The sequence below is a fragment of the Micromonospora cathayae genome (genome assembly GCF_028993575.1).
Taxonomy (GTDB): Bacteria; Actinomycetota; Actinomycetes; order Mycobacteriales; family Micromonosporaceae; genus Micromonospora; species Micromonospora cathayae.
Genome location: NZ_CP118615.1, coordinates 343,187 through 399,169 on the forward strand (window position 1 = coordinate 343,187; position 55,983 = coordinate 399,169).

Here is a 55,983-nt window from a genome sequence, read left to right on the forward strand (position 1 = left end):
CCAGCTCCGCTTCGCCGGGGTGTACGTGGACGGCACGCTGGTCGCGGTGGGCCGGGGCACCGTCACCGGGCAGGGACGCTGGCTCGGGCTGAGCCTGATCGAGGTGGTGCCGTCGGCGCAGCGGCGCGGCCTGGCCCGGACGGTGATCCGCGCCCTCGCCGAGTGGGCGGCGGAATCCGGGGCCACCGACGCGTTCCTCCAGGTGGAGCAGCGCAACACGCCCGCCGTCACCCTCTACCGGGGGCTCGGCTTCACCACCCACCACACGTACCTCACCCGGGTCGCCCCGGGCTGACGCCGCCTGCCGTCAGCGGCGGACCACCCGGCGGGGTTTGGTGGTCTTCACCTCGGCGTACCGCTTGAGCTGCTGGGAGCGGTAATCCAGGCCGAGGGCGGTGGCGATCAGGTACCCGACCAGGATGCCGGCGGCGGTCGCCAGCAGGTAGAGCCCGAGCTGGCCGAAGAACGTGCCCGCCCCGCCGCCGAACGGGTTGTCGCCGACCAGCAGCGGCCCGACCAGGACGGTCAGCAGCAGCGCGACGCCCACCGCGGCGGCGATGTCGGCACCCCACCGGGCCACCGGGGCACGCCGGGACCAGGTGAACACCACCACCGCCAGGATCAGCCCGATCACCAGGAACATGATCAACGAGACCCGACCGAAGGCGGCCTCATCGTCGTCGAAGGCGAACCGGGTCACCAGCCGAGCGACCACGTTGACCGCGAACAACGCGCCCGCCAGCACACCGATGGACCGCCACTGGTCCCGCATCGCATGCCTCCCGCCGTACCGCCCGCCCCGACGGCGGGCCTCCTGGCAGGAATATCTACCACCCGGTCCGGGCCGGCGTCACCCGCCCGGCCGGGACCCGGTGTCGTCGTCGGGCCGGGTCACCGGGGCCGGTGGCGGCACCGGGGCGATGATCAGGCGGAAACCCATCACCGCGAAGGTCATCGCGCCGGCCACGATCATCGCCAGCCCGACCCAGTTGTCGCCGACCAGCAGCAGGTCACCCTCGTCCGTCCGGCCCGCCGCGACGACCATCATGGCGAACCAGGGCAGCGCGGGCAGCACCACCGCCCAGCGTCGCCCCACGGCGGCGTGCGCGAACCAGCTCAACGCCACGTTCGCCACGATCGCCACCAGCACCGACACCCCGATCAGCTGCCCACCCACCCGGAGCCCGGCGAGCACCAGCTCCAGGACGGCGGTCAGCACGCCACCGAACACGGCGATCGCGCCCCCGGCCACCCGCAGCGCGAGATCGAGCAGCCGGACCAACCGCCCCGGCGACGGTGGCGGGTCGGCCTGCGGCGGGGCTACCGACATCGGCGCGGCGGGCAGGGTCACCGCAGCCCGGCCGACCCGGCCGACGCGGGCTCCGACGCGGTGGGGTCGAGCCCGGCGAAGAGGTCGTCCTCCCAGCCGTACGGGCCGCTGCCGGGCCCCTTCTCGCCGACCGCGAGGGTGTAGTACTCCACGCCCATGAACTCGTTGCCGAAGTTGCCGGCGATCGAGTACAGCCACGAGTTGTCCGGGATCTGGGTGGCGTGCGCGCGCATCGCGGCCTCCTTGGCCACGTGCTGGTCGGTGGCGTCGATCCGGGCGGCGATCTCCGCGTCGGGGGTGCCGAAGGGCAGCTCGGAGACGTCGGTGAGCTCGGCGAAGGGGTTGTCCGACGAGCCGGCGAAGTGGGTCATGCCGGCTTCCAGCACGCTCAGCGGCATCGCCGTCCAGTAGACCTTGGCGGGCGCGAAGCCCTCGGCCCGGGCCAGTTCCACGGCACGCATCGCCACCCGGTGCGCCTGGATGTGGTCCGGGTGGCCGTAGAAGCCGTTCTCGTCGTACGTGACCAGCACCTGGGGGCGTACCTCGCGCATGATCTCCAGCAGGTGCCCGGCGGCCTCGTCGAGGTCGGCCTGCCAGAAGGCCCGGGGGTGTTCGTTGGTGGCCAGGCCCATCATGCCGGAGTCGCGGTAGCGGCCCGCGCCGCCGAGGAACCGGTGGTCGGTGACGCCGAGGGCGGCGCAGGCGGCGGCCAGCTCGGCGATCCGGTACCCGCCGAGCTGGTCGGCCTCGGCGGCGGCGAGCTGGGCGAACGCCGGCACGTGGATCTCACCCTCCTCGCCCAGCGTGCAGGTCACCAGGGTGACGTGGGCACCGGTCGCGGCGTAGTGCGCCATCGTCGACCCGGTGCCGATCGACTCGTCGTCAGGGTGGGCGTGGACCAGCAGGAGCCGTCGGTCGGGCAGCGTCGTCACGCGGTCACTCTATCCGTCGCGGCCGGGGCCGTCGGATCCGACGCGTCCGCTCAGGTCGGCCACATCACCCCCGGTACGGCTCTACGATCTGGCGTGTGGACTATCCCGAGCTGGCCGCCCGTACCCGTCGGTTCAGCCACGGGGCGCCGCGCGCCGTCACCGTGGCCGACGACGGATCCCGGGTGGTGTTCCTGCGTTCGGACGGTCCGCAGGACCCGGCCGACGCGCTCTGGCTGCTCGACCTGGCCACCGGCGAGGAACGGCTGGTCGCCGACGCGGCGACGCTGCTCGGCGACGACCCGGACGCCGGGCTGCCGGCGGCCGAGCGGGTGCTGCGCGAACGGCTGCGGCTGAGCGCCGGGGGCATCGGCTCGTACGCGACCGACCCGGCCGCCCGGGTGGCGGCGTTTCCGCTGGCCGGCCGGTTGTTCCGGGCCGACCTGGTCGACGGCGACGTGGTCGAGGTGACCACCGCCGGCCCGGCGATCGATCCCCGGCCGGACCCGACCGGGCAGCGGCTGGCGTACGTGACGGACGCCGGTGAGCACACCCGCCGGGGCGAGCTGCGGGTGATCGAGCCGGACGGGACGGACCTGCTGCTGGCCGGGGAGGACTCCGGGGTCACCTGGGGGCTGGCCGAGCACGTCGCGGCCGAGGAGTTCGACCGGTTCCGGGGCTACTGGTGGGCGCCGGACGGCCGGTCGATCCTGGCCGCCCGGGTCGACGAGTCCCGGCTGCCGCGCTGGCACCTGCATGACCCGGCCGACCCGACCAGCCCGCCGGACAGCGTCGCGTACCCGGCGGCCGGCGGGCCGAACGCCGAGGTCACCCTGCACCTGCTCGACCTCGACGGCGGCTGGGTGGACGTGCACTGGGACCGGGAGACCTACCCGTACCTGGTCTCGGTGGACTGGGCGGAGGGCGGCCCGCTGATCACCGTGCTGCGCCGGTCGCAGCAGCACGGCCTGGTGCTGGCGGTGGACCCGCGTACCGGGGAGACCCAGGTGCACGCCGAGCTGGCCGACCCGCGCTGGGTGGACCCGATCCCGGGCACCCCGGCGCACCTGCCGGACGGGCGGGTGCTGGTCGGCGGGGAGCTGGCCCACGACGGGTACGACGCGCGGTGCCTGTTCGCCGACGGCACCCTGCTCACCCCGCCCTCGCTGTACGTGCGTCGGGTGGTGGGGCGGCTGCCGGCCGGCACCGGCCCGGCGGACCTGGTGGTGGAGGGCAGCGACGGCGAGCCGAGCCAGCGGCACCTGTTCCGGATCCGGACGGTGATCGGCGGCGGGGTGGACGTACGGCGGATCACCTCGGACGCCGGTTGGCACACCGCAGCGGTGGGCGGGGACGTGCTGGTCGTCGGGTACGCCTCGCTGGACCATCCGGGGGTGCGCTGGTCGGTGCGCCGGGGCGACGAGGAGGTCGCGACGCTGCGGTCGCATGCGGCGACCCCGCCGTACGCGCCCCGGCCGGTGCTGGAGCGGGTGACCGACCGGCGGCTGCCGGCGGCGGTGCTGTACCCGGGCAACCACGTCGCCGGGCGGCGGTTGCCGGTGCTGCTGGACGTGTACGGCGGCCCCGGTCACCAGGAGGTGGTGGCGGCGCGGGCGGCCTGGCTGGAGCGGCAGTGGTGGGCCGACGCCGGGTTCGCGGTGGTGACCGTGGACAACCGGGGCACCCCGGGGGTGGCCCCGTCGTTCGAGAAGGCGATCCACCGGCGGATGGCCGACGTGGTGCTGACCGACCAGCTCGACGCGCTGGACGCCCTCGCCGAGAAGCATCCCGACCTGGACACCGGCCGGGTGGCGGTGCGCGGCTGGTCGTTCGGGGGCTGGCTGGCCGCGTTGGCGGTGCTGCGGCACCCGGAGCGGTTCCGGTGCGGCATCGCGGGTGCCCCGGTGACCGACTGGAACCTGTACGACACCGCGTACACCGAGCGTTACCTGGGTCTGCCGGACGAGGGGACGGACGTCTACGACCACCACAGCCTGGTCGAGCTGGCCGCCGAGCCGCCGGCCGGTGAGGACGACCGGCGGCCGTTGCTGCTGGTGCACGGGCTGGCCGACGACAACGTGGTGGCCGCGCACACGCTGCGGTTGTCGGCGGCGCTGCTGGCGTCCGGTAGGCCGCATTCGGTGCTGCCGTTGACCGGGGCGACGCACCTGGCGGCCGGCGGTACCGCCGAGCGGCTGCTCCGCCTGGAGCTGGACTTCCTCCAGATCTGGCTGTGAGCCCGGAGCCCGATCCGGCGGGGAGCCCGATCCGGCTGTGAGCCGGGGTCCCCCGTCGACGCGGGGGACCCCGGTACGTACGCCTACTGCTTGACGTGCACGTTCACGAACGACGGGTAGCCGAAGATGCTGGAGATGAAGATCCCGCCGACCTTGGAGCCGTGCAGGTAGTAGCCGTTCTCCACGAACAGCGGCACGGCCGGGGCCAGCTCCTTCATGATCCGCTCGTCGAGCTTGGCCCACTCCGCGCCCTGCTCGGCGACGGGCAGCGCGAGCACCCGGTCGAACTCGGCGTTGATGGCGTCGCTGTTGACGTACGAGGTGTTGCTGTTGTTCTCAGCCTTGATGGTGCGGCCGTCGAAGAGCACCGGCAGGATCGCCGCGCCGCTGGGCCAGTCGGCGGCCCACTGGTCGGTGTACAGGTCCCAGGGGTTGCCCTTCTTGCCGACCTCGTCGAGCTTGGCGTCGGCCGGGATGGTCTTCACCGTGATCTTGAAGCCGGCCTTCTCCAGGTTGCCCTTGAGCTGGGTGGCGAGTTCGGTGGAGTCGTCGCTGATGCCGAGGACCAGTTCGGGGGTCTTGCCGGCGAGCAGTTCCTTGGCCTTCTCGACGTTGCCGTTCGGCCCGGCCGGGTAGACGTCGTGCTTCTGGAAGCCGATGGTCGACGGCGGCAGCAGGCTGGTGACCGGGCGGGCGGACGCCTCACCGCCGTACGCCTTGACGAAGCCGTCCCGGTCGATGGCGTAGTTGAGCGCCTGACGTACCGCCAGGTCGGTGACCCGGCTGGTGTTGATGGTCAGCCGCCAGAGGCTCGGGGTGGGGCCCTGCACCGAGCGCGGCTTGAGGCCGGCGTCCCCGGTGACCCGGGCGACCAGCGCGGAGGGGACCCCGTTCCAGGCCAGCGCGGCCTGGTCGTCGCCGTTGTCGGCGATCACCCGGTTGGCGCCCGCCTCCGGGTCCGGGCCGAAGTTCCAGACGATCCGGTCCGGGTACGCGTGCCGCACCGGGTCGGTGTTCGGGTCCCAGTGCTCGTTGCGTTCCATCACCAGCTCGACACCGGCGTTGTTCTTGGTGATCTTGTACGGTCCGGAGGAGAACGGCTGGTTGTCCAGGTTGACCCCGGTGTCCTTCTCCGGCTTCAGCGGCGCGGTGTACGGCAGCGAGGCGGCGAACGGCAGGTCGCAGTGCGGCTTGGCGAACTCGAAGCGCAGCGTCTTGTCGTCCGGGGTGGTCAGGCCGGGCGGGAGCGAGGTCTTGTTGGTCTTGAAGTCCCACTTGGTGTCGTACTGCGGGGTGTCGGCGAGCCACTCCTGGAGGTAGGTGGGGCCGCCGGTCAGGTCGGGGTCGAAGGAGCGGGCGATGCCGTAGGCGATCTCCTTGGCGGTGATCGGGCTGCCGTCCTCGAACTTCACCCCGTCCTTGACGGTGAACTCCCAGACCTTGCAGTCGGAGTTCACGTCCTTGCCGGGGGTGGTCGCCAGGTCGCCGACCAGGGTGACCTTCCCGGAGCCGTCGTCCTTGAAGGTGGTCAGGGACCGGCTGTAGAGCGGCGCGTTCATCAGCCCGGCGAACGAGTAGACCCGCTGCGGGTCCAGGTGCGAGATCTTGGTCTCCCGGAGCACCCGGAAGGTGCCGCCCTTCGCCGCGCCGGGCACCTCGGCGGCCGGTCCCATCGACTCCTTCGGGTCGGTGGCGATCGATCCGCTCTGTACCCGGTCGACGTCGGTGGTCGTGTCGGTGCCCTTGTTCTCGCTGCACGCGCCCAGCGCCGCGAGCAGTGCGAGCGCTCCGCCGGCGGCGGCTGCCCTCTTCAGGCGCATCCCGCGCCTCCTCCCTGATGATGTGACATGTGACAAACCGGTGGTGCTCAGCGCAGCCGCACCCGGGGATCGATGGCGGCGTAGAGCAGGTCGACGACGATGTTCGCGACCACGATGAACACCGCCGAGATCAGTACGGTCGCCATGATCGTCGGCAGGTCCCCGGCGCGTACCGCGTCGATGGCGGTCCGCCCCAGCCCCTGGATGCCGAAGGTGGTCTCGGTGATCACCGTGCCGCCGAGCGCGCTGCCCACGTCCAGGCCGGCGATGGTGACCACCGGGGTGATCGCGGCGCGCAGCGCGTGCCGCCCGTACACGGTGCGTTTCGCCAGGCCCTTGGCCCGCGCGGTACGCACGAAGTCCTCGGACAGCGTCTCCAGCATCTGCGCCCGGGACAGCCGGGCGTAGATCGCGGAGAACAGGAACGCCAGCGACACCCAGGCCAGCACCAGCCCGCTGGCCCACTTCACCGGGTCGTCGAGGATCGACGTGTAGCCGGGCACCGGGGTGATCCGGAGCTGGTACGTGAAGATCAGCAGCAGCACCGCGCCGACGAAGTACAGCTGCATCGACGCCCCGGTCAGCGAGAAGCCGATGGCCGCCTTGTCCAGCCAGGTGCCCCGGCGCAGCGCGGAGACCATGCCCAGCCCGACCCCGACCAGCAGCCACAGCACCGCCGCCGGGAACACGATGCTCAACGTCACCGGCAGCACCCGGACCAGGGTGTCGGTGACCGCCTCGTTGTTCACGTACGACCAGCCGAGACAGGGCGCGTCGCAGTGGCCGCCCTGCGCGCTGCCCAGGTCCCGGCCGGTGACGATGCCCGTCATGTAGTTGGCGTACTGCTCGACCAGCGGGTCCCGCAGGCCCAGTTCCTCGCGGACCCGCTCCAGCCGTTCGGCGTTGCAGTTCTTCGGGCACATGCCGCTGACCGGGTCCTTGGGCAGGGCGAAGAACATCAGGAAGCTGAGCACGCTCACCACGAACAGGGTGAGCACGGCGCTGAGCAGCCGACGTACCACGAATCGCGTCATGGGGACAGGGCTCCTACCGGGACGACTTCGGGTCGAGCGCGTCACGCAGCGCGTCACCGAACAGGTTGAACGCGAGCACCAGCGCGAAGATCGTGATGCCCGGGAAGAAGACGTACGCCGGGTCGGTCTGCAGGTACGGGATGCTCTGGAAGATCATCCGGCCGAAGTCGGCGGTGGGTTCGAGGATGCCGATGCCGAGGAACGACAGCGCCGCCTCACCGGTGATGTACTGCGGCACCGCGAGCGAGAACGCCACCAGGATCGGCGCCCACAGGTTCGGCAGGAGCTGCCGGAACACCATGTGCCCGAGCCCGGCCCCGCTGGCCCGCGCCGCCTCCACGAACTCCCGTTCGCGCAGCGAGATCACCTGCCCCCGGACCAGCCGGGCGGTGCTGGTCCAGCTGAACGCGGCGAAGACCCCGATCAGCACGGCCACCTGGAACCAGGCCGGCACCTCCTCGCGCGGCCCGTAGAAGCGCAGCGCCACCGTCGGCACCACGGCCAACGCGAAGATCAGGAACGGCAGGGCCAGCGCCACGTCGGTGATCCAGCTGATCACCGTGTCGACGATCCCGCCCAGGTAGCCGGCGAGGATGCCGGTGACCACCCCGATGGTGGTGGTCACCACGGCGGCGGCGAACGCGATGAACAGCGAGGTGCGCAGCCCGTACACCATCCGGATGAAGATGTCCCGGCCCAGCCGGGGCTCCAGGCCGAACCAGTGGTCGCCGCTGACCCCGCCGACGTAGCCGAGCGGCATCCCGTTGCCGTCCAGCAGCTCCTGGAACTGCTCGTTCGGGCCGACCCCGTACAGCTTCGAGATCAACGGCGCGGCGAGCGCGACCGCCATCAGCACCAGCAGCACGACGCCACTGACCACCGCCGTCCGGTCCCGGCGCAGCCGCGCCCAGGCCAACTGCCCCGGCGACCGGCCGACGACCTGGCGGTCCGCCGGGCCTTCGGCCGCAGCCGGGTCGAGGTCCGCGCGGACCTCGCCCTCCACCGGGGACAGGCTCATCAGGACACCCCGTTCGGTACGGCCACCACGTCACCGGCCGAGGTCAGCGGCCCGGTTTCCGGGTAGTGGCAGGCGGTGGACTGGTTGCCGCCGTCGCGGGGCACCAGGGCGGGGGTTTCGGTGGCGCACCGGTCGGTGGCCTTCCAGCAGCGGGTCCGGAACCGGCACCCCGACGGCGGGTCCAGGGGCGTCGGCACGTCCCCGGTCAACCGGATCCGCCCGCCCGTACCCACCCCGGTCACGTCCGGCACCGCCGACAACAACGCCCGCGTGTACGGATGCTGCGGACGCTGGTAGATGTCGACCCGGTCCCCGATCTCCACGATCCGTCCCAGGTACATCACCGCCACCCGCTGCGACACGTGCCGCACCACCGCCAGATCGTGCGCCACGAACACGAACGCCAACCCCAGATCCCGCTGCAACCGCCGCAACAGGTTGATCACCTGCGCCTGGATCGACACGTCCAACGCCGACACCGGCTCGTCCGCCACGATCAACTTCGGCTCCAACGCCAGAGCCCGCGCGATCCCGATCCGCTGCCGCTGCCCACCGGAGAACTCGTGCGGATACCGGTTGTAGTGCTCCGGGTTCAACCCCACCAGTTCCAGCAACTCCCGTACCCGGTTACGCACCCCACCGGTCGGCCGGATCCCGTTCACCTCCAACGGCATCGCCACGATCCGCCCCACCGTGTGCCGCGGATTCAACGACGCGTACGGGTCCTGGAAGATGATCTGCAGGTCCTGCCGCAACCGCCGCAACTCCCCACCACGGGCCCGGGTGATGTCCCGACCCGCGAACGTCACCGTCCCAGCGGTCGGGGTCAACAACCGCACCAGCATCCGACCCGTGGTCGACTTCCCACACCCGGACTCCCCGACCAGACCCAGGGTCTCCCCCGACCCGACGGTGAAGTCCACACCGTCGACCGCCCGCACCACACCCGAACGCCGGAACCCGTCCCGCACCGGGAAATGCTTCGTCAGACCACTGACCGTCAGCAGCGGGTCGGCGGAGCCGACTGGCACGCTCACCGGGCCACCCCTACCTCGTCGGCCCGGATCCGGGACCGCTCCGCCGCCGGCAGGTGGCAGGCCACCCGGTGCGCCGACCCTCCACCCACCGGCACCAGTTCCGGCACCACCGTCCGGGACCGACCCTCCGTACGTTCGGCCCACCGGCAGCGGGGATGGAACGCACACCCCGCCGGCAGGTCGATCAAACTCGGCGGATTACCCGCGATCGGCGTCAACTCCGCGCCCGCGTCCCCCCGCAACGACGGCACACTCCCCAACAACCCCCACGTGTACGGATGCCCCGGTGAGCGCAGCACCTCAGTCACCGTGCCGTGCTCCACCACCCGGCCGCCGTACATCACCAACACCTCGTCAGCCACCTGCGACACCACACCCAGGTCATGCGTGATCAACACGATCGCCGACCCGAACTCCGCCTGAAGATCAGCGAGGAGATCCAGAATCTGCGCCTGCACCGTCACATCAAGAGCCGTCGTCGGCTCATCCGCGATCAACAACTCCGGATCGTTGACCAACGCCATCGCGATCATCACCCGCTGCCGCATCCCACCCGAGAACTCATGCGGGTACTGGTCGAACCGCCGCCCCGGCTGCGGGATACCGACCCGGCCGAGCATGTCCACCGCCCGCGCGTGGGCCTCCCGTCGCCCCGCCCCGGAGTGGTGCACCCGGTACGCCTCCGCGACCTGCCGCCCCACGGTGTAGTACGGATGCAACGCCGACAACGGATCCTGGAACACCATCGCCATGTCCCGTCCGCGCAGCCGGCGGACCGTCTCCTCGGGCAGACCGACGATCTGCCGGCCACCGAGGGTGATCTCACCGCTGACCGTCGCCCGACGCGGATCATGCAGACCCAACACCGCCAACGACGTCACACTCTTCCCCGAACCCGACTCCCCCACGATCCCCAACGTCCGACCCCGCTCCACCGCGAACGACACCCCGTCCACCGCCCGCACCACACCATCAGCGGTGTCGAACCGCACCCGCAGATCAGTCACCCGCAGGTACGGATCAGTTGCGGTACGCTCTGCGGGCGCGTCGCGCCCATCGCCCGGCCTGTCGGCCGGCATCGACTCGGGTCTCTTCACGACCGACCGCCTCCCCTGCCTGGACGAAGAGAACTTGCAGCACAACCCAGATGGCGAAAATAAGCTACAAGCCACCGTCCTGTCAGCGGTCGATCCCGTAACGAGTCGGCATCGGCCCGCCGGGACACCCCTCGGGTCCGCCGAGCGGCGCGGCCCGGCGGGGTGCGGCCGGTCGGGGACCTCCAACGCACCTGAGGTGCGACGATGGGGGTCGGCGACCAGGAGAGGATGCCCGTCGGCTCGAGGTGGAGGTGCCCATGACCGCAGCGGTGTTCGACCACGACGGACCGTGGCTGGAGGAGGAGTACCTCGCCCTCGGCGAGACGCAGCAGCGCGTCGAACTCTTCGACGGGAGCCTCCACGTGACCCCAGCCCCCACCCCACGCCACCAGCGCATCGCCCGCCGGCTCGGCAGCGCCCTCGAACCTGGTGCCCAGGCGGCCGGGCTGGAACTGCTGGACGCGGTGAACGTCCGGCTCCGACAGGACCGCATCCCCATCCCCGACCTGGTCGTCACCGACCCGATCGACCTGAAGTACCCGTTCGTCGACGGGTGGGACGTACGGCTGGTCTGCGAGATCGTCTCGCCCGGCAACGCCGCCACCGACCGGGTGCTGAAGATGCACTACTACGCCGCGGCCGGCATCGAGTGGTACCTCCTGGTCGAGCAGGACACCCTCGTCGTCCAGCTGCACCGGCGGCGGCCCGACGGGCACTACGTCGAGGTGGCCGCCGCCGCACCGGGCGAGGTGCTGGAGCTGACCGAGCCGGTGCGCGCCACGATCCGCCCGGAGACGTTGCTGGACTGACAAGCGTCGGTGGGGTCGCCTAGGGTCATGGCCCATGACCGAGTTCGACGTGGCGACCGCCGCCGTACAGGCCGCGCTGGACGCCGGGGCGCGGTACGCCGACGTCCGGGTGATGCACCGCCGCTACGAGTCGATGTCGGCCCGTAACGGCGAGATCGAGGAACTGGCCCAGGACTCCGACCTCGGGCTCGGGGTACGCGCCCTGGTCGGGTCGAGCTGGGGCTTCTACGCCGTACCGGACCTGTCGGACGCCGCCGCCCGCGACGCCGGCCGGCGTGCCGCGCGGATCGCCGCCGCGAGCGCGCGGGTGCCCGGCCCGCCGGTGGAGCTGGTCGCCTCCCCCGCCGTCACCGCCAGCTGGGCCTCCTCCTGCGCGGTCGACCCGCTCGGCGTCTCGCTGAGCACCAAGGGTGACCTGCTGGTCGAGGCGACCGGGACGATGCGGGCCCACGGGGCCGACCTGGCCGAGGGGCTCTACCAGGTGTGGGACACCACGAAGTGGTTCGTCTCCAGCGAGGGCCACCGGATCGACCAGCACGTCCGTGAGTGCGGGGCGGGCATCTCGGCCACCTCGATCGGCGACGGCGAGACCCAGCGCCGCTCCTGGCCCAGCTACCGCGGCCAGTACGGCACCACCGGCTGGGAGCTGGTCGACTCGCTCGACCTGACCACGCACGCCGCCCGGATGGCCGAGGAGTCCCGGGCACTGCTCACCGCGCCGGTCTGCCCGGCCGGCGAGACCGACCTGATCCTCGGCGGCGAGCAGTTGGCGTTGCAGATCCACGAGTCGGTCGGGCACGCCATCGAGCTGGACCGGATCCTCGGCTGGGAGGCCGCGTTCGCCGGCACCTCCTGGCTGGATCTCGCCCAGCTCGGCTCGCTGCGCTACGGCTCCGAGCTGATGAACGTCACCATCGACCCGACCATCCCCGGCGCGCTGGGCAGCTTCGGCTTCGACGACGAGGGTTCCCCGGCGGTCGCCCGGGACGCGGTCCGCGCCGGACGCTGGGTCGGGGTGCTCGCCGGCCGGGATTCGGCCGCCGTCGCCGGCCTCGACTACGGCGGCAGTGTCCGCGCCGACGGGTGGGGGCGGCTGCCGATGGTCCGGATGACCAACGTCGGTCTGGAGCCGGGGCCGCACACCCTGGAGGAGATCATCGCCGCCACCGACGACGGGGTGCTGATGGACATCAACCGGTCCTGGTCGATCGACGACCGGCGGCTCAACTTCCAGTTCGGCTGCGAGATCGGCTGGGAGATCAAGAACGGTCGCCGGGGGCGGATGCTGCGCAACCCGACCTACACCGGCATCGGCCCGCTGTTCTGGCGCTCGATGGACATGCTCTCCTCGGAGATCGTGCCGTGGGGCACGCCGAACTGCGGCAAGGGCCAGCCGGGCCAGGTCGGGCACACCGGTCACCCGGCCGCGCCGGCCCGCTTCCGCAACGTCCGGGTGGGGGTGTCCGCGTGAGCGCGAGGAACGCAGCGAAGCGGAGTCCCGCAGCCGCGAACGAAGAAAGGCTCCGCGTGAGCGCGAGGAACGCAGCGGAGCGGAGTCCCGCAGCCGCGAACGAAAGCGGGTTCAGCGTGACCAGGGCCGGAGCTGGGCGGACGGGCGGGGGTGCCGGCATGACCGAGCGGGAACTCGCCGAACAGGTGGTGGAGCTGGTCCGCCGGTCGGCCGGCCCGGGCGCGCACGCCGAGGCCACGGTCTCCCGGAAGGACCTGGCGCTGACCCGGTTCGCCAACTCGTTCATCCACCAGAACGTCGCCGGGTCGAGTGTCGAGGTCCGGCTGCGGGTGCACGTCGACGGCCGTACGGCCACCGGCAGCGGCAGCCTGACCAGCCCGGACGGCCTGCGGGAGCTGGTCGAGCGGACGTTGGTGGCGGCCCGGCTCTGCCCGCCCGACCCGGCCTGGCCGGGACTGACCCCGCCCACCCCGATGCCGTCCGCCCCGGCCGCCGACGAGGCGACCGCGTACGCGGAGCCGGACGAGCGGGCCGCCCGGGTCCGCGCCTTCGTGGACGCGGCCGGTGGGCTGGAGACGGCCGGCTTCTGCCGCACCTCGCAGGAGTTCGCGGCGTTCGCCAACACCGCCGGGCACACCGCGTACGGCCGGATGGTCGAGGCGGCCATGGACGGCATCGCCCGTACCGGCGGGGTCGACGGGGTGGCGCGGCTGGCCGCCGACCGCCTCGCCGACCTGGACGGGGCGGTCCTGGGGGCGCAGGCGGCGGCGAAGGCACGGGCCGGCGTCGACCCGGTCGAGTTGCCGCCGGGGCGGTACGAGGTGGTCTTCGAGCCGGCCGCCGTGGCCGACCTGCTGCAGAATCTCTCGTACTGGGGCTTCAACGGCAAGGCGTACGCGGAGCGCAAGTCCTTCGCCGAGCTCGGCGCGGCGCAGTTCGACCCGGCGGTGACCCTGGTGGACGACCCGCTCGCCGGCAGCGGGCTGCCGTTCGACATCGAGGGCACCCCGCGCGGCGCGCTGCCCCTGGTGACGGCCGGTACGACCACCGGGGTGGCACACGACCGGCGGACCGCCGCCGCGGTGGGCGGCACGTCGACCGGGCACGCCAGCGGGGAGTCGCCCACCTTCGGGCCGTTCCCGGTGAACATCCGACTGCTCCCGGCCACCGCGCACGCGCACACCACGGGGCCGGAGCGCGCCGGGGGCGAGGTCACCGGGCCGGTGGCCGACCCGGACACCGCCGCGCTGGTCGCCGGCGTGCGCCGGGGCCTGCTGGTCAGCGACCTCTGGTACACGCGGGTGCTGGACCCGAAGGCGTTGACGGTGACCGGGCTGACCCGTAACGGGGTGTGGCTGGTCGAGGACGGGGTGGTCACCCGGGCGGTACGGAACCTCCGGTTCACCCAGGCGTACCCGAGGGCGCTCGCCCCCGGCGCGGTGCTCGGCCTGGGCCGCGTCCCGGTCCGCCAGCCGGCCCGCACCGAGCCGGTCTGGTGGAGCACTCCCCCCCTCCACCTGGCCAGTTGGAACTTCACCGGCAACGCCTCCGGCTAACCCCCCTCCCCCACCTCCCCTCCCCCCTCCCCCTCCTCCCCTCCCGCCCCGCGCCCGTCCCCCGCACCCTTGATCATGAAGTTGTTGTCACTCACACGGCGTGTCGCGGACAACAACTTCATGATCAACGGGGCGAGGGACGGGCGGAGGGCGGGCGGGAGGGCGGGGTGGGGGTGAGGTTCTTAACATCCGTGGGGGAAGGGCGGGGTCCGGCTTTCCATGGGACGGCTCACACGCGACACTCCCTGCGCGAACGGCTCGTACCGAGCGGCGTAACGTGTGTCACTTAGCTGCGTCGGTACGCCCCGGCGTGGCCTTGTGTGCGCAGGGGGACGTGGCTGCGGGGGCGGTGTGCCGGCCCGCGTGCCCGGCCGGAAGATGATCCGTGCCCGCGAGGGCCCCGTCAGGGAGACAACTGGAATGACTTCAACGGCAACGAGGCCGCGGGGTGCGCGAGCGCGCGCCGCCATCGCGGCGAAGACGTTGCGTACCGACCGCTGGTGGTTGGCGCCGCTGATCACGGTCATCGGCCTCGGCGCGTGGGTCACGTACGCGACGGTGCGGGTCTTCATGCACAAGTGGTACTGGGTCGACGAGTACCACTACCTGACCCCGTTCTACTCACCGTGTGTGACCGACCGGTGCGTGCCGGAGGCGTCGCACTTCGGGCAGTTCCTGCCCGGCTGGTGGATCATCCCGGACGCCGCGATGACCCTGCCGTTCCTGCTGCTGTTCCGGTTGACCTGCTACTACTACCGCAAGGCGTACTACCGGTCGTTCTGGCTGTCGCCGCCGGCCTGCGCCGTGCCGGACGGGCACAAGACGTACTCGGGTGAGACCCGCTTCCCGCTGCTGGGCCAGAACCTGCACCGGTACGCCTTCTACGCCGCCGCGATCATCTCGCTGATCAACACCTGGGACGCGATCCTCGCCTTCCACTCGCCGAAGGGCTTCGGCTTCGGGCTGGGCAACATCGTCCTGCTGGTCAACGTGATCATGCTGTGGGCGTACACGCTCTCCTGCCACTCCTGCCGGCACATCATCGGCGGCAAGCTGAAGCACTTCTCCAAGCACCCGGTCCGCTACCGCGCCTGGACGGGCATCTCGTGGTTGAACGTCCGGCACATGCAGCTCGCCTGGATCACCCTCGGCACGCTGGCGCTGACCGACTTCTACGTGATGGCGCTGGCCGCCGGCTGGTTCAGCGACCTGCGGTTCATCAACTAAAGGGCCCGGACACAGATGACTACGCGAATCGAACGACACCACTACGACGTCGTCGTGATCGGGGCTGGCGGCGCCGGCCTGCGGGCGGCGATCGAGGCCCGGCTGGCCGGCAAGAAGACCGCCATCATCTCCAAGTCGCTGTTCGGCAAGGCGCACACGGTGATGGCCGAGGGCGGGGCCGCCGCCGCGATGGGGAACGTGAACAGCCGGGACAACTGGCAGGTGCACTTCCGGGACACCATGCGGGGCGGCAAGTTCCTGAACAACTTCCGGATGGCCGAGCTGCACGCGAAGGAGTCGCCGCAGCGGATCTGGGAGCTGGAGACGTACGGTGCGCTCTTCGACCGTACGAAGGACGGCAAGATCTCGCAGCGGAACTTCGGCGGACACGAGTACCCGCGGCTGGCGCACGTCGGTGACCGGACCGGCCTGGAGCTGATCCGTACCCTCCAGCAGAAGATCGTCTCCCTCCAGCAGGAGGACAAGAAGGAGTTCGGGAACTACGAGGCCCGGATCAAGGTCTTCGCCGAGACCACCATCACCGAGCTGCTGCTGGACGGCGACCGGGTGGCCGGCGCGTTCGGCTACTACCGGGAGTCCGGCGAGTTCGTGCTGTTCGAGGCCCCGGCGGTGGTGCTCGCCACCGGCGGCGTCGGCCGGTCGTACAAGGTCACCTCGAACTCGTGGGAGTACACCGGGGACGGGCACGCGCTGGCGCTGCGCGCCGGCGGCACCCTGATCAACATGGAGTTCCTCCAGTTCCACCCGACCGGCATGGTCTGGCCGCCCTCGGTGAAGGGCATCCTGGTCACCGAGTCGGTGCGGGGTGACGGTGGCGTCCTGAAGAACTCCGAGGGCAAGCGGTTCATGTTCGACTACGTGCCGGACGTGTTCCGCAAGCAGTACGCGGACAACGAGGCCGAGGCGGACCGCTGGTACAAGGACCCGGACAACAACCGGCGTCCCCCGGAGCTGCTGCCCCGCGACGAGGTGGCCCGCGCGATCAACAGCGAGGTCAAGGCCGGTCGCGGCACCCCGGCCGGCGGCGTCTACCTGGACATCGCCTCCCGGCTGCCGGCCGAGGAGATCCGCCGTCGTCTCCCGTCGATGTACCACCAGTTCAAGGAGCTGGCCGACGTCGACATCACCAAGGAGCCGATGGAGGTCGGGCCGACCTGCCACTACGTGATGGGTGGCGTCGAGGTGGACCCGGACTCCGGGGCCGCGTACGGCAACGTGCGGGGCCTGTACGCCGCCGGTGAGGTCTCCGGCGGTATGCACGGCTCGAACCGGCTCGGCGGGAACTCCCTGTCCGACCTGCTGGTCTTCGGTAAGCGGGCGGGCGGGCACGCGGCCACGTACGCCGACGGGCTGACCGCCCGGCCGAAGGTGCCGGTGGACGCGGTGGAGGCGGCGGTGGAGACCGCGCTGGCCCCGCTCCAGCGGGACACCGGCGAGAACCCGTACACCCTCCAGCAGGACCTCCAGGCGGTGATGGGCGACCTGGTCGGCATCATCCGGCGCGAGGGTGAGCTGGCCGACGCGCTGGTCCGGCTGGCCGAGCTGCGGGAGCGGGTGGCGAAGGTCAGCGCGGCCGGTGGCCGGCGGTACAACCCGGGTTGGCACCTGGCGCTGGACCTGCGCAACATGCTGGTGGTCTCGGAGTGCACCGCGAAGGCGGCGTTGGAGCGGCAGGAGTCGCGCGGCGGGCACACCCGGGAGGACTTCCCGAAGATGGACCCGACGTGGCGCCGGGTCAACCTGGTCTGCTCGCTGGACGGCGACACGGTCCGCCTGGAGCACAAGCCGCTGCCGAAGATGCGGGCCGAGCTGATCGGCCTGTTCGACCGGGCGGAGTTGGCGAAGTACCTGACCGACGAGGAGCTGGCCGACTTCGACGCCCTCGTCGCCGACGCCGAAGCTGAACAGGAGCGCTGAGGAAATGGGTAACGCGAACACTCCGGCGCCCGGCAAGCCGGGCAGCAAGCGCCAATTCCGGATCTGGCGGGGCGACGAGAACGGCGGCGACCTGCAGGACTACACGGTCGAGGTGAACGAGGGCGAGGTCGTCCTCGACATCATCCACCGGCTCCAGGCCACCGAGGCCCCGGACCTGGCCTGCCGGTGGAACTGCAAGGCCGGCAAGTGCGGGTCCTGCTCGATGGAGATCAACGGCATGCCCAAGCTGGGCTGCATGACCCGGATGTCGACGTTCGAGGAGAACGAGACCGTCACGGTCACCCCACTGCGGACCTTCCCGATCATCCGGGACCTGGTCACCGACGTGTCGTTCAACTACGAGAAGGCCCGGGAGACGCCGGCCTTCGCGCCGCCGGAGGACCTGGCCCCGGGCGAGTACCGGATGCAGCAGGTGGACGTGGAACGCTCGCAGGAGTTCCGCAAGTGCATCGAGTGCTTCCTGTGCCAGAACACCTGCCACGTGATCCGGGACCACGAGGAGAACAAGCACGCGTTCGCCGGTCCGCGGTACTTCATCCGGGCGGCCGAGCTGGACATGCACCCGCTCGACACGAAGTCCGACCGCAAGGAGTACGCGCAGGCCGAGCAGGGTCTGGGCTTCTGCAACATCACGAAGTGCTGCACCGAGGTCTGCCCCGAGCACATCAAGATCACCGACAACGGCATCATCCCGATGAAGGAAAGGGTCGTCGATCGGAAGTATGATCCCCTGGTGTGGCTTGGTAGCAAGATCTTCCGTCGGGGCCAGGACGAGTCCACCGGGACCGTCACGAAGCCGCAGCTCGGTGTGCACCACGGGCTGCACTCGCACGCCGGTGGCTCGCACGATCCAGGGGCCGAGGCGCAGGCGCAGCGCGGCCTGAACTGGAACCGTGAGGTGCCCAGGCCGACCCTGCCGGCGGTCGACGACCGGGGCAAGCTGCCGTTGAGCGAACTCACCTTCGACCGGGCCGCCGCGCCGTCGCCGTTCGGTGACGACGTGACGTTCCCGCTCCCGGCCGAGCATCTCAACTACGCGCACCCGGAGCAGGACGAGAAGAAGCAGCACTGAGCAGGGCATCGACACGACGACGGGGGTCGTGCGGCGGAAGCCGCACGACCCCGTCCGCGTTGGCACGCGGTAACGGATGTAACCCGCCGGCCACAGGTGTGACACGTTCCCGGTCCCGTCGCGGTGGGGTGGGACGACGTGGCGGGAGCCCGTCAGGCCGGGTCGGTCAGGGACGTTCGAGGAGAGGACGGAGCGCGGCGACGATGGGAACGTCGGCGGGAAGCCAGGTGACGGTGTCGAGTTCGTCGGCGGTCAGCCAGCGCAGCTCGGCGTGCTCCAGCGCCTGCGGCTGGTCGCCGCCGAGGATCCGCGCCGCGTACACCCGGAGCAGGGAGCGGCCGTGCGCCATCCGGACGTCCGGGCCGACCCGGTCGCCGACCTCGACCCGTACGGCGAGTTCCTCGACGCACTCGCGGGCCAGGGCCGCGGTCTCGGTCTCCCCCGGTTCGACCTTGCCGCCGGGGAACTCCCACCGGCCGGCGACCTCGGGCGGGGCGGACCGGGCGCAGGCCAGCACCCGCCCACCGGAGACGATCGCCGCGCCGACGACGACCTTCGGCTCGCGGCGTTCGCTCTGGCCACCATCGGTAATCCGTTCGGTCCGCACGGCTGACCAGCGTGCCAGATCAATCGGCGGTTTGGGTACCTCGGCCGACCGCTAGGCCAGTAAGACAGGGAAGTGTGGGCGTGGACACACCCTCCATGCGACGACAAACTGGGACGACCAACAAGGACACGGGATGGCGACGATTTGGCCACAAGCCGGCGACGACGCCTGGGAGGTGCGGTGATGCGCGCTCTGTTCCGCAGTCGGGCCAAGGGTGACTACCTCAGCGACGCGCTCACCCTGCTCTCCGGGTGGACCCGGGACGGCGAACAGATCCGGCGGACGCTGGTCATCGACGACTCCCAGCACGCCGCGCTGACCGAGCGGGTCAAGGTGGTGGCGGACGCCCTGCACCTGCGTCCCGAGATCAGCCGCTCCGCCGACCGCACCCAGATCTGCGTGGGACACCGGGGCGACGAGCCGCTCAGCGAGGGCGAGGTCCTGTTGGCCGCCCGGATAGAGGACGCCTACCGGACGGTCACCGGTTCCTGACCGGTTCCTGAGAGTCACCTTGGCGATACGTCGACGGTCGCCGGGCTTACATTTGCGAACTTCCTTCACGGATACCGTCGGGTACCCGCGTTGTCACGGCCGTGTCGGCGCGGAGACGGGGAGGTGGCGGTTCTTGCACAACCGCCACCTCCATGGCCTCACTCGACCGTAGGAGGAATCGTGAGGACTCTCAGCAGGATAGCCGCCGCACTCGCCCTGACGGGAGCACTGCTGTTCGCGGGCGCTCCCGTGGCGGCCCAGGCCACCGACGAAGGCGTCAGCCGGGTCACCTCGGCGCAGGGGCCGACCGCTCCCGGGACGGCCGTCCGCGTGCCGGAGGGCGACGTCAGCGCCGCCGGCTGGTACGACTGCCCGAGCGGCAGCCTGTGCGTCTGGAGCGGCCCGGAGGCGACCGGCTCGCGCTGCACCTGGTCCGGCGCCGACGCGGACTGGTACAGCGGGAGCATCCAGTGCTCATGGGCGGACAACCAGCCTGTGCGGTCGCTGTTCAACCGTGGGACGAGCAGCAGCTACTGGGGTGTCGTGGTCTACGCGGGCGCGAACTACGGCGGCGTGTACGGCTGTCTCCAGCAGGGGTACGCGATGTACGACATCTCGTACTCCTTCCGGTCCCACCGCTGGCGGACGTCCTGCGGCTAGTGTTCCGCGCCACCACCGGTTGAGCGGTCACGCGGCACGGACCGCCGGGGTACGGGGAGCAGGACGGCACGCCGGTGGCGGCCCTGCTCCCCGCTTCCGTCGGCGGAACGAGCGCCCGGTCGCGGGACGCGCTTCCGACCCGACGGGCGGGACGAGCGCCCGGTCGCGGGCCGTGCCGCCGAGTCGGCCGGGACGAACGTCCGACTCGGCGGAGGTGGCACACCCCGCCTAGCGTGGAATTCATGGCGAACGCGACGTACGACCGGAAAGAGCAGTACAACCAGATCCAGAGTGGTCTGCTCCAGGGCGAGCAGATCATCGCCGTCTACGACGCCATCGGTACCGGCACCGGGTTCATCGGCCTGACCGACCGGCGCGTGATCATCCAGGACCGTTCCTTCGTGGGCAAGCGGTTCGCGATCACCAGCATCCCGTACTCGAAGATCACCAGCGTGAGTGTGGTCAGCAACAAGTCGTGGGGTGGGCAGTTCTTCTCCACCGGGGCGATCGCGATCCACGTCGGCACGCACACCTACGAGGTCGAGTTCCGGGGGTCGGACAAGACCCACCACGTGCACAACGTGATCCTGCACTACATCAGCTGAGACAAATGGGTTGCCGGGTGCCCGCCGGGGCCGGTTGGCTGAGGGGGACGCCGAACGAAGGGAGCCGATCATGAGTCACGCGCCGAGGTCCGTCCCGGTAGGAACCAGCCAACCCACGGAATCGAGGCTTCGTGAGTACGTGCACTCCCGCAGTTCCGGCGCTGCCCCGCGCCACTGACCGCACCACCCCGGGAGGTCGCTGATGTCGATCTTCGACGATCCCGGGCTGTTCGGCCGACTCTGGGCCGACGCCTACGACGGCCCCGGCGGCAACCCGGACCCGGCCCCGGCCGTCGACTTCCTCGCCGACCTGGCTGAACTGGCCGACCTGGCCGACGGCGGCCCGGTCCTGGAACTCGCCATCGGCACCGGTCGGGTCGCCCTGCCGCTCGCCGACCGGGGCATCCCGGTCGAGGGCGTCGAGGCGTCCCCGGAAATGGTGGCGAAGATGCGCGCCAAGCCCGGCGGCGACCGCGTCCCGGTCACCATCGGCGACATGGCGGACGTGCCGGTGGCCGGCCCGTACCGGCTGGCGTACCTGGTGTTCAACACGCTGTTCAACCTGGTCCGCGCCGAGCGGCAGGCGGACTGCTTCCGCAACGTCGCCCGGGTCCTCGCGCCCGGCGGCGCGTTCGTCGTGGAGGCGTTCGTGCCGGACCCGGCCGACTTCCACCGGGACGAACAGGTCCGGATGCGGGAGGTGACCGAGGACTCGGCCACCATCCGGCTGCACCAGTACGACCGGGCGGCACAGACGTTCGTCCGGCAGACCATCCGGTTCGACGCCGACGGCGTCCACCTGCATCCGTTCGCGATGCGGTACCTCTGGCCGCAGCAGATCGACGAACTCGCGGAGCAGGCCGGCCTCCGGCTCGCCGAGCGGTACGTCGACTGGGGCCGGACGCCGTTCGACACCGACAGTCGGACGCACGTCTCCGTCTACCGCAAGCCGTAGGCAGGAGCGGCCCGACCGGCGGCCGGGAACGCGCTCACGACAGCACGCCCGGCCGCCGGGAACGCGCTCACAGCGGCACGACCGGCGGCCGGGGGGTGGCGTGAATGCCCCGCCCCGGCCGCCGGGGCGGGGCGAGCCACGTCGGCCCGCGCCCCTACGAGGTGGGGTTCCGCTGCTCACCCGCCGTCGCGGTGGCCGGGCGGGCACCGACATCAGCACCGGCACCGGCACCAGCACCGACATCAGCACCGGTGGCGATCAGGGCGTCGAGGATGCCCCGGGCCGCAGTGAGCCGCTCGATCTGCGCGCTGATCCGCGCCCGCTCCTCGGCGAGTCCGTCGAGGAGTTCCGGGCAGGTGGGGGCGAGCACCGTCCGGTCGTCCGGGACGCAGGGCAGGATCTCGGCGATCGCCGTCGTACCGAGCCCGGCCGAGAGCAGCAGCCGGATGTGCCGCACGGTGAGCAACGCGCTGGCGTCGTACTCGCGGTAGCCGCTCGCCCGACGTCGGGGCCGCAGCAGGCCCTGGCTCTCGTAGTAGCGCAGCGCCCGCGGGCTCACTCCGGTCCGCTGCGCCAACTCCCCGATCCGCATCGGTACAGCAGACCGCAGACTTGACTTTGACGTCAACGTCAAGGTCTACCGTCGCCGGCATGAGCGAACACGAACCCGATCCACGTACCCCGGTGGCGGTGCTCGGCCTCGGTCCGATGGGACAGGCGCTGGCCGGTGCCCTTCTCGCGGCAGGCGTCCCCACCATCGTCTGGAACCGTTCCCCGGCCCGCGCCGAGCCACTCGTCGCGCGGGGCGCCACCGCCGCGCCGACCGTCCCGGCGGCGGTACGGCAGGCCCGGCTGCTGATCGTCTGCCTGCTCGACCCGGAGGCGGTGCGGTCCGTCCTGGCCCGGCACGACAACTGGACCGGCCGTACGCTGGTCGACCTCACCAGCGGGCGCCCGGACACGGCACGGCACCTGGCCCGGTGGGCGGACGACCAGGGGGTGGACCTGCTGGCCGGGGCGATCCTCACCCCGACCCCGACGATCGGCACCCCGGCGGCCACGATCCTCTGTTCGGGTTCCCGCTCGGCCTTCGACACCAGCCTGCCGGCCCTGACCGCGCTCGGCGGCCAGCCCACCTACCTCGGCACCGACCCGGGCAGCGCGGCGGCGTACGACGTGGCGCTGCTCGACCTGTTCGCCACGACGGTCAGCGGCCTGACCCACGCCCTCGCGCTGGCCTCGGCCGAGGGCCTCGCCCCGGCCGCGTTCGCCAGGTACGCCAGCGGGATGGGCGGCATGCTCGGGGAGATGGCCGGCCGGTTCGCCGAGCAACTCGACGCGGGCCACTTCCCCGGCGACCGGTCCACCATCGCCTCGGCCAGCTCGGGCATCAACCATGTGATCGAGGTCGCCGAGACGCACGGCCTCGACACCGGCGTACTGCGGGCCGCCCGCCGGGTCATCGACCGCGCCGTCACCGCCGGCCACGGCCAGGACGGCCTGGCCCGACTGGCCCGGTGCCTGACGCCGACCACCGGGCACTGAACCTCGCGGGACGCGGCCCGTCCCCCATGGCGGTGCCGCGTCCCGCGCCGACCGGCGGCGCTGCTCACCTCCGGGTCGACGCCGCCGCCGCGGCGGTCCGGGTCCCGGGCCGCCGCGCACCGCCGGCAGGTCGCGCCAAGATCGGACCGTGGCCGGGGCTGGGATACTGGGCACCATGCGGCAGGGGCTGGGCTGGGTGCGCAGGGTGTGGCAGGTGACGTTCGGGGCGGTCCCACGCTGGCTACGCTGGGCCGTCCTGGCCGGTGCCGTCGGGGCGGTGCTGCTGACCGCCGGTACGGTCGCCAGCGTGGCCTGGGTACGCAGCGGTGCCGAGGGACGCGTCTTCACCGCCGAGGACGTACCGCAGGCCCCGGTGGCGCTGGTGCTGGGCACCAAGGTGTACCCGGACGGCACCCCGTCGCCGTTCCTCACCGGCCGGCTGGAGATCGCCCGTACCCTGCTCGCCACCGGCAAGGTCTCCGCGATCCTGGTCTCCGGCGACAACATGAACCACGACTACAACGAGCCGGCCGCGATGCGCCGCTGGCTGGTCGACCGGGGCGTACCCGCCGACAAGGTGGTGCTCGACCATGCCGGCTTCGACACGTACGACTCGTGTGCCCGCGCGAAGCGGGTCTTCGGGGTGGACCGGGCCACCGTGGTCACCCAGACGTTCCACCTGCCCCGCGCGGTGACCGTGTGCCGGCAACTCGGCGTCGACGCGTACGGGGTCGGCGACGAGACCGCGAAGGCGTACGACCGGACCTGGCGGATCAGCTCCAGCCGGGAGAAACTGGCCGCCGTGAAGGCCGCCGTGGACGTGCTCTCCGGCCGCGACCCGGTACACCTCGGCCGCCCCGAGACCGGCGTCGAGGATGCGCTACGCCGCCCCTGAGCCGGGCCGTTGTCGGACCGTCGTTGCAGCGGCCGACCCGGTCACCCCGGTCGCTTCCGGGGTCGGTCCGGGCGTGCCGGCGACCGCCACGCCCGGCGTATGCGGCAGCCAGTACCCGGCGAACGCCCCGGCGGTCGGCAGGTAGCAGAGCCGGCCGTCGATCCAGGCGCTGGCACCCACCGGGGCCGTCGACGGCCGGGAGAAAATCACCGTCCGCTCCCCGACCACCTGGCCCGAACCGTCGTACCGGTACCCGGTGTAGCTGCCGGCCTGCACGGTGAGCAGCCGGGACGGCGTGTAGTCGTGGCGTGCCGTCACACCGAGCAGTTCCCGCTCGCCGTACGCCTCCGCCACCAGGTAGCCGGCGAACACGCCGTTGGTCATCCGGTAGTGGATTCCCCGCCCGTACACCCGGATGCGCTGGTCGGCGGCGGCGGACGAGATCCGGGACAGGACCACGCTCCGCTGCTCGACGACCCGGCCGGCCGGGTCGAAGCGGTAACCGACGTGGGTACCGGGAGCGAACCGGACCGTGCCGGCCACCGCGGGCGGCGGATAGTCGTCCCGGAGCAGGTCGGCGTACCGGGCGAAGACGGGTGCGCCGGTCGACGAGTACAGCTTCAGCAGCAGCGTGACGTGCAGCGGGTGGTAGTTGGCATAGCTGTACGGGCACCCGATCGAGTACCTGCTGAGCCACTGCGGTAGCCGCTGGTCGGTCGGTACGTACCGGCGCATCGTGGTGGCCGCCCCGTCGAACAGTGCCACGGCGGCTGGGGCCCGGGTGATCCGCCAGTAGTCGTAGACGCCGAACAGGGCGAGGATCTGGCCGTTGAACACCCGTTCGCCCTGGACGGTGCCGCTGGTCGGGTACTCCTCCAACCAGAGCTGGCCGGACGGGTCGACCCAGCTCACCCAGGGCACACCGAGCTGGGGAGCCAGGTCGAGACTGGCGAACGTCCGGTCGGCGGCGAGCCGCCATTCCGGGTCGCCGGTCAGCTCGTAGAGCCAGACGAAGAGACTCAGCAGCTGCCCCTGGGCCATCGCGCTGTACCAGGGGGCCTGGATCGTTCCCCCGTCGCACCGGGAGAACTCGAAGGGGTACGGGTACCACCAGGCGTCCCGGGAGACCACCCGGCGGTCCAGGTTGCGCCGGGCCTGCGCGATGGCCCGGTCCAGGAAGAACCGGTCCCCGGTGTTCCGGTAGCTGACCAGGTTGTCGAATCCGTAGCCCGCCTGCGCCACCGGGTGGTCGTAGAGCTGGCCCTGCCACAGGAACAGCCGCACCCCGTCCTCGTCGTGCGGCCCGCTGTCGTACCGGGGGGCGGGTGCCTCGTCCCGGTACGGCAGGTCGGCCTCCGCCACGCCGAGCGGCCGGTAGCCGTCCCGGGCGTACCCGTCGATCGTCGTCACCGCCGCCGTCGTCGCAGCGGCCGGCACCGCTGCGGTGGCCGGAGCGAGCAGCCCGGCAACCGCCACGATCGCCACGACCAGCACACCCGCACCCATGGCGCCCCCAGCCAGCATCCTCATTCACCTGCCTCAACGAGGAACCCGGGCGACCGGGGCCCGGCCTGTCGGAATCCTGACCGCCGATCCGCAGGTCACCCGCCCCGATCACGGTCACCTGCTCCGATCGCGGTCACCCGTCCCGGCCACGGTCAGCGGTCCCCGGACAGGTGCGGGCCGAGGGCGGCCAGCGCGGCGGCAGCGGACACAGTCCCGGCAGGGCAGCCCGGCACAGGTCGGGCAGTCGACCACGGTGGACCAGCCGTCCGGCGGCCCGCTCACCGCAGCAGCCGCCGCGTACACGGTCCGTCGTGGCCGGCCCGCAGCAGGCAGCGCCGCCGCCGGCCATCCTGGCGTCACAGAACACCCGGTGCCGTACGCCCTGCTCGTCCTCGTACGACACGGTGGTCTCCCCCGGGTCGAGCTGGGACAGCACGGTCGCCCAGCGGGCCACCACCCGGGCCAACCGGACCGCGCCGGCCAGGTCCGGGGCCACCACCGGCAGGTGGATCACGAACCGCCCGGCCATCAGCGGTACGCCCGCTCGTTGACGCACGGACGGTACGCCTGGTCGTTCGGGCGGTACGCCGGTTCGTTGCTGTGCGGGCGGTACGCCTTCTCGTTGATGCGCGGGCGGCAGCAGGCCGACGCTGCGGAACCGTCGCCGCCGCACCTGCCAGGGCCGCAACGGCACGTACGTCACCGACCGGTACCTGCTGCCGGGTGCACCCTGGCCGGCTGTCGGCTGGTCGGGCCGGTTCAGCCCTGTGAGCCTGATCAGCCGGGAGAGGAACCGCATACCTGCCGCCTTCCTGGGAGGGGAACTGGAAGGGGTGGTCCACCCGCCCGCCGCGCACGGGTGGACCACCCCGGCCCCACCACCGCAGCTCCAATCAGCGGTACGACAGCAGGGCTGGCCTCCGACTCGTACGGGCAAAGCCGTCGACTGCCGTCGTCTCGGGGTTCCCGCCCGAGCACAAGTCGTGACTGCGAGACTAAAAACATGGGGACAGGGGCGCAACACTCGGGCGACAGGGGCACGTTTGACAGGGGGACATGGGCGGGTTTAGTTGTCCCCATAGGGCCATAAGTCTTCAGGGGCATGAGGATCGATCCCCGCTCGCACACGCCGGTCTACATCCAGCTCGCTGACCTGCTGCGCGAGCAGATCGAATCCGGCAAGGTGCCGCCCGGCTCGGTCCTGGCAAGCGAGACCAGGCTCAGCCAGGAGCACGGCATCGGCCGGGAAAGCGTCCGGATGGCCGTGGCGATCCTGCGCTCCGAGGGACTAGTGAGCACGAGCCGAGGGCGTGGCACGTGGGTGCGGGAGGTCCCGCAGCGCGACGAGGTGGAACTCACGCCGGGCGGGTCGGCGATCGCCCGAATGCCGTCGAGCCATGAGCGGCGCGAGATGGACCTCGACGAGGGCGTGCCGGTCCTGGAGATCCGCGACGCCGCCGGCGACGTGCAGGTGCTACCCGCCGACAAGGCGCAGATCATCCGTCCCACGTCCGATTGACGACGTCCTCGCCCGATTACGCTGCGTGCCCGATCCGGTAGCGTCAGCGGATGCCGATGACGGCCGATCGTCTCGATCTCGACGGGATCGGCCCAGTCGCTTCGGCGAGAAGGGCTACCTACCGATCGGTAGGTTTAGTGAGCGCAGGCGATATCGTCGCTCGGTTGACTCGGCCTCTCACAGACCGAGGTGGCCCGCCGGATGGACACCACGCGGTCCGCCGTGGCGGCATTCGAACGAGCCGGTGGCGATCCTCGGCTCTCCACGCTCCAGCGGTACGCCCGAGCAGTCGAGACCCAACTGTTGCCCGTCGACTACCAGGCGAGGTTCGGCGCAGATTGCGGCATCTTGGGTTCTCAGCAAAGGGCGACACCCCAAGATGCCGCATCCGTTATCGCGCCCGTCGAGGTGGCAGAGGTGATCGAGCGTCCGGAAGACGCCGAAGATGTGGCCGCCGCGCGGCAGGCACTTGCCCGCGTCGACGCGGGCGACGAGCCGATCGCATTGGCTGACCTGCGTACCGAGCTGGGCCTGTAAGTGGTCCCGGCCCTCTACCGGCCAGTTCGTCGCGGAACTGTTCGGCGTAGCCGGCGGCGATGGCGTCGTACCCGACCCGGGTGGCGCGCAGGTAGTCGGTTTCTGACGTCAGTCCCACCAGAACGACCAGGAGTTCGAACCCCGGATCTCCTCCGCGTACGCGGCCAGCGAACCGCTGCCCTGGTGGACATTGTCCGGGCAGAAGGCGTGGTGCTCGGCGGCGACCCGCACGGCGTGCTCGGTCGTGGTCGGTGGCGCGGCCACACTGAGGTGCAGGGTGTCGAAGCCGACCGCCACCACCTGCGCGCCGTACCGCTGCTCCCAGCTCCGCAGCACCGCCGAGAGCTGGCCGGCGTTGCAGATGTGGTTCGCGGAGCCGCTCCAGCCGACCACGGCCAGGGTGTCCGCGCTGCGGGTCGCCGCGACGAGCCCGAGTCGCGCCTCCCCGAAGAACTCCGGCTCGTGGGCGAGGAAGTCCACCAAGCCGTCGGCGCTGTCACCGGGCGGCTCCTGCGGCTCGCCGGGGGCGGCCAGGCCGGGCCAGCGCCGGCCGAACGGGGCGGTGGCCTCGCCCAGCTCGGCGTCGTCCTCGTCCTCGTCGGTCACGCCGTCGTGCCACCACTGGGCCAACAGCTCTGCCGGATCGTGTCGCTCCGGTGCCGACCGCCGGGTGGGTGACACCTCGCCGACCACCCAGGGCCGGTCCTCGTCACTCCGCAGACCGGTCAGCAGCAGCGGCCACAGGCCGGTCTCCGGGTGGTTGCGCCGCAACTGCGTCCACCGGTACGCCTCGGCCGGGGCGTCGCTCAGCCAGTACGCCGGTGGTCCGCCGACCTCCGGCGTGACCAGGCGACCGGGTGGCAGCGCCTCCGGTGGAAGGGCCGCGAGCAGGCGGGGCAGGTCCGTGTGCACGGCCGGAAGCGTAGGCGGACCGTACGACAGATCAGCCGCACAGGTTCGGCTGCGGGGCACCGACCGGGGCGAACCCGGACACCTTCACCAGCGTCGCCCCCTCAGCCTCGGCACCCGCCAGGGCGACCCAGAGCACCTCGCCGGCGGGGATCAGGTCCGGGCGTACCGTGAAGGCCCGCTCCTGCGGCCCCAGCGGCTCGCCGGTGATCGGGTTACGGCGGTCGCCGGGGTTCCCGGTCACCGGGGCGAACGCGTGGAACTCCGGGTAGTCCCGCACCGACGGTGGTCCCGACGGCAGGGGGTGCGGCGGGGAGGGCAGCCGGGGCGCGGTGAGCACGTCCAGGCAGGCCGGGTCCGCGACCAGTTCGATGCGTACGCCGCGCTGCTGGAGGTCCGCTTCGGCCTTCGCCACGTCGGCGGCGGTGATGCTGTACAGGACGACGGCGAGGCGGCCGTCCGGTTCCGACTCGATCGCGTACGCGGGGTGGCCGGTGTTGCCGACCAGCGTGCCGGCGAGCAGGGCGGCGACGGCGGCGGTGAGGCCCCCGGCACCGGCCAGCAGCGCCCGGCGTCGACCGGGCGGCCGGGCCGGCCCGGGGTCGGCGGCCGGCGGCAGCTCGGTGAGCAGTTCCTGGAGCAGCCGGTCCTCGAACCGGTTCGGGTCGGTGGGCCGGTCGGTGTCGGTCATGGCGTCTCCACGGGGATCGAGTCGAGGGTGGACGGTGTGGCGCCGGCGGCCCGCAGGGCCCGGCGGGCCCGGAACAGCCGCACCCGGGCGGTGCCGGGGCGGATGCCCAGGACCGCGGCCGCCGCCGAGACGGTGAGGTCGTCCAGGGCGACGAGTTCCAGTACCGCCCGTTCCTCCTCGGGCAGGAACTCCAGCCTTGGATGCAGCCGGCGGGCGGCACGGGCCGCGTCGATCTGCTGCTCCAGCCGGCCGATGTCGTCCTCGTCGAGGTGGCGGCGGCCGGCCAGCCGCTGCTGTCGGGCCGCCTCCCGGGCCCGCGACCGGGCGTGGCTGGCGACGCAGTTGCGGGCGATGCCGTACAGCCAGGCGACCTCACCGCCGCGTTTCGGCCGGTACGACGCCGCCGACTCGATGACCGCGCGGAACACCTCGGCGGTGACGTCCGCCGCGGTGTGCGGGTCGTCGACCCGGCGGGTGACGAAGCGCAGCACCGCGTCGACGTGGGCGCGGTAGAAGGCGGTGAACACCTCCGGGTCGGTCAACCGTCCGGTCATGGCACTCCTCGAAGCGGCGTCTGGTACCCACCACTACTTGGTTCCGACCCCGCGAAGCGTTACCGCGCCGGGACGTACGCCGGTCAGGTGGGGGTGCCGCGCAGGTACGCCAGCACGGCCAGTACCCGGCGGTTGGTGTCGTCGCTGGGGGGCAGGTCGAGTTTGGCGAGGATGTTGCCGACGTGCTTGCCGACCGCCGCCTCCGTGACGTGCAGCTTCGCGGCGATCGCCGCGTTGGAGTGGCCCTCGGCGAGCAGCGCGAGGACGGTACGTTCCCGGGCGGTCAGGGTGGCCAGCGGGTCCCGCGTACGGCGCAGCAGGTGCCGGACCACGTCGGGGTCGACGGCGGTGCCGCCGCCGACCACCCGGCGCAGCGTGGCGGCGAACTCGGCCACGTCGGCGACCCGGTCCTTGAGCAGGTAGCCGACGCGCCGGCCGTCGCCGCTGTCCAGCAGCGCCGAGGCGTACTCGGACTGCACGTACTGGCTGAGCACGACGACGGCGAGCGTGGGGTGGTGGGCGCGCAGGGCGACCGCGGCGCGCAGCCCGTCGTCGCGGTGGTCCGGCGGCATCCGGATGTCGGTGACCAGCAGGTCCGGTCGGTACGCCCCGACGGCGTCCCGCAGGGCCGGGGCCGAGCCGACGGCGGCGACGACCTCGAAGCCGAACCGGGTCAGCAGGGCGACGAGGCCCTCCCGGAGGAGGACCTCGTCCTCGGCGAGCACGACGCGGGTCGGGACGGGGGTCTCGGCGTCGGTCTCGGCGAGGGTCTCGGCGTCGGTCTCGGCACGGGTCACGACGGGCACGGTAGTTCCACCCGGACCAGGGTGGGGCCGCCGTCGGGGCTGGACAGCAGCAGGCGTCCGTCCGCCGCGGCGACCCGGTCGGCGAGGCCGGTCAGCCCGGTGCCCCGGACCGGGTCCGCGCCGCCCCGGCCGTCGTCCTCGACCTCGACGACGAGGCGCTGGTCGGTCTGGGTGAGCCGGACGTCGGCGCGGGTCGCGTCGGCGTGCAGCGCGACGTTGTTCAACGCCTCGGACAGCACGTAGTAGGCGGTGGTCTCCACCGGTTCCGGCAGCGGTCGGGGCAGGTCGGCGTGCACGGTGACCGGGATGGCGGTCTCGCCGGCCAACTGGCGGGCGGCCCCGGCCAGGCCCAGTTCGGTGAGCTGCTGAGGGCGGATGCCCTGCGCGATCCGCCGGAGCGTCACCATCAGCTCCTTGGCCTGCTCGTGGGCCATGGCGAGGGGGCCGGCGGCCGGCGAGTCGTCCGGTACGTCGAGGCGGGCCAGCCCGAGTTGGACGCTGAGGCTGGTCAGTCGGGGCTGTGCGCCGTCGTGCACGTCCCGTTCGATCCGGCGGCGTTCCGCCTCGTACGCGTCGACCAGCCGGGCCCGGGAGCGGGTGACCTCGCGCAGTGCCGACGGGTCGGCCGGCGGTCCGCTGAGCAGCCAGCGGGCGACGGTGGCCTGGCCGGCGGCGAGCAGCCCGGCCAGGTAGCAGAGCACGGGCACGAACAGGGCTGCCCCGATCGCGTACGGCACCGCCTCGCGGGGCGTCCCCACCGTCGTCCACACCAGGATCATGTCGTCGCTGCCGGTCACCAGCCAGGGACTGGCGACCAGGGTCAGGTCGAGCAGCACCAGCACCAGGAACGTCCAGTACGCGACCGGCACCACGGCACCCAGCCAGCCCGCGTAGGCGACCTCCCGCCAGGCGGCGGCGCTGGTGTACCGGGCGGCGAGGCCGGCCAGCAGGTCCCCGGCGATCAGGCGTCGGGCGGGCGGCAGCGGGCGGGCGTCGACCAGGCCCAGCCGCCAGCGTTCGAACGCGGCGACCGGGGCGCTGACCAGCGGGGCGGCGGCGAGCAGGGCCAGCCCGGCGAGGGTGAGGAAGACGACGACGGGCAGTTCGACCGGCCGGCCCTGCCGGGCCGCGTTGACCACCGCCACCGCCGGGGCCACCACGACGAGCAGGCCGGACGTCAGGACCGCCGCGACCGGCACGGTGGTGCCGGCGTAGGCCAGTGCCCGCCACGGCCACCAGGAGATCAGGTATCGGGGCCGGCGCAGCGCCGCCGGCAGGTTCGTGGTCATGGCGTCACGCTATGGCGGTGGCGGGGCCCGTCCCAGCCGGCTGGGCCTACTACCGGGGTAGGGCCAGCCCTACCGTAGACCAGCGTCGGCGCATACCCGGCGTGAAGATTGCTAGGCGCTGGCGACGGCCTGGATCTTGAGCCGAGCGGCAGGACAACGGTGACCGGGAGCCGACGGACGCCGGCTGCGGGAGCGGGCCCGGTCTACAGCCCGATGGTCCGAACCCGCTGCCCGCACAGCTTGACGATGTCATCGACATCGGATGTCAGCACGGCCACCGGCGCGGGTAGCCGCAACGCCACCTCGGCGACCATGGCATCAATGGCGTACCGGTGCCCGTGCAGCCCCGCCGCTTTCAACAGCCCCACACTACGACGGGCGCTTTCCTTCGTCACCGCCTCCACTCGGACCCGGGACAGCAGCCAGGTCAGCCTGGCGACGTCCACACCGGAGTGGGAGACCTCGATGATCGTGGCGGCCGACATGGCAAGATCGACGCCATCGCGCTCTGCCTGCTCCAGCAGTCGCATCACCGTGCGATCCCGTTCGATCCACATCGCGAAGCCTTGCGAGTCGAGCACCAGCGACTCCAGGCTCACGCCGCGCGTCCGATCTCCTCGGCTCCGTACAGGAGCGCCCGAGCCTCGGCCATCTCCTCGTCAGTGAACGCCCCGAACTCGCCCTGGTAGCTATCCAACTCCTCGCGGAGGAGCCTGCGCCGCTCCGCCCGCTCGGCCAGTTCGGTGAGGTAGCCGGAGACGTTGTCGGTGTGTGTCTTCATGCTCTCCAGCAACTCTGCCGGCAGCGTGATCGTGACCTTCTTCGTCCTCGCCATCTAACGACCATACCACGGTGTTACCGCCGCGAGTCCCGCCATTCAGACGTCGAAGCGGAACTCCACCACGACAGTTGCCGACCATCGATGGAACCGACCATCGCCGGTGTTCACGCCGCGCGGAGCGGCCGGATGCTGTCGAGCGCGTCGCCGAGTGCGTCCTTCTCGATCTCGAGGTCGTACCGGTTCTGCAGGTTGATCCAGAACAGGTCCGTCGTGCCGAAGTAGCGTGCGAGACGGAGGGCGGTGCCAGCCGTGATACGCCGCTTGCCGTGGACGATCTCGTTGATCCGCCGCGGCGGGACGCCGATGTCCACCGCCACCTTGTGCTGGGTGATCCCGAGCGGCGTGATGAAGTCCTCCATGAGCACCTCGCCCGGATGGATCGGGGCCAACTTTCCCACCTCGTTCACCACCTCTCAGTGGTAGTCCACGATCTCGACGTCCTCGGGACCAGTGTCGGTCCAGACGAAGCAGATCCGCCACTGGTCGTTGATCCGGATGCTGTGTGGCCGACCCGGTCGCCTCTGAGCGCCTCCAGACGATTGCCGGGCGGGACACGAAGATCATCAAGAGTCACTGCGGCGTCGAGGATCGCAAGCTTCCTCAGGGCCGGCCGGACGACCCGGGAAGCAGGACGTTAATAACGTCACACGTTAAAGCGGAACTCCACCACGTCGCCGTCCTGCATGACGTACTCCTTGCCCTCGATGCGGACCTTGCCGGCCGCCTTCGCCGCCGCCATCGAGCCGGCCGCGACCAGGTCGTCGTAGGAGACCACCTCGGCCTTGATGAAGCCGCGCTGGAAGTCGGAGTGGATCACCCCGGCGGCCTCGGGGGCGGTCGCGCCGACCGGCACGGTCCAGGCCCGCGCCTCCTTCGGCCCCGCCGTCAGGTACGTCTGGAGGCCGAGCGTGCGGAAGCCGACCCGGACGAGCTGGTCCAGCCCCGGCTCGGACTGCCCGATCGACTCCAGCAGCTCGCGGGCCTCCGCCTCGGGCAGGTCCACCAACTCGGATTCGATTTTGGCGTCCATGAAGACCGCCTCGGCCGGGGCGACCAGGGCGCGCAGCTCGTCCAGGAACGCGGCGTTCGCCAACTCCGCCTCGTCGACGTTGAAGACGTACAGGAACGGCTTGGTGGTGAGCAGGTGCAGCTCACGCAGGTGCTCCAGCTCGATGCCGGCGGCCTTCGCGCCCGCGTACAGCGTGGTGCCGCCGTCGAGGACCTCGGCGGCCTTCTTCGCGGCCTCGACGGCGGCGGCCCGGTCCTTGCGGAGCTTGGCCTCCTTCTCCAGTCGCGGCAGCGCCTTCTCCAGGGTCTGCAGGTCGGCCAGGATCAGCTCGGTGTTGATCGTCTCGATGTCGTCGGCCGGGGAGACCTTGCCATCGACGTGCACCACGTTCGGGTCGGAGAAGGCCCGCACCACCTGGCAGATCGCCGAGGCGTCCCGGATGTTCGCCAGGAACGCGTTGCCCCGGCCCTGCCCCTTCGACGCGCCCCGGACCAGGCCGGCGATGTCGACGAACGACACCGGCGCGGGCAGCACCTTCTGCGAGCTGAAGATCTCGGCCAGCTTGTCCAGCCGGTCGTCGGGCAGCCCGACCACGCCGACGTTCGGCTCGATGGTGGCGAACGGGTAGTTCGCCGCCAGCACGTCGTTCTTGGTCAACGCGTTGAACAGGGTGCTCTTGCCGACGTTGGGCAGGCCGACGATCCCGATGGTCAGACTCACGACGAGCCAGCTTACGCCGCTGCCGTCAGCCGGTGCCCGCCGGCCGCCACCGTCGGGTGGTGGCGGGCCGGGCGGGTCGCGGTCAGCTCAGCAGGCGGGTGGGGATCGGGGTCTCGGTGACCGTGCCGTCCTCGCCCCGGCGCACCTCGTACGCCGACACGCCCTCCCGGTCCGCGACCGCCTCGACCAGCGTGGTCCCCCGGTAGACCAGCCCCACGCCGTCGTCGGTGCAGTGCGCCGTCGGGATGGTGCCGGCACCCACCAGCTTGTGGATCAGCGGCCGGCGCTGCGCCTCACTGTTGTAGTGCACCCCGTTGCCGTACGGCAGCAGCCCCAACCCGGCGGTGAACGGACGCAGCGTGGGACCGAAGCTGTCCGTGGTGCCGCCGACGTGCCAGCAGAGCGACCCGGCGGACACCCCGCCCAGCACCACGCCGGCCTCCCAGCACTCCCGCAGGATCTCGTCGAGCCCGTGCACCCGCCACACCGCGACCAGGTTGGCGACGCTGCCGCCGCCGACCCAGACGACGTCCTGGGCGAGCAGGTGGGCGCGGATGTCCTCGACGTTCGGCATCGGGAACAGGTTCAGGTGGGACAGCCGGAACCGGGTGCCGGCGAACGCCCCGTACAGGGCGGTGAGGGTGGTCGGCTGGTCCCCCTCGGCCTGCCCGAGGTAGCAGATCCTCGGCTCCGGCCCGGCCTGGGCCAGCTCCGCCGCCAGGTCGAAGATCGGCCCGGGACGCCAGTCCCACGGGCCGCGACGGCGGCTGAAGAAACCGATGCTGGTGGCGAGTATGGTGGGTTCGCTGGCAGGCACGGGCCTTCCCTCCGGTCGGGGTCGGCGATCATCCTGCCGTACCGGCGGACCACCGCACACCCCCGGACCGCAGCACCCCGTCCGCCCCGAACCCCGCCCCCACCGCCGGGTCGAACTCCGGCAGCGCACCGGGCGGCAGTTCGCTCGCGGCGGCCAGCGGCAGGGCGAACCGGTCCCCGGCGGCCGGCGGTGCCGCGTACGACTCGCCGAGCATCCAGCGCACCTCGTCCGGCGTCCAGCCGAGGCCGGCCCGGGCGGCGATCTCCCCGACCAGCCGGCGACCCACCCGGATGTCGTCGTCGTAGAACCGCAGGCACCAGTGGTGTGCCCACATGCCCAACGCCCGCAGCCCGGCGGCGTCCAGCGACCGGACCAGCCGGCCACAGGCGGTCGCCCCGAACTCCCGGCCCGGGGCGGCGGCGCGGTCCCGCTCGATCGCCCCCACGGCGGCCGGCCCGACCGCCCGCATCCGGTCGTAGAAACCCTGCACCACGGTCCGATCCAGCCCGGCGGGCGCGGACCGCGCCCCCACCCGCTCCGGCCCGGCCACGCTTCCCATCGACGCACCCCTTCTTGACTTGGCCCCGGGACGGTACCCGCCCCCTCCGACACTTCCGCCGCCGAGGCTCCCCACCCCGCCGTGCGGCCAGGTCCGATTCCCGCGAGCCGGACGGGCCGTTCACCGGGCAGGATCGGAGGCGTGGAGTTGGACTTCGAACGGTGCTACCGGGCGGTCGACAGCCGTGACCAGCGGTTCGACGGCTGGTTCTACACCGGCGTGACCTCGACCGGGATCTACTGCCGGCCGTCCTGTCCGGCGGTGACCCCGAAACGGCACAACGTCCGGTTCTTCCCGTCGGCCGCCGCCGCCCAGGGCGCCGGACTGCGCGCCTGCCGCCGGTGCCGGCCGGACGCCGCGCCCGGCTCACCGGAGTGGGACGTCCGCGCCGACGTGGTGGGGCGGGCGATGCGGCTGATCGCCGACGGGGTGGTGGACCGGGACGGGGTTCCCGGGCTCGCCGCCCGGCTCGGCTACACCGACCGGCACCTGCACCGGATGCTGCACGCCGAGCTGGGTGCCGGCCCGTTGGCGCTGGCCCGGGCCCAGCGGGCGCAGACCGCCCGGCTGCTGATCGAGACGACCGGGCTGGGGCTGGCGGAGATCGCCTTCGCCGCCGGCTTCGGCAGCGTCCGGCAGTTCAACGACACGGTCCGCGAGGTCTTCGCGCGCACCCCGTCCGAGCTGCGGGCCGCCCGGGGGCGGGGGCCGGCGGCGGGCGGGCCCGGAACGATCACGGTACGGCTGGCGTACCGGCCGCCGTGGCACGCCGCGTCCCTGCTGGAGTTCCTCACGCTGCGGGCGTTGCCCGGGGTCGAGGAGGTGCGCGACGGGACGTACCGCCGGGGGTTGTGCCTGCCGCACGGCCCCGGCGAGGTGGCGCTGACCCCGGCGACCGGGCACGTGGCCGCCACGTTCCGCCTGGCGGACCTGCGGGACCTGGCCCCGGCGGTGGCCCGCTGCCGCCGCCTGCTCGACCTGGACGCCGACCCGGTCGCCGTCGACCAGACGTTGGGCGCCGATCCGGCCCTGGCCGCGGTGGTCGACGCCGAGCCGGGCGTCCGCCTGCCCCGGGCGATCGACGGCTTCGAGACGGCCGTCCGGGCCGTGGTCGGCCAGCAGGTCTCGGTCACCGCCGCCCGCACCACCCTGATCCACCTCCTCACCCCGCCCACCGGTGGTCCTCCCGCCGGGGACGGGTTGCGGGGGTTTCCCGGGGCGGCGGAGGTGCTGCACGCGGTGGACGGGACGGCGGGCGGGATGCCGGCCCGACGGCGGGAGACGATCCGGGCGCTGGCCCGGGCGGTCGTCGACGGCCGGCTGGACCTCGCACCGGGCGGGGACCCGGCGGAGACCCGCCGGCAGCTGCTCACACTGCCCGGCATCGGCGAGTGGACCGCCGGCTACGTCGCCATGCGCGGGCTCGGTGACCCGGACGTCTTCCTCCCCACCGACCTGGCGGTCCGCCGGGGCGCGCGCGCCCTCGGCCTCCCCGACGACCCGAAAGAACTCGACGCGTACGCACAGCGCTGGCGGCCCTGGCGCTCGTACGCGGTGATCCGACTCTGGAGAGCAGCAGCATGATCGATTACGCCACGACGGACACCCCGGCCGGACCGTTCACCGTCCTCGTCGACACGGACGGGGCGGTACGGGCGGCCGGGTTCGGCACCGACGCCCCGGCGTTGCTGGCACTGACCCACCCGACCCTGCGCGAACCACTACGGGAGCGGGCCGAGCTGGGGGCGGTGACCGGGGCGGTGGCCGCGTACCTGGCCGGCGACCTCACCGCCATCGACGCGGTGCCGGTACGCCAGCACACCGACGGAATGTTCATGGCGCACGCCTGGCAGGTGCTGCGCGACGTCAAGCCGGGTGACCCGGTCACGTACACCGCCTTCGCCGCGCTCGCCGGCCGGCCGGCGGCGGTCCGGGCCGCCGCAGCGGCCTGCGCGCGCAACGCCGCCGCGCTGTTCGTCCCCTGCCACCGGGTGCTACGTACCGACGGGAGTCTGGGCGGCTACCGGTGGGGGCTGGACGTGAAGAAGTGGCTTCTCGGTCATGAACGGCCGTTGACGGCAAGTTGACCGTAGAACGGCCGCCAAGAAAGTGACGTTAGCCGATACCGTCGGGGGGTGGCGGCGGACCGTGCCAGCGCTCCCCCCACCCGGGGAGATCCACTACACAACCTGTGGCGGTTGCGCCGCTACCTGCGCCCGTACGCCCGCGAGTTCTGCTGGCTGCTGGTCGCGGGCCTGACGGCCACCGCCGCCGGGCTCGCCGTGCCGCTGCTGGTGCAGCGGGTGGTGGACGGCCCGGTGGCCCGGCGCGACCCGGTCGGGCTGTGGCAGCTCGGCGGGCTGGTGCTGCTGCTCGGCCTGGTCGAGGCGGTGCTGATCTTCGTCCGGCGGTGGACACAGACGTCCTCGTCGGTCGGCATGGAGGCGGCCATCCGCGCCGACCTCTACGCCCACCTGCAACGGCTGCCGGCCGGCTGCCACGACCGGTGGCAGTCCGGGCAGCTCATCGCCCGCGCCACCGGCGACCTGTCGATGATCCGCCGGTTCCTCTCCTTCGGGCTGCTCTTCCTGATCCTCAACCTGGCCACCTGCCTGGCCGTGGTGGTGCTGCTGGTCCGGCTGCACCCGCCGCTCGGGCTGCTGGTCGCGGCCAGCGCGGTGCCGCTGTTCCTGGTCAGCCGGCGGTTCGCCCGGTCCTACCACGTCGCCGCCCGGCGGATGCGCGAGCAGCAGGGTGAGGTCGCCACGCTGGTCGAGGAGTCCGCGCAGGGCATCCGCACCACCCGGGCGTTCGGTCGGGCACCGGAGCTGGTCGCCCGGTTCGGCGTCGGCGCCCGCGCCCTGCACGACACCGCCGTCGACAAGGGCCGGCTGCTGGCCCGTACCTCGGCCCTGTTCGACCTGGTGCCGAACCTGACCCTCGGGGTGGTGCTGGTGACCGGGGTGGCCGCCGCCGCCCGGGGCACCCTCAGCATCGGCGAGCTGGTCGCCTTCGTCAGCCTGCAACTGATGCTGATCTGGCCGGTCAACTCGCTGGGCTGGATCATCGCCAACGGGCAGGAGGCGGCCACCGCCGCCGACCGGATCCAGGAGGTGCTGGACACCCCGCCGACGATCGTCGACCGGCCGCACGCGGTGACGCTGCACCGTGGTCGGGTACGCGGGCGACTGTGCTTCGAACAGGTCGGTTTCGGCTACCCCGGGGCCGGCGCGCCGGTGCTGCGGGGCGTCGAGCTGGCCGTCGAGCCGGGCGAGACACTCGCCCTGGTCGGCGCGACCGGCTCCGGCAAGAGCACCCTGCTCTCGCTGGTCCCCCGACTGCACGAGGTGGGGACGGGCCGGATCACCCTGGACGGGCACGACCTGCGGGACCTGCGGCTGGCCACGCTGCGCCGGCTGGTCGGGGTGGCCTTCGAGGAGCCGACCCTGTTCTCCATGTCGGTGTGGGAGAACCTCACCCTCGGCCGACCGGACGCCGACCGGGACGAGGTGGTCGCCGCGCTCGCGCTGGCCCAGGCCGACTTCGCGTACGACCTGCCGTGGGGGCTCGCCACCCGGGTCGGTGAGCAGGGGCTGTCCCTCTCCGGCGGGCAGCGGCAGCGGCTCGCCCTGGCCCGGGCGGTGTTGGGCCGACCGGCCGTGCTGGTGCTGGACGATCCGCTCTCCGCGTTGGACGTGCACACCGAGGCGCTGGTGGAGGCGGCGCTGCGCCGGGTACTCCGGGACACCACCGCGCTGATCGTGGCGCACCGCCCGTCCACCGTCGCGCTGGCCGACCGGGTCGCCCTGCTGGACCGGGGCCGGATCACCGCCGTCGGCACCCACTCCGAACTGCTCGGCAGCGAGCCGGCGTACCGGACGCTGCTCTGCCCGGACCCGCCGACCTGCCCGGACCCGCCGGCCACCGCCGTCGCCGTGCCCGTGCAGCGGGGCACGGTCACGAGCGGCGCCGAGTGGGGGGCGCGGCCATGACCGGCACGAAGCGGGGGATGCGGTGGTGAACGGCGCGAAGCGGAGGGTCCGGTCGCTCGTCGGCCACCCCGGATGGCGGTGTGAGCGGCGCGAAGCGGGGGGTGCGGTGGTGAGCGGTGCGGACCGGGTGGACCTGGGGCGGTGGCAGGGCGTCGCCGCCGACCCGGCCGCCGGCCGGAGCCGGGCGGAGGAGAGCAACCCGCAGGCGGTGGCCCGGCTCCGGGCACGCAGCCGGACCCTCCTGGCCGACCTGCTGCGTCCGCACCGGGGTCGGCTCGCGCTGGCCGCCGGGCTGTTGCTCGCCCAGAACGCGGCCGGGCTGGCCGGACCGTACCTGGTGATGTTCGGCATCGACCGGGCGATCGAGCCGCTGCGTGCCGGCGACGCCGGACCGCTGGTCGCCGTCGCGGCGGGCTTCGCGGTCGCGGCCGGGGTCGAGTACGCCGCCCGGCGCGGCTTCCTCACCCTCTCCGCGCGGATCGGCCAGGCCGTCCTGCTCGAGCTGCGCCAGCGGGTGTACGCGCACTTCCTGCGCCTCTCCGTCGCCTTCCACGAGCGGTACACCTCGGGACGGATGGTCTCCCGGCTCACCAGCGACCTGGACTCGATCGCGGAACTCCTCGACGGGGGTGTCGACAGCCTCGTGCTGGCCGGGCTGTCCATCCTGTCGGTCGCCGGGGTGCTGCTCTGGCTGGACCTGCCGCTGGCCGCGGTGACCCTGCTGGCGTTCCCGCTGCTGCTCTGGCTGTCCCGCTGGTTCGCCCGCGCGTCGGCGACCGCCTACCGGCAGACCCGGGAGGCGGTGGCCCTGGTGATCGTCCACTTCGTGGAGACGTTGCGCGGCATCCGGGCCGTGCAGGCGTACCGCCGGGAGGGACGCAACCAGCGCATCTTCGCGGCGGTGAACGACGACTACCGGCGGTCCAGCGTCCGGGCGTTCCAGCTGATCGCGGTCTACTCGCCCGGCATCAAGCTGGTCGGCAACGTCACCGTGGCGGTCGTGCTGACGTACGGGGGCTGGCGGGTGCTCGGCGGCGGCATGGAACTGGGTGTGCTCGCCGCGTTCCTGCTCTACCTGCGCCGGTTCTTCGAGCCGATGCAGGAGCTGAGCCAGTTCTTCAACTCGTTGCAGTCCGCCACGGCGGGCCTGGAGAAACTGGCCGGCGTCCTGGACGAACGAACCGACGTGCCGGAACCGGAGCAGCCCCGGCCGCTGCCGTCGGGCGGCCCCCGGGGCGCGGTACGGTTCCGGGCGGTCACCTTCGGCTACCGGCCGGGCGCGCCGGTCCTCACCGGGCTGGACCTCGACGTGCCGGCCGGGCAGACCGTCGCCCTGGTCGGGCCGACCGGGGCCGGCAAGTCGACGGTCGCCAAGCTGCTCGCCCGCTTCCACGACCCGGCCACCGGCACGGTCAGCCTGGACGGGATCGACCTACGGCAGGTCGCCGACGTCGACCTGCGCCGGGCGGTGGTGCTGGTCACCCAGGAGAACCACCTGTTCACCGGCACGGTGGCGGAGAACATCCGGTTCGGGCGGCCCGACGCCGACGACGCGGCGGTCGAGGCGGCGGCCCGCGCGGTCGGCGCACACGACTTCGTCGCCGCCCTACCCGACGGGTACGCCACCCAGGTACACCGCCGGGGCGGCCGGCTCTCCGCCGGGCAGCGGCAGCTGGTCGCGTTCGCACGGGCCTTCCTGGCCGACCCGGCGGTGCTGATCCTCGACGAGGCCACCTCGTGCCTGGACGTGCCGACCGAGCGGGTGGTGCAGCACGCGCTCGGCACCGTCCTGCGGGCCCGGACCGCGTTGGTGATCGCCCACCGGCTCTCCACGGTACGGATCGCCGACCGGGTGCTGGTGCTGGACCGGGGCGGGATCGTCGAGGACGGCTCCCCGACCGAGCTGCTCTCCGGCGACGGCCGGTACGCCGCGCTGCACCGGCAGTGGCTGGCGTCACTGGCCTGACGGCGACCCGGCGGGAGGCGGAATGGACGGTCGCCCGGGTGGATAAACGGGGTTCTGGACGGTTGTGGTGGACCGCTTCCGGCGTGTCGTGTTGCTGAGCTGCCAGGAAACCAGGTCAGGGGCGCGCGGAGGGCTGGTCGAGGCGGGCGACCAGGCGGGTGAGGGCGAACAGCAGGACCAGGGTCACGGCTCCGGCCAGCGCCAGCAGCGGGAGGGTGAACGACAGGTCCGTGGGACCGGCGGGGCGTACCGCCACCGGTGCCAGGGCCTGCGCGGTGAGCGCCCAGGTGGCGAAGCCGAGCACGGCGACACCGGCGAGCCGGCCCCGGTCCGGGCCGGTGGTCTCGTGGTGGGGTGAGGTGGGCTGGTCCGGGGTGGTGGTCCGGTGGGGTGGGGTGGGGATGGGTTGTGGTGCGGGGGGTCCGGCCGCGGCGGCGTGAGTGAGGCCGAAGCCGACTGCCAGGCCCGTCCCGAGGGCGACCAGCACCGGCCCGACGGTGGCCGCGGACGGCAGTTCGGCGCGGACAACGGGAGCCGCCAGCGGCAGCGCGACGGCGGCCACGGCGACCCCGAGGGCGTCCCAGGGCAGCAGTCCGGCCACCTGCCGGGCCAGGGTCACCCCGACCACCACGGCCGCCAACCCGGTCACCGCCACCAGCAGCACCCGTCCCGGTACGGCGGTCACGTCGAGGTGCCAGCCGACCAGGCGGACCGGTGCGACCGCGAACCCGAGCGCCACCCAGCGGGCACCGACGATCCCGAACGCGCGGTGGGCGTACCCGAGCAGCAGCAGCCCGGCGACCACCGCGACCGCGACCGCCGAGTAGTGCGCGAAGGACTCGACCGCCGCCTCCCGGCGCGGCCCGGCCAGCCCGTCCGGGCTGACCCGGAACTCCCGGATCACCCACCACCGGACCAGCAGTCCACCGAGGACGATCAGCCCGGCGACGGTGACCGCGATGACCGGCCCCCGCCGTAGGGCTGTGGCCGCCGGCGTGGGCACGCTGTCCGGCCGGCGGCGCGGACCCCCGGTCGGCGAAGGCGGGGCCGACCCGTCACGGTCCCGGGGCGCCAGCACCGCGGCCAGCCTTCTCCGGTCCGTCAGCAGCGCGGCCAGCCTGCCACGGTCCCGGGGCGCCAGCACCGCGGTCAGGCCGGTGGCCGCTAGCGCCACCCAGTACAGCTCCGGGGAGAGCCCCGTCGGGGCGGGAGTCAGCAGGGCCGCGTACGCCGGCCCGGCCAGCACGCCGACCGCGAGCCCGCCGGCCAGTGCCGCCCGGACCGGGCCGGACGCCGTGCCGACCGCGAGCAGGACGCCGCCGAGCGTCAGCCCGGTGCCGACCGCCACCGCCAGGAAGGCCAGCGTTCCCAGCGGCGACGGCGCGTCGACCGACGTCACCACCGGCAGGGCGGCCGACCGGTCGGCGGTCACCACGAGCAGCAGCCCGGCCAGGGCGAGCCACCAGCCATCCACCCGGCGCACCGCGACGGCTGCCGCCGCCGCGACGGCCAGCGCGACCGGGGCGAGCACCCCGGACCGTAACGGCACGGTCGGCACCAGGTCGCCGAAGACGGTCGGCAGCAGCAGGTACGGCAGCACGGTCGCGAAGATCAGGCCGACGGTGGCGGTGGCCAGCGCCCCGGTCAGGGTGGCCGCCGCCGGCCGACGCACCGGGGCTGCCGATCGACGGGCCGGGGAAGGCGGCCGACGGGCCGGGGCGGCGGCGTCCGATGTGGTCGGGTCGTCCATGCCAACCTCCCCCGTCGCGGACCGCACCGATGCTGTCACGGTCGGCGTCCGTCCGCTGTCCCCCGACGAACGCCCTGGTCGGAGCGGGTGTATCGACGTTTGCCGGTTCACAAGCTGGTCACGGTCAGGTGACCGGCCAGACATCGCGAAACCCGAGAGTGAGGCCACGTTTTCGCAGCTCAGAGGAGCACGATGGCACCCACCCCGCCCACCGACGCCGAACTCGACACCTTCATCCGGGCCCGGCTCGCCTCGCTCGGTATCGACCTCGACCAGCTTCCCGCCGGCACCACCGCCGACCCGGTCACCGGTTCCCCGGGCCGGGACTCGGTGCTGGCCTCGCTGCGGTCGTTCGTCCGGTCCACGGTCACCGCGCTGGCCGCGTACCAGTTGCCCGCACCGGCCGGCACCGACCCGGCCGTGGCGATGGCCCTCTCCCAGCAGCCCGCGCCGATGCTCTACCCCTCGATCAGCACAGAATGGCGGGACCGGTGAACCTTCCCCAGCCGCTGGACCGGTCCATCGACCGGCGCGCCTTCCTGTCCCGTACCGCCGCCATCGCCGCCGCCTCGGCGGTCGGCGCGACGGTGGCCCTGCCCGGTCTGGCCCAGGCCACCCCGAAGGCGGCGCCCGCCGTCAGGTTCAATCCCGCGCTGAACGACGGGGACGCGTACGTCGCGCCCCGGCCGGAGGCGGTGGCCGACCCGACCGAACTGACCATCGCCGAGGCGGCCTGGCTGATCCGGGCCGGCAAGCTCACCCCGGAGAAGCTGGTCGAGGCGTACCTGGCCCGGATCAGCGCGTACGAGGGCACCTACCAGGCGTTCAACCTGGTGCTCGCCGAGGCGGCGGTCGCGGCGGCCCGGGCCGCCGCCAAGCGGCCCCGGCGGGGCGCGCTGCACGGCATCCCGCTGGCCATCAAGGACAACTACTGGACCGCCGGGGTACGCACCACCGCCAACTCGTACCTGTTCCAGGACTTCGTGCCGCCGTACGACGCGACGGCGGTGGCGAAGCTGGTCGCCAGCGGGGCGATCGTGCTGGGCAAGACGCAGATGGGGCCGTTGGCGACCACCCGGGCGACCACGCCGGCCGGGGTGGTCACCACGGTCAACGCCTGGACGCCGGAGAACCGGAGCACCGATCCGGGTGGCTCGTCCACCGGCACCGCCACCGCCGTGGCCGGCCGGCTGGCCACCAGCGGCACCGGCACCCAGACCGGTGGGTCGATCACCGCGCCGTCCAACGCGCAGAACCTGACCGGCCTGAAGCCGACCATGGGCCGGGTGTCGCTGGCCGGGATCATCCCGCTCAGCTACACCCGGGACCATCCCGGCCCGCTGGCCCGCGACGCCAAGGACGCGGCGATCATGCTGACCGCGATGGCCGGCGAGGACCCGGCCGACCCGCGTACCCAGGGGCTGCCGAAGGTGCCCGACCTGATCAGTGCGGCCACCCCGGTCAGCGGCGGGAGGAAGCTGCGCTGGAAGACCCGGATCGGGGTGCTGCCCGGGTTCACCGACGGCACCTCGGCGACCGCGCTGGCCCGCCGGGCGTACCTGGACACGCTGGCCGGGATCAGCGGCGCGACCGTGGTGGACGTGCCACTGCCGGACGACTGGGCGCTGCTGACCGGGAACGCCTTCAACAACGTCCGGCTGCCCGAGCGCAGCGAGCCGTTCATGCCGTACCTGCGGACCGACCTGCGCGGCTTCGGGGTGTCGGTGACGAGCTGGTTGCAGGGCGCGCTGCTCGGCGCGAACGAGTTCGTCACCGGGCAGCGGGCCAAGCTGCTGCTGATGGAACGGGTCCTGGACCAGTTGTTCGACAAGTGCGACGTGGTGGTGCAGACCGGGCCGGTGCCGTTCGACATCCTCGGCCTGCCGGAGATCGGCTTCCCGATCGGGTTCACCACCGCCGGGGTGCCGATCGGCACCATCCTGGGCGGCCTGCCGTACGGCGAGGACCGGCTGTTGTCGGTGGTGGCCGCATACCAGGCCCGTACCGACTGGCACTGGCGGCGTCCGCCGAACCCGGCGGCGGCTGCGGCGGCCCCGGCCGCGGCGGCCCGCTCGCTGGCGCCCACCGGCGGCTCCGCTGAGCTGCGGCTCAGTGCCGAGGAGGTCGCCGAGCTGACCCAGTGACCCGGTTTCAGAGGTGAATCCGCCGGCGCCGGGCCGGGCCGTCACCGCCAGCGCGGTACGGTCCGGCCCGGCCGTTATCGACGGGCGGGACGGCCCGGACCGGATCTACTCTTGCCCGATGACTGATACGGCGAGGACGGCCCGCGCCGGAGTCCCCGAGCGTCCCACCCTGGACGGCATCGAGGAGACCTGGGCGCGCCGCTGGCAGGAGGAGGACACGTACGCGTTCGACCGCTCGAAGGCGACCGTCCGGGGTCGTGGCGCGGCGGCAGACGCGCCGAGCCCGGATGGTCGTAGGTCGGACGTGTACGCGATCGACACCCCGCCGCCGACCGTATCCGGCGAACTGCACATGGGTCACGTCTTCTCGTACACGCACACCGACACGGTGGCCCGGTTCCAGCGGATGCGCGGCCGGACGGTGTTCTACCCGATGGGCTGGGACGACAACGGCCTGCCCACCGAACGTCGGGTGCAGAACGTGTACGGGGTGCGCTGCGACCCGTCGCTGCCGTACGACCCGGCGTGGACGCCGCCGGCTGCCCCGGTCGACGACGCCGCCCGTGCCGACCCGACGCCGATCTCCCGGCGCAACTTCGTCGAGCTGTGCGCGACGTTGACCGCCGAGGACGAGCAGGTCTTCGAGGCGCTGTGGCGGCGGCTCGGGCTGTCGGTGGACTGGTCGCTGACGTACACCACGATCGGGTCGGCGGCCCGGACCGCCTCGCAGCGGGCGTTCCTGCGGAACCTGGCGCGCGGCGAGGCGTACCAGGCGGAGGCCCCGACCCTGTGGGACGTGGGGTTCGGCACCGCCGTGGCGCAGGCCGAACTGGAGGACCGGGAACGCCCCGGCGCGTACCACCGGCTGCGGTTCACCGGACCGGACGGGCGGGAGGTGCTGATCGACACCACCCGGCCGGAGCTGCTGCCGGCCTGCGTGGCGCTGGTCTGCCACCCCGACGACGACCGGTACGCCGACCTGGTCGGCACGTCGGTGCGTACCCCGGTGTTCGGGGTGGCGGTGCCGGTGCGCGCGCACCCGCTGGCGGACCCGGCCAAGGGCACCGGCATCGCGATGGTCTGCACGTTCGGTGACCTGACCGACGTGACCTGGTGGCGGGAACTGGCCCTGGAGACCCGGGTGGTGATCGGCCGGGACGGCCGGCTGCTGCCCGAACCGCCGGCCGGGGTGCCGGCGGACCGGTACGCGCCGCTGGCCGGGCAGGGCGTCAACGCGGCCCGGCGGACCGTGGTGGGGTTGCTGGCCGACGCGGGTGACCTGGTCGGCGAGCCGCGTCCGATCACCCACCCGGTGAAGTTCTACGAGCGCGGCGACCGGCCGTTGGAGATCGTCTCGACCCGGCAGTGGTATCTGCGCAACGGTGGCCGGGACGCGGGGCTGCGCGCCGAACTGCTGGCCCGGGGCGGGGAGCTGAACTGGGTGCCGGGGCACATGCGCCACCGCTACGAGCACTGGGTGGGCGGCGTGACCGGTGACTGGCTGGTCAGCCGGCAGCGGTTCTTCGGGGTGCCGGTGCCGGTCTGGTACCGGCTCGACGACGCTGGCGAGCCGGACCACGCCCAGCCTCTCACACCACCGGAGTCGGCGCTCCCGGTCGACCCGTCCAGTGAGCCGCCGCCCGGCTTCGACGAGGCGCAACGCGGCCGACCGGGCGGTTTCATCGCCGATCCGGACGTACTGGACACCTGGGCGACGTCGTCGCTGACCCCGCAGATCGTCGGCGGCTGGGAGACCGACCCGGACCTGTTCGCCCGGGTCTTCCCGATGGACCTGCGCCCGCAGGGCCAGGAGATCATCCGGACCTGGCTGTTCTCCACCGTGGTCCGCGCCCACCTGGAACACGGCGTGCTGCCCTGGCGGGACACCGTGCTGTCCGGCTGGATCCTCGACCCGGACCGGAAGAAGATGTCCAAGTCCAAGGGGAACGTGGTCACCCCGATGGCGCTGCTGGAGCAGCACGGCTCGGACGCGGTCCGGTACTGGGCGGCCAGCGGCAAACCCGGCATGGACCTGGCCTTCGACCCGGCCCAGATCCGGATCGGCCGGCGGCTCGCCACCAAACTGCTCAACGCGTCGAAGTTCGCCCTCGGGCTGGGTGCCGCCGACGCGCTGCGCGCCCCGGCGACCGAACCGCTGGACACCGCGATGCTCGCCGAACTGTCCACCGTGGTCGGGGCGGCCACCGCCGCCTTCGACGGGTACGACCACACGGCGGCCCTACAGGCGGCCGAGGCGTTCTTCTGGCGGTTCTGCGACGACTACATCGAGCTGGTCAAGGAACGCGCGTACGGCACCGGGCCGGGGGCCGACTCGGCGCGGGCGGCGCTGGCCACCGCGCTGTCGGCGCAGTTGCGGCTGTTCGCCCCGGTGCTGCCGTACGTGACCGAGGAGGTGTGGTCGTGGTGGCGGTACGGCTCGGTGCACCGCGCGCCCTGGCCCACCACGTACGAGGTGGACCGGGCGATCCGGGGCACCGCCGATCCGGCGCTGCTCCGCCTGGCCGGTGACGCGCTCAGCCAGGTCCGCCGGGCCAAGTCCGAACGGAAGCTGTCCATGAGGACCGCAGTGCCGCTGGCCGAGGCGCTCGCCCCGGCCGCCGTCCTCGACCAGCTCACCCTGGTCGCCGACGACCTGCGCGCCGCCGGCCGGATCGACCGGCTGGACCAGCTGCCCGACCGGACACCGGAGCTCGTCATCGCCTGCGCCTTCTGAGGACGGGCGACGGTCCTTCCCGCCCGGCCGACGCGGGCGGGAAGGACCCCGGGCTCAGCTCGTCTCGCCGGTGACCGAGAAGGACCGCAGGCGCTGGATCGCCAGGGCGGTGAAGCCCAGGCTGACCAGGATGGACATCACCACCGACACCGGCACCGAGACGTCGGTGGCGAGCAGCCCGGTCGGGGCGATCCGGTCGGCCAGCGTGATCACGTACTGCTGGATGGAGAGCACCTTCGTACCGGAGACGAAGTTGCCCAGCAGCCCCTCCCAGATCAGCACGTAGACCAGGCCGAGCAGCACCGGCCGGCGGGTGACCAGGCTGAGCGCCACGAAGAACGCCGAGTACGCCAGCGCGCCGACCGCCGAGGCGAGGGCGAGGGCCAGGCCGAGGCGTACCGAGTGGGCCAGCACGCCCGCGACGTACAGCGGCAGCGCGACGGTGAGCGTGCTGACCCCGAACGCCACCGCCAGCTTCGGCAGCACGATCTGCCAGCGCGGCAGCGGCTTGGTCAGCACGTGCACGATGGTGCCGTCGTCGATCTCCGCGCCGAGCACGCCGGTGCCGACGATCAGGGCGACCACCGGCAGCACCACGGCCAGGCCGAGCCCGACCAGCACCGGCGGCCCCCACTGGGCGGGGTCGACGCCGAGGGCGCGGGAGAGCACCGCCAGGGCGACCAGGATCGCCGGCAGCGGGACGAGCATCAGGAACCGGCGGCGACCGAACAGCCCCCGGGCGGTGATCCAGGTGACGGTGGACATGTCAGGCCTCCACGAGGTAGGAGAAGACGCTCTCCAGGGACTCGTCCTCGGGCAGCAGCCGGCGGACCCGGATGCCCTCCTTCAGCGCGATGCGGGGCAGCGCCCGGGTGAACGCGCCGTAGTCGCCGGCCCGCACGGTCAGGCCGGAGCGGTCCAGTTCGACCCCGTTGACCGAGGGCTCGGCCATCAGCGCGACGGCCAGGGCCCGGTCGTCGGTGGACTGCACGGCGAACACGTGCGGCCGGTTGGTCATCAGCCGGCGGATGGTCCGGAAGTCACCGGAGGCGGCCAGCCGGCCGGCCACCATCACCTGCACGGTGCCGGAGACCTGCTCGACCTCCTCCAGGATGTGCGAGCTGAACAGGATGGTCCGGCCGGCGTCGCCGAGCCGGTGCAGCAGCCCCATCATGTGCAGCCGCTGACGCGGGTCCATGCCGTTGAACGGCTCGTCGAGCAGCAGCACCTGCGGGTCGTGGACCAGCGCGGCGGCCACCCGGGTGCGCTGCCGCATGCCCTTGGAGTAGGTGCCGATCCGCCGGTTCTGGGCGTCCTCCATCTCGACCAGGTCGATCGCCCGGCGGGTCGCCGCCGCCGGGTCGGGCAGCTTGTGCAGCTTCGCGCTGGCCAGCACGAACTCGTACGCGGTGAGGAAGGTCTGCACCGCCTCGCGTTCGCTGACCAGGCCCAGCCGGCGGTAGACACCCGGGTTGCGCCAGGTGGGCTCGCCGTCCAGGGTGACCGTGCCCCGGCTCGGGGCGAGGAAGCCGGCCATCATGTGCAGCAGGGTGGTCTTGCCGGCGCCGTTCGGGCCGAGCAGGCCGGTCACCCCCGGGCCGAGGGTCATGCTGACGTCGTTGACCGCCACCACGTTGCCGTACCAGCGGGAGACGCCGGTCAGGGTCAGGTCGCTCATCAGGAGGCCACCTTCCGGTACCGGGCCAGCAGCAGCACGACCGAGACGACGACCAGGCCGAGGGCGGCGAGCGCGTACAGCGGGCCGAAGCCGCCGATCTGGTTGCCCGCGTCGCCGCTGCCGGGCGCGATCAGCAGGTCACCGAGCGCCCAGGTGCCGACCGCCTGGACGATGGTGGACGGCGAGCCGAGCAGGGCCAGCTCGTTGACCGTCGTCGAGGGCATCACCGACAGGGTGCCGACGATCGGGGTGGTCATCAGGAACACCGCCACCACGCCACCGGCGGCGAACGCCCGCTTGCCGGTGAGCGAGGCGACCAGCAGCCCGATCGAGGCGAACACCACCGCCCACAGCCCGGCGTACAGCAGGCCCGGCAGCAGGTCGAGCAGTTCGTTCCAGGTGCCCCGCCAGCCGTCGCCGGTGCTGAACGCGGCCCCCAGGAACATCAGCAGCTGCGGCGCGCCGAGCAGCAGCCACAGCGCGCTGACCAGGGCGGCCAGCTTGGCCAGCGGGTAGTCGGCGCGGGGCAGCGGCCGGGAGAAGTACAGCGGCAGCACCCCGCTGCGCAGGTCCCGGGAGACCAGTTCGGGCGCGACCACCGCGACGAAGAAGATGACCAGCCAGCTCATCGCGTCGGCGAACTGGGCGTACGTGAGCACCACCTCGCCGATCTGGGCGCGGACCGCGGTCGCCCCGGCGGCCACCAGCACCACGATGGCGACGATCAGCCAGGGGAAGATCTTGGCCTTGGCGCTGCGGCCCAACCCGAAGGCGGTCCGCAGGCCGTGCCCGTAGAGCGCGCCGAAGACCTGCCACCGGCCGAGCCGGGGGCCGGTGTACCGCTGGTAGCCGATGTCGTGGATGACACCGGTGGGTGCCGCCGCCGGGCGGCTGGACGGGTCAGGCATGGCTCGGCTCCCTCGGAGCGAAGAGTTCGGCCACCCGGTGCCGGCGCTGGTCGAGCCGGTGCAGCGGCAGGTCCAGCTCGGCGACCGCGCCGATGATCAGGTCGTAGGTGCGCTCGTCGGCGAGCGGGACGAGCAGCATCCGGCCGTCCCGCCCCACCGGCAGGTCGAGCGCGGCGAGCCGGGCGGCGAGCTGCTCGGTGCCCTCGCTCACCTCGACGGCGAGCACGTCGGTGGCGGAGGTCATCGCGGAGATCCGGTCGGCGCGCAGCAGCCGCCCGCCGTCGATGGCGACCAGGGTGTCGCAGATCCGCTCGACCTCGCCGAGCAGGTGGGAGCAGACCACCACGGAGATGCCGAACTCGGTGCCGATCCGGTGCACCAGGTTGAGCATGGCGTCCCGGCCGGCCGGGTCGAGGCCGTTGGTGGGTTCGTCGAGCAGCAGCAGGTCGGGGTCGTGCACCAGGGCCTGGGCCAGCTTCACCCGCTGTTTCATGCCGGTGGAGTAGCCGCCCACCGGCCGGTACCGCTCCTCGTAAAGGCCGACGTGGCGCAGCGCCTCGGAGGCCCGTTCGCGGGCCACGGTGCGCGGCAGCCCGCTGATCCGGGCCAGGTGGGTAACCAGTTCGGCGGCGGAGAGGTCGGGCGGCAGGGCGTCGTGTTCGGGCATGTAGCCGACCCGGGCGCGGACGCCGGCGGGGTCGGTGGTGGGGTCGAGGCCGAGGACCCGGACCCGACCGCTGGTCGGGGCGAGCAGGCCCAGCAGGATCTTGATGAGGGTGGACTTGCCGGCGCCGTTGGCACCGACCAGCCCGATGATCCCCGGTTCGACCGCGACGGTCAGGTCGGCCAGTGCCGTGACCCGTCCACCGTAGGTCTTGGTCAGCGACTCGGTCGCGAGCAGTGTCACGCCGTTCAGCCTAGGGAGCCCGGTCACCCTGGGACATCGGGCGCGCCCCTGATCCTGGGGGCGCTCCCATTAGGGGAACACCGGTAAGCCTTTCGTAACGCCGGGACGGCTGCCGTCCGGCGGCCCGGTGCCGCAGACTTCGATCATGTTCGCTCGTCTGTTGCGTACCCCGGCGACCTGGGTCGCCGTCACCGTCCTGGCCGCCGGGGCGGCGTTCGGCCTGTACTGGTTCCAGCCGTGGAAGCTGGTCACCGACACCGAGGTTGCCGAGTCGCTCTCCGCGGTCGGCACGGCCGCGCCGTCGCCGTCGGGCATGGCCGGCACCGCCGCGCCGTCGGGCCCGGCTCCGTCGGGCGCGGCCACTCCGGGCGGGTCGCCGTCCGCCGCCTCCACCGGGCCGGTCCTGGTACGCCGGGGCAGCTTCGTCACCCACGAGCACGCGACCTCGGGGGACGCCCGGATCGTCCGGTTGCCGGATGGTACGCACCGGTTGGAGCTGGTCGGCCTGGACACCTCGAACGGGCCGGACCTGCGGGTGTGGCTGACCGACCAGCCGGTCCGCTCCGGGGTGGCCGGCTGGCGGGTCTTCGACGACGGCCGATGGATCGAACTCGGCCGGTTGAAGGGGAACCGGGGCGACCAGGCGTACCCGATCCCACCGGACGTCGACCTCAGCACGCTGACCAGCGTCTCCGTCTGGTGCAAGCGGTTCTCGGTGTCGTTCGGGGCGGCCCCGCTGGACGCCGCCGGCTGATCGATCGGCGACGATCGTAGGGTGGCACTCTCGACCGATCGCCGGTCGGCTGCGAAACTGTGTGCCGGTCAGCGAGTGGGGGGTGTGATGAGCAAGGGCTGGGTGCTGCCCGACGACGTGCTCCGGGACGCGCCGGTGTACACACCGCGTCCGGGTGAGCTGGCCGACCTGGAGCTGCTGGTGAGCGGGGCGTACGCGCCGCTGGAGGGGTTCCTGACCCGCGCCGACCTCACCTCGTTGAGCCGGCGCGGACGGCTCGCCGACGGGACGTCGTGGCCGGTGCCGGTGACGCTCCAGGTGCCGGCGGCGGTGGCCGAGGGGCTGCGGCCGGGCGACCCGGAGGCCCGGGTGCTGGTGCTCACCGACGGTGAGGGTGCCCCGCTGGCCGCGCTGGACGTGCAGGACGTCTGGCCGACCCGGGACGGCATGGCCGGGCTGGGTGGCCCGGTGAAGCGGCTCGGCGACGGCGGGCACGCGCCGTTCCAGCGGTTGCGCCGTTCCCCGGAGGAGATCCGGGCGCTGCTGCCACCGGGGCGGGTGCTCGGCGTGATCGCCGACCGGCCGCTGCACCGGCCGCAGCTCGCCCACATCGCGCACACCACCCGCACGCTCGGCGCGCACCTGCTGGTGATGATCCCGGTCGGTGAGGACGCCACCGGCGGGCTGGCGCCCGAGGCGCTGGTCCGGACGATCTTCGCCGCCCGGGACCGGATGCCCCCGGCCACCCTGGTCACCGTGCCGATGGCCCGGCGACGGGACGAGATCAGCGACGCGCTGCTGCGCGCCCGGGTCTCCGCCGCGTACGGGGTGACCCACCTGCTCTCCGCCGGGGAGACGCTCTCCGGCGCCGGGCTGAAGGTGGTGGTCCCCCGGGAGCTGGCCTACGACAACCGGGACGGGCAGTGGCGCTGGCGGGACGACATCCCGCCCCGTAACCGGCGGTTGGCGCTCACCCCCGAGGAGATCGACGACCACCTGGACCGGGGTTTCCCGCTGCCCGAGTGGCACACCCCGCCGGCGGTGGCGAAGGAGCTGACCCGGGCGAGGCCGCCGCGCCGGCACCGGGGCGTGGTGGTCTTCCTGACCGGGCTCTCCGGGTCCGGCAAGTCGACGATCGCGTCCGGGCTGGCCGACGCGCTGCGCGAGGCCGGGGACCGGACCATCACCCTGCTCGACGGGGACGTGGTGCGCCGGGAACTCTCCGCCGGGCTGACGTTCAGCCGGGCCGACCGGGACCTCAACGTCCGACGGATCGGCTGGGTGGCCGCCGAGATCGCCCGGCACCGGGGGTTGGCGATCTGCTGCCCGATCGCCCCGTACGCCCAGGCGCGGGCGAACGCCCGGCAGATGGCCGAGGCGGCCGGGGCCGGGTTCGTGCTGGTGCACGTCGCCACCCCGCTGGAGGTCTGCGAACAGCGGGACCGCAAGGGCCTGTACGCGCGGGCCCGCGCCGGCCTGCTGACCGGCATGACCGGCATCGACGACCCGTACGAGGAGCCGACCGACGCGGATCTGGTGCTGGACACCTCGAAGATCTCGATCGAGGAGGGGGTGCAGCGGGTGCTGGGGCTGCTGACCGAGTCCGGTTGGGTGGAACCCCGGCTCCAGCCCGCCTGATCCGTCGGGTCGAACGTCACGGCCGGTCACGTCCTGGAGGGCGGGGCCGGCCGTCGTCTTCCCCTGGCCGGCCCGCCCGCGCTAGTGTTCATCTTTGTTGGAACACGTTCGACAGCGTCGGAGTTATCGGGGAGTGGGGGGCGGAGATGCTGGCGCGGCAGCGACAGGCGGCCATCCTGGACCGGGTCCGGGCCACCGGCGGCGTCCGGGTCACCGAACTGGCCGCCGAGTTCGGCGTCTCCGACATGACCATCCGCCGCGACCTGGACGCCCTGCACGCCCAGGGTCTGCTGGCGAAGGTGCACGGCGGGGCGACCGTGACCGGCCCCTCGGCCGCCGACGAACCCGGCTTCGACGCGAAATCGGTCCGGCAGCTCGCCGAGAAGGCCGCCGTCGCCGCGCACGCCGCCCGACTGGTCCGCCCCGGCGCGGCCGTCGCGCTCTCCGCCGGCACCACCACCGCCGAGCTGGCCCGCCGGCTGGTCGACGTACCCGGGCTGACCGTGGTGACCAACTCGTTGCGGGTCGCCGAGGTCTTCCACGGCGGCGGCCGGTCCGACCAGACGGTGATCCTGACCGGCGGGGTGCGCACCCCGTCCGACGCGCTGGTCGGGCCGCTCGCCGTCGCCGCCATCCACTCCCTGCACATGGACCTGCTCTTCCTCGGCGTGCACGGGATCAGCGAACGGGCCGGCTTCACCACCCCGAACCTGATGGAGGCGGAGACCAACCGGGCGCTGATGGCCGCCGCCGACCGGCTGGTGGTGCTCGCCGACCACACCAAGTGGGGCCTGGTCGGGCTCTGTTCCATCGGGGAACTGAGCCGGGCCGACGTGGTGGTCGTCGACGACCGGCTGCCCGAGGAGGGCCGCCGGGTGCTGGGCGAACAGGTGGGCGAGCTGATCGTCGTGGCCCGGTCGGCGGGCGGCCGGGCGGGAACCGCGACGGCGACGGAAGGGACACCGGCATGAAGCGTACGGTCACCAAACTGGCCGACGGCCGCGAGCTGATCTACTTCGACGAACAGGACGACGCCGTCCGGGACGCACCGGACCGGCGGGAACTGCCCCCTCCCCCGCCCGCCTCGCAGCTGCGCTACGACCCGCTGCTGGACGAGTGGGTGGCGGTCGCCGTGCACCGCCAGACCCGGACCTTCCTCCCGCCGGCCGACCAGTGCCCGCTCTGCCCGTCCACCGCCGACCGGCTCAGCGAGATCCCGGCGGCCAGCTACGACGTGGCCGTCTTCGAGAACCGCTTCCCGGCGCTGAGCCAGCGGATCGCCGACGAGCCGGCGGCGGTCACCCCGTTCACCGAGATCCGTCCCGGGCTGGGCCGGTGCGAGGTGGTCTGCTTCACCGACGACCACCATGCCGCGTTCGCCAGCCTGCCGCCGGGCCGGGTCCGTACCGTCGTCGACGCGC

At 72.7% G+C, this 55,983-nt stretch carries 54 protein-coding genes and 2 pseudogenes (2 of these 56 only partly in view); 27 read left to right on the forward strand and 29 right to left on the reverse strand.

Going from position 1 to position 55,983, the window contains the following annotated elements; translation table 11 throughout:
• Positions 1-295: the 3' end of a GNAT family N-acetyltransferase gene (locus tag PVK37_RS01550; protein WP_275031876.1), read on the forward strand. The gene continues 668 nt to the left of window position 1, outside the view; the window shows 295 of its 963 coding nt (coding positions 669-963); its start codon lies off the left edge, out of view; the stop codon is at positions 293-295.
• Between the two features lie 12 nt (positions 296-307).
• Here the strand turns inward: PVK37_RS01550 and PVK37_RS01555 are convergent, their stop codons facing one another.
• The 3 genes from PVK37_RS01555 to mshB all read right to left on the reverse strand — a co-directional run bounded on the left by PVK37_RS01555 (position 308) and on the right by mshB (position 2,262).
• Positions 308-772, reverse strand: coding sequence for a hypothetical protein (locus tag PVK37_RS01555; RefSeq protein WP_275031877.1), 465 nt, complete (start codon positions 770-772; stop codon positions 308-310).
• A 78-nt stretch (positions 773-850) separates the two neighbouring features.
• A complete protein-coding gene (locus PVK37_RS01560; RefSeq protein ID WP_275031878.1) occupies positions 851-1,330 on the reverse strand; it encodes a hypothetical protein in 480 nt (159 codons plus the stop codon).
• A gap of 17 nt (positions 1,331-1,347) precedes the next feature.
• Positions 1,348-2,262, reverse strand: a complete 915-nt coding sequence (mshB, locus tag PVK37_RS01565) for an N-acetyl-1-D-myo-inositol-2-amino-2-deoxy-alpha-D-glucopyranoside deacetylase (RefSeq protein ID WP_275031879.1) — start codon at positions 2,260-2,262, stop codon at positions 1,348-1,350.
• A gap of 95 nt (positions 2,263-2,357) precedes the next feature.
• Here mshB and PVK37_RS01570 point away from each other — a divergent pair, with 95 nt between their 5' ends.
• Positions 2,358-4,496, forward strand: a complete 2,139-nt coding sequence (locus tag PVK37_RS01570) for a S9 family peptidase (RefSeq protein WP_275031880.1) — start codon at positions 2,358-2,360, stop codon at positions 4,494-4,496.
• Between the two features lie 83 nt (positions 4,497-4,579).
• Here PVK37_RS01570 and PVK37_RS01575 read toward each other — a convergent pair whose 3' ends face one another.
• From PVK37_RS01575 to PVK37_RS01595, 5 genes are read right to left on the reverse strand one after another with little or no spacing between them, the layout of a single operon-like run.
• Positions 4,580-6,316, reverse strand: a complete 1,737-nt coding sequence (locus PVK37_RS01575; RefSeq protein WP_275031881.1) for an ABC transporter substrate-binding protein — start codon at positions 6,314-6,316, stop codon at positions 4,580-4,582.
• A 47-nt stretch (positions 6,317-6,363) separates the two neighbouring features.
• Positions 6,364-7,350 (reverse strand): ABC transporter permease, encoded by a 987-nt coding sequence (locus PVK37_RS01580; RefSeq protein WP_275031882.1) that lies wholly within the window; start codon positions 7,348-7,350, stop codon positions 6,364-6,366.
• 13 nt (positions 7,351-7,363) lie between these two features.
• Entirely contained in the window at positions 7,364-8,368 is a 1,005-nt protein-coding gene (locus PVK37_RS01585; protein WP_275031883.1) for an ABC transporter permease, read from the reverse strand.
• Positions 8,368-9,405 (reverse strand): ABC transporter ATP-binding protein, encoded by a 1,038-nt coding sequence (locus PVK37_RS01590; RefSeq protein WP_275031884.1) that lies wholly within the window; start codon positions 9,403-9,405, stop codon positions 8,368-8,370. The genes PVK37_RS01585 and PVK37_RS01590 overlap by 1 nt, the downstream gene beginning before the upstream one ends.
• Positions 9,402-10,484 (reverse strand): ABC transporter ATP-binding protein, encoded by a 1,083-nt coding sequence (locus PVK37_RS01595; protein WP_275035326.1) that lies wholly within the window; start codon positions 10,482-10,484, stop codon positions 9,402-9,404. The genes PVK37_RS01590 and PVK37_RS01595 overlap by 4 nt, the downstream gene beginning before the upstream one ends.
• 275 nt (positions 10,485-10,759) lie before the next feature.
• Here PVK37_RS01595 and PVK37_RS01600 point away from each other — a divergent pair, with 275 nt between their 5' ends.
• From PVK37_RS01600 to PVK37_RS01625, 6 genes are all read left to right on the forward strand, one after another.
• A complete protein-coding gene (locus tag PVK37_RS01600; RefSeq protein WP_275031885.1) occupies positions 10,760-11,311 on the forward strand; it encodes a Uma2 family endonuclease in 552 nt (183 codons plus the stop codon).
• A gap of 34 nt (positions 11,312-11,345) precedes the next feature.
• Positions 11,346-12,782 (forward strand): TldD/PmbA family protein, encoded by a 1,437-nt coding sequence (locus tag PVK37_RS01605; RefSeq protein ID WP_275031886.1) that lies wholly within the window; start codon positions 11,346-11,348, stop codon positions 12,780-12,782.
• A 158-nt stretch (positions 12,783-12,940) separates the two neighbouring features.
• Positions 12,941-14,338 (forward strand): TldD/PmbA family protein, encoded by a 1,398-nt coding sequence (locus tag PVK37_RS01610; RefSeq protein WP_275031887.1) that lies wholly within the window; start codon positions 12,941-12,943, stop codon positions 14,336-14,338.
• 420 nt (positions 14,339-14,758) lie between these two features.
• The gene (locus PVK37_RS01615) at positions 14,759-15,565 is read left to right on the forward strand and encodes a hypothetical protein (RefSeq protein ID WP_275031888.1); all 807 of its coding nucleotides are present in this window, start codon (positions 14,759-14,761) and stop codon (positions 15,563-15,565) included.
• A 15-nt stretch (positions 15,566-15,580) separates the two neighbouring features.
• Positions 15,581-17,503 carry a fumarate reductase/succinate dehydrogenase flavoprotein subunit gene (locus tag PVK37_RS01620; protein ID WP_275031889.1) on the forward strand — a complete coding sequence of 641 codons (1,923 nt, stop codon included), beginning with the start codon at positions 15,581-15,583 and terminating at the stop codon, positions 17,501-17,503.
• 4 nt (positions 17,504-17,507) lie between these two features.
• Positions 17,508-18,596: a succinate dehydrogenase/fumarate reductase iron-sulfur subunit gene (locus PVK37_RS01625; protein WP_275031890.1), complete on the forward strand. Its 1,089-nt coding sequence runs from the start codon at positions 17,508-17,510 to the stop codon at positions 18,594-18,596.
• Between the two features lie 166 nt (positions 18,597-18,762).
• Here the strand turns inward: PVK37_RS01625 and PVK37_RS01630 are convergent, their stop codons facing one another.
• Positions 18,763-19,203: a (deoxy)nucleoside triphosphate pyrophosphohydrolase gene (locus PVK37_RS01630; protein WP_275031891.1), complete on the reverse strand. Its 441-nt coding sequence runs from the start codon at positions 19,201-19,203 to the stop codon at positions 18,763-18,765.
• A gap of 183 nt (positions 19,204-19,386) precedes the next feature.
• On the opposite strand from PVK37_RS01630, the gene PVK37_RS01635 reads away from it, so the two are divergent.
• The 4 genes from PVK37_RS01635 to PVK37_RS01650 all read left to right on the forward strand — a co-directional run bounded on the left by PVK37_RS01635 (position 19,387) and on the right by PVK37_RS01650 (position 21,915).
• Positions 19,387-19,695, forward strand: coding sequence for a 4a-hydroxytetrahydrobiopterin dehydratase (locus PVK37_RS01635; RefSeq protein WP_275031892.1), 309 nt, complete (start codon positions 19,387-19,389; stop codon positions 19,693-19,695).
• A gap of 180 nt (positions 19,696-19,875) precedes the next feature.
• Positions 19,876-20,355 carry a peptidase inhibitor family I36 protein gene (locus PVK37_RS01640; RefSeq protein ID WP_275031893.1) on the forward strand — a complete coding sequence of 160 codons (480 nt, stop codon included), beginning with the start codon at positions 19,876-19,878 and terminating at the stop codon, positions 20,353-20,355.
• 242 nt (positions 20,356-20,597) lie between these two features.
• A complete protein-coding gene (locus PVK37_RS01645; protein WP_275031894.1) occupies positions 20,598-20,960 on the forward strand; it encodes a PH domain-containing protein in 363 nt (120 codons plus the stop codon).
• A 202-nt stretch (positions 20,961-21,162) separates the two neighbouring features.
• Positions 21,163-21,915: a class I SAM-dependent DNA methyltransferase gene (locus tag PVK37_RS01650; protein ID WP_275031895.1), complete on the forward strand. Its 753-nt coding sequence runs from the start codon at positions 21,163-21,165 to the stop codon at positions 21,913-21,915.
• Positions 21,916-22,069: 154 nt separating this feature from the next.
• On the opposite strand, the gene PVK37_RS01655 is transcribed toward PVK37_RS01650, so the two are convergent.
• A complete protein-coding gene (locus tag PVK37_RS01655; protein WP_275031896.1) occupies positions 22,070-22,507 on the reverse strand; it encodes a MerR family transcriptional regulator in 438 nt (145 codons plus the stop codon).
• Between the two features lie 59 nt (positions 22,508-22,566).
• On the opposite strand from PVK37_RS01655, the gene PVK37_RS01660 reads away from it, so the two are divergent.
• A complete protein-coding gene (locus tag PVK37_RS01660) occupies positions 22,567-23,460 on the forward strand; it encodes an NAD(P)-dependent oxidoreductase (RefSeq protein WP_275031897.1) in 894 nt (297 codons plus the stop codon).
• Between the two features lie 175 nt (positions 23,461-23,635).
• Positions 23,636-24,355, forward strand: coding sequence for a SanA/YdcF family protein (locus tag PVK37_RS01665; protein WP_275031898.1), 720 nt, complete (start codon positions 23,636-23,638; stop codon positions 24,353-24,355).
• On the opposite strand, the gene PVK37_RS01670 is transcribed toward PVK37_RS01665, so the two are convergent.
• A complete protein-coding gene (locus PVK37_RS01670) occupies positions 24,341-25,879 on the reverse strand; it encodes a D-glucuronyl C5-epimerase family protein (protein WP_275031899.1) in 1,539 nt (512 codons plus the stop codon). The two genes, PVK37_RS01665 and PVK37_RS01670, sit on opposite strands and share 15 nt — an antisense overlap.
• Before the next feature lie 260 nt (positions 25,880-26,139).
• Positions 26,140-26,390 (reverse strand): annotated as a pseudogene (locus PVK37_RS01675) (hypothetical protein).
• A gap of 573 nt (positions 26,391-26,963) precedes the next feature.
• On the opposite strand from PVK37_RS01675, the gene PVK37_RS01680 reads away from it, so the two are divergent.
• Entirely contained in the window at positions 26,964-27,380 is a 417-nt protein-coding gene (locus PVK37_RS01680; protein WP_275031900.1) for a GntR family transcriptional regulator, read from the forward strand.
• Between the two features lie 180 nt (positions 27,381-27,560).
• Positions 27,561-27,917 (forward strand): annotated as a pseudogene (locus PVK37_RS01685) (helix-turn-helix domain-containing protein); the annotation flags it as partial.
• Positions 27,918-28,025: 108 nt separating this feature from the next.
• Here the strand turns inward: PVK37_RS01685 and PVK37_RS01690 are convergent.
• The 12 genes from PVK37_RS01690 to PVK37_RS01740 form a co-directional block, all read right to left on the reverse strand.
• Positions 28,026-28,829, reverse strand: coding sequence for a DUF4253 domain-containing protein (locus tag PVK37_RS01690; protein ID WP_275031901.1), 804 nt, complete (start codon positions 28,827-28,829; stop codon positions 28,026-28,028).
• 31 nt (positions 28,830-28,860) lie between these two features.
• Entirely contained in the window at positions 28,861-29,517 is a 657-nt protein-coding gene (locus PVK37_RS01695; protein ID WP_275031902.1) for a hypothetical protein, read from the reverse strand.
• Complete coding sequence (locus PVK37_RS01700; RefSeq protein WP_275031903.1) at positions 29,514-30,071, reverse strand: RNA polymerase sigma factor; 558 nt, start codon at positions 30,069-30,071, stop codon at positions 29,514-29,516. Before PVK37_RS01700 ends, PVK37_RS01695 begins: the two co-directional genes overlap by 4 nt.
• An 83-nt stretch (positions 30,072-30,154) precedes the next feature.
• Positions 30,155-30,796: a response regulator transcription factor gene (locus tag PVK37_RS01705; protein WP_275035327.1), complete on the reverse strand. Its 642-nt coding sequence runs from the start codon at positions 30,794-30,796 to the stop codon at positions 30,155-30,157.
• 68 nt (positions 30,797-30,864) lie between these two features.
• The gene (locus PVK37_RS01710; RefSeq protein ID WP_275031904.1) at positions 30,865-32,166 is read right to left on the reverse strand and encodes a sensor histidine kinase; all 1,302 of its coding nucleotides are present in this window, start codon (positions 32,164-32,166) and stop codon (positions 30,865-30,867) included.
• A gap of 203 nt (positions 32,167-32,369) precedes the next feature.
• A complete protein-coding gene (locus PVK37_RS01715; RefSeq protein WP_275031905.1) occupies positions 32,370-32,765 on the reverse strand; it encodes a PIN domain-containing protein in 396 nt (131 codons plus the stop codon).
• Positions 32,762-33,001, reverse strand: coding sequence for a hypothetical protein (locus tag PVK37_RS01720; protein WP_275031906.1), 240 nt, complete (start codon positions 32,999-33,001; stop codon positions 32,762-32,764). Before PVK37_RS01720 ends, PVK37_RS01715 begins: the two co-directional genes overlap by 4 nt.
• Positions 33,002-33,111: 110 nt before the next feature.
• On the reverse strand, positions 33,112-33,417 hold the full coding sequence (locus tag PVK37_RS01725; RefSeq protein ID WP_275031907.1) for a HigA family addiction module antitoxin: 306 nt from the start codon (positions 33,415-33,417) through the stop codon (positions 33,112-33,114).
• Positions 33,411-33,611 carry a type II toxin-antitoxin system RelE/ParE family toxin gene (locus PVK37_RS31780; protein WP_480212900.1) on the reverse strand — a complete coding sequence of 67 codons (201 nt, stop codon included), beginning with the start codon at positions 33,609-33,611 and terminating at the stop codon, positions 33,411-33,413. The genes PVK37_RS01725 and PVK37_RS31780 overlap by 7 nt, the downstream gene beginning before the upstream one ends.
• A 39-nt stretch (positions 33,612-33,650) precedes the next feature.
• Positions 33,651-34,736, reverse strand: a complete 1,086-nt coding sequence (gene ychF, locus PVK37_RS01730) for a redox-regulated ATPase YchF (RefSeq protein WP_275031908.1) — start codon at positions 34,734-34,736, stop codon at positions 33,651-33,653.
• Positions 34,737-34,818: 82 nt separating this feature from the next.
• Positions 34,819-35,553, reverse strand: a complete 735-nt coding sequence (locus tag PVK37_RS01735; RefSeq protein WP_275031909.1) for a Type 1 glutamine amidotransferase-like domain-containing protein — start codon at positions 35,551-35,553, stop codon at positions 34,819-34,821.
• Between the two features lie 28 nt (positions 35,554-35,581).
• The gene (locus PVK37_RS01740; RefSeq protein ID WP_275031910.1) at positions 35,582-36,112 is read right to left on the reverse strand and encodes a hypothetical protein; all 531 of its coding nucleotides are present in this window, start codon (positions 36,110-36,112) and stop codon (positions 35,582-35,584) included.
• Positions 36,113-36,253: 141 nt separating this feature from the next.
• On the opposite strand from PVK37_RS01740, the gene PVK37_RS01745 reads away from it, so the two are divergent.
• The 4 genes from PVK37_RS01745 to PVK37_RS01760 all read left to right on the forward strand — a co-directional run bounded on the left by PVK37_RS01745 (position 36,254) and on the right by PVK37_RS01760 (position 42,070).
• Entirely contained in the window at positions 36,254-37,696 is a 1,443-nt protein-coding gene (locus tag PVK37_RS01745) for an AlkA N-terminal domain-containing protein (RefSeq protein ID WP_275031911.1), read from the forward strand.
• The gene (locus PVK37_RS01750) at positions 37,693-38,199 is read left to right on the forward strand and encodes a methylated-DNA--[protein]-cysteine S-methyltransferase (RefSeq protein WP_275031912.1); all 507 of its coding nucleotides are present in this window, start codon (positions 37,693-37,695) and stop codon (positions 38,197-38,199) included. Before PVK37_RS01745 ends, PVK37_RS01750 begins: the two co-directional genes overlap by 4 nt.
• A 48-nt stretch (positions 38,200-38,247) precedes the next feature.
• On the forward strand, positions 38,248-40,104 hold the full coding sequence (locus tag PVK37_RS01755) for an ABC transporter ATP-binding protein (protein ID WP_275031913.1): 1,857 nt from the start codon (positions 38,248-38,250) through the stop codon (positions 40,102-40,104).
• Positions 40,105-40,210: 106 nt separating this feature from the next.
• A complete protein-coding gene (locus PVK37_RS01760) occupies positions 40,211-42,070 on the forward strand; it encodes an ABC transporter ATP-binding protein (RefSeq protein ID WP_423790982.1) in 1,860 nt (619 codons plus the stop codon).
• Positions 42,071-42,185: 115 nt separating this feature from the next.
• Here PVK37_RS01760 and PVK37_RS01765 read toward each other — a convergent pair whose 3' ends face one another.
• A complete protein-coding gene (locus PVK37_RS01765) occupies positions 42,186-43,820 on the reverse strand; it encodes a hypothetical protein (protein WP_275031915.1) in 1,635 nt (544 codons plus the stop codon).
• 192 nt (positions 43,821-44,012) lie between these two features.
• On the opposite strand from PVK37_RS01765, the gene PVK37_RS01770 reads away from it, so the two are divergent.
• From PVK37_RS01770 to valS, 3 genes are all read left to right on the forward strand, one after another.
• Positions 44,013-44,315 carry a hypothetical protein gene (locus PVK37_RS01770; protein WP_275031916.1) on the forward strand — a complete coding sequence of 101 codons (303 nt, stop codon included), beginning with the start codon at positions 44,013-44,015 and terminating at the stop codon, positions 44,313-44,315.
• Entirely contained in the window at positions 44,312-45,964 is a 1,653-nt protein-coding gene (locus tag PVK37_RS01775) for an amidase (protein ID WP_275031917.1), read from the forward strand. Before PVK37_RS01770 ends, PVK37_RS01775 begins: the two co-directional genes overlap by 4 nt.
• A 118-nt stretch (positions 45,965-46,082) precedes the next feature.
• Positions 46,083-48,698, forward strand: a complete 2,616-nt coding sequence (gene valS, locus PVK37_RS01780; protein WP_275031918.1) for a valine--tRNA ligase — start codon at positions 46,083-46,085, stop codon at positions 48,696-48,698.
• A 54-nt stretch (positions 48,699-48,752) separates the two neighbouring features.
• Here the strand turns inward: valS and PVK37_RS01785 are convergent, their stop codons facing one another.
• The 4 genes from PVK37_RS01785 to PVK37_RS01800 are packed head-to-tail and all read right to left on the reverse strand — an operon-like array spanning position 48,753 to position 52,191.
• Positions 48,753-49,463: an ABC transporter permease gene (locus PVK37_RS01785; RefSeq protein WP_275031919.1), complete on the reverse strand. Its 711-nt coding sequence runs from the start codon at positions 49,461-49,463 to the stop codon at positions 48,753-48,755.
• A 1-nt stretch (position 49,464) separates the two neighbouring features.
• Positions 49,465-50,376 (reverse strand): ABC transporter ATP-binding protein, encoded by a 912-nt coding sequence (locus PVK37_RS01790; protein WP_275031920.1) that lies wholly within the window; start codon positions 50,374-50,376, stop codon positions 49,465-49,467.
• Positions 50,376-51,284, reverse strand: a complete 909-nt coding sequence (locus tag PVK37_RS01795) for an ABC transporter permease (protein ID WP_275031921.1) — start codon at positions 51,282-51,284, stop codon at positions 50,376-50,378. The genes PVK37_RS01790 and PVK37_RS01795 overlap by 1 nt, the downstream gene beginning before the upstream one ends.
• Complete coding sequence (locus tag PVK37_RS01800) at positions 51,277-52,191, reverse strand: ABC transporter ATP-binding protein (RefSeq protein WP_275031922.1); 915 nt, start codon at positions 52,189-52,191, stop codon at positions 51,277-51,279. The genes PVK37_RS01795 and PVK37_RS01800 overlap by 8 nt, the downstream gene beginning before the upstream one ends.
• A 145-nt stretch (positions 52,192-52,336) precedes the next feature.
• Between PVK37_RS01800 and PVK37_RS01805 the strand changes: the two genes are divergently transcribed.
• The 4 genes from PVK37_RS01805 to galT all read left to right on the forward strand — a co-directional run.
• Complete coding sequence (locus PVK37_RS01805; protein ID WP_275031923.1) at positions 52,337-52,945, forward strand: DM13 domain-containing protein; 609 nt, start codon at positions 52,337-52,339, stop codon at positions 52,943-52,945.
• Positions 52,946-53,032: 87 nt separating this feature from the next.
• On the forward strand, positions 53,033-54,562 hold the full coding sequence (gene cysC, locus PVK37_RS01810; RefSeq protein ID WP_275031924.1) for an adenylyl-sulfate kinase: 1,530 nt from the start codon (positions 53,033-53,035) through the stop codon (positions 54,560-54,562).
• A 146-nt stretch (positions 54,563-54,708) separates the two neighbouring features.
• Positions 54,709-55,533, forward strand: a complete 825-nt coding sequence (locus PVK37_RS01815) for a DeoR/GlpR family DNA-binding transcription regulator (protein ID WP_275031925.1) — start codon at positions 54,709-54,711, stop codon at positions 55,531-55,533.
• Positions 55,530-55,983: the 5' end (the start) of a galactose-1-phosphate uridylyltransferase gene (galT, locus tag PVK37_RS01820; RefSeq protein WP_275031926.1), read on the forward strand. It continues 620 nt past the right edge of the window; the window shows 454 of its 1,074 coding nt (coding positions 1-454); its start codon is at positions 55,530-55,532; its stop codon lies beyond the right edge, outside the window. Before PVK37_RS01815 ends, galT begins: the two co-directional genes overlap by 4 nt.

Excerpts from the sequence above, each read along its gene's own strand:
- PVK37_RS01805 (WP_275031923.1), top strand. The coding sequence starts at position 52,337 with ATGTTCGCTCGTCTGTTGCGTACCCCGGCGACCTGGGTCGCCGTCACC.
- PVK37_RS01655 (WP_275031896.1), bottom strand. The coding sequence starts at position 22,507 with ATGCGGATCGGGGAGTTGGCGCAGCGGACCGGAGTGAGCCCGCGGGCG.
- PVK37_RS01680 (WP_275031900.1), top strand. The coding sequence starts at position 26,964 with ATGAGGATCGATCCCCGCTCGCACACGCCGGTCTACATCCAGCTCGCT.
- PVK37_RS01620 (WP_275031889.1), top strand. The coding sequence starts at position 15,581 with ATGACTACGCGAATCGAACGACACCACTACGACGTCGTCGTGATCGGG.
- PVK37_RS01790 (WP_275031920.1), bottom strand. The coding sequence starts at position 50,376 with ATGAGCGACCTGACCCTGACCGGCGTCTCCCGCTGGTACGGCAACGTG.
- PVK37_RS01580 (WP_275031882.1), bottom strand. The coding sequence starts at position 7,350 with ATGACGCGATTCGTGGTACGTCGGCTGCTCAGCGCCGTGCTCACCCTG.
- PVK37_RS01765 (WP_275031915.1), bottom strand. The coding sequence starts at position 43,820 with ATGGACGACCCGACCACATCGGACGCCGCCGCCCCGGCCCGTCGGCCG.
- cysC (WP_275031924.1), top strand. The coding sequence starts at position 53,033 with ATGAGCAAGGGCTGGGTGCTGCCCGACGACGTGCTCCGGGACGCGCCG.
- PVK37_RS01560 (WP_275031878.1), bottom strand. The coding sequence starts at position 1,330 with ATGTCGGTAGCCCCGCCGCAGGCCGACCCGCCACCGTCGCCGGGGCGG.
- PVK37_RS01595 (WP_275035326.1), bottom strand. The coding sequence starts at position 10,484 with ATGCCGGCCGACAGGCCGGGCGATGGGCGCGACGCGCCCGCAGAGCGT.
- PVK37_RS01785 (WP_275031919.1), bottom strand. The coding sequence starts at position 49,463 with ATGTCCACCGTCACCTGGATCACCGCCCGGGGGCTGTTCGGTCGCCGC.
- PVK37_RS01670 (WP_275031899.1), bottom strand. The coding sequence starts at position 25,879 with ATGCTGGCTGGGGGCGCCATGGGTGCGGGTGTGCTGGTCGTGGCGATC.
- PVK37_RS01740 (WP_275031910.1), bottom strand. The coding sequence starts at position 36,112 with ATGGGAAGCGTGGCCGGGCCGGAGCGGGTGGGGGCGCGGTCCGCGCCC.
- PVK37_RS01815 (WP_275031925.1), top strand. The coding sequence starts at position 54,709 with ATGCTGGCGCGGCAGCGACAGGCGGCCATCCTGGACCGGGTCCGGGCC.
- PVK37_RS01645 (WP_275031894.1), top strand. The coding sequence starts at position 20,598 with ATGGCGAACGCGACGTACGACCGGAAAGAGCAGTACAACCAGATCCAG.
- PVK37_RS01660 (WP_275031897.1), top strand. The coding sequence starts at position 22,567 with ATGAGCGAACACGAACCCGATCCACGTACCCCGGTGGCGGTGCTCGGC.
- PVK37_RS01635 (WP_275031892.1), top strand. The coding sequence starts at position 19,387 with ATGCGCGCTCTGTTCCGCAGTCGGGCCAAGGGTGACTACCTCAGCGAC.
- PVK37_RS01750 (WP_275031912.1), top strand. The coding sequence starts at position 37,693 with ATGATCGATTACGCCACGACGGACACCCCGGCCGGACCGTTCACCGTC.
- PVK37_RS01720 (WP_275031906.1), bottom strand. The coding sequence starts at position 33,001 with ATGGCGAGGACGAAGAAGGTCACGATCACGCTGCCGGCAGAGTTGCTG.
- PVK37_RS01575 (WP_275031881.1), bottom strand. The coding sequence starts at position 6,316 with ATGCGCCTGAAGAGGGCAGCCGCCGCCGGCGGAGCGCTCGCACTGCTC.
- PVK37_RS01795 (WP_275031921.1), bottom strand. The coding sequence starts at position 51,284 with ATGCCTGACCCGTCCAGCCGCCCGGCGGCGGCACCCACCGGTGTCATC.
- PVK37_RS01610 (WP_275031887.1), top strand. The coding sequence starts at position 12,941 with ATGACCGAGCGGGAACTCGCCGAACAGGTGGTGGAGCTGGTCCGCCGG.
- PVK37_RS01710 (WP_275031904.1), bottom strand. The coding sequence starts at position 32,166 with ATGACCACGAACCTGCCGGCGGCGCTGCGCCGGCCCCGATACCTGATC.
- PVK37_RS01625 (WP_275031890.1), top strand. The coding sequence starts at position 17,508 with ATGGGTAACGCGAACACTCCGGCGCCCGGCAAGCCGGGCAGCAAGCGC.
- PVK37_RS01615 (WP_275031888.1), top strand. The coding sequence starts at position 14,759 with ATGACTTCAACGGCAACGAGGCCGCGGGGTGCGCGAGCGCGCGCCGCC.
- PVK37_RS01600 (WP_275031885.1), top strand. The coding sequence starts at position 10,760 with ATGACCGCAGCGGTGTTCGACCACGACGGACCGTGGCTGGAGGAGGAG.
- PVK37_RS01650 (WP_275031895.1), top strand. The coding sequence starts at position 21,163 with ATGTCGATCTTCGACGATCCCGGGCTGTTCGGCCGACTCTGGGCCGAC.
- PVK37_RS01555 (WP_275031877.1), bottom strand. The coding sequence starts at position 772 with ATGCGGGACCAGTGGCGGTCCATCGGTGTGCTGGCGGGCGCGTTGTTC.
- PVK37_RS01700 (WP_275031903.1), bottom strand. The coding sequence starts at position 30,071 with ATGACCGGACGGTTGACCGACCCGGAGGTGTTCACCGCCTTCTACCGC.
- PVK37_RS01665 (WP_275031898.1), top strand. The coding sequence starts at position 23,636 with ATGCGGCAGGGGCTGGGCTGGGTGCGCAGGGTGTGGCAGGTGACGTTC.
- PVK37_RS01585 (WP_275031883.1), bottom strand. The coding sequence starts at position 8,368 with ATGAGCCTGTCCCCGGTGGAGGGCGAGGTCCGCGCGGACCTCGACCCG.
- PVK37_RS01605 (WP_275031886.1), top strand. The coding sequence starts at position 11,346 with ATGACCGAGTTCGACGTGGCGACCGCCGCCGTACAGGCCGCGCTGGAC.
- PVK37_RS01695 (WP_275031902.1), bottom strand. The coding sequence starts at position 29,517 with ATGACCGACACCGACCGGCCCACCGACCCGAACCGGTTCGAGGACCGG.
- PVK37_RS01770 (WP_275031916.1), top strand. The coding sequence starts at position 44,013 with ATGGCACCCACCCCGCCCACCGACGCCGAACTCGACACCTTCATCCGG.
- valS (WP_275031918.1), top strand. The coding sequence starts at position 46,083 with ATGACTGATACGGCGAGGACGGCCCGCGCCGGAGTCCCCGAGCGTCCC.